This window comes from Micromonospora craniellae, from assembly GCF_014764405.1.
Classification (GTDB): Bacteria; Actinomycetota; Actinomycetes; order Mycobacteriales; family Micromonosporaceae; genus Micromonospora; species Micromonospora craniellae.
Map to the genome: position 1 here is coordinate 2,245,593 of NZ_CP061725.1, position 57,671 is coordinate 2,303,263.

Sequence of the window (57,671 nt, forward strand, 5' to 3'; positions counted from 1 at the left end):
GTCGACGGCGCGGCGGGCACCGTAGGTGCGCGAGACGGCCTCCAACCGCAGCAGCGGATCGCTCGCGTTCGGCGTTGGGTGCTGTAGTGGTGTGGTCATGCCCGCCTCCGCAGGAGTCGGATCGTGAGTTCGGCGAGCCGGTGCCGGGGCAGGTAGGCCAGGAGGAGGAAGCACAGGCCGAGCAGGGTGGGTCCGTGGCCGGCGAGTAGGCCGCCGGCCCAGTCGCGGGCGGCGACGAGGAGGATGGCGCCGGCGCAGGCGCCGGTCATGCTGCCGGAGCCGATGAGCGCGGCGGCCAGGGCGAGGGCGGAGATGGCCATGGCGGCGTCGGCGGGTGAGACATACCGGGTGACCGCGATCGACAGGGCGCCAGCCGCACCCGCGATGCCACCGGCGAAGGTGTAGGCGGCCAGGAGCAGTCGGCGGGGATGGTGCCCGGCGGCCTGTACGCGGGGTTCGTGGGCGGCGATGCCGCGTAGCAGCAGGGCGAAGCGGGTCCGGACGAGCACCGCCACGGCAGCACCGATGAGCAGCGTGCAGGCGAGTACGTACAGGTAGATCCAGCCGGGTCGGGTCATCGCCGGGAGGCCGGGTAGCGCCACGACGGGTGGGGTGTGCACGCCTTCGCTGCCACCCGGTGCCCACCGGGAGGCGCCAGCGTGCACCAGCTCACCCACGCCGAAGGTGACCATGAGGAATGTGGTGCCTCGGGCCCGCACGGCGAGCAGGCCGGTGAGCGCGGCGGCGACGGCCCCGGCGGCGGCAGCCGCGACCAGTTGCACCGGGCCGAGGCTGGTCAGCGTGGCGATCGTGGCAGCGGTGTAGGCGCCGACGGTGAGGTGGGCGGCTTGGCCCAGCGGCGGCAGCCCGGCCAGCCCGACGAGGACCTGGGCGCTCATGGCGAGGACGGCCATGACCAACGCGGTGGCGGCGAGTGAGATGAAATATCCGTTGACCAGCCACGGCATCGCGACCGCCGCCGCCAGAGCACCGGCTCCCGCCGCCGGCCACAGCCACGCCGGCACGACCTCACGGCAAGGCGCCACCGGTTCGACGGTCGCGCCGGAGCTCGGGGTCAGGGTGGTGATCATGCGGGCCGTCCCGCAAGTGCGGTGCGCTGCCGGACGGTGAGCGCGGACAGCATGGCGACAGCGAGGACGAAGCTGGCGGCGCCGGGGGCGAGGGCGACGCCGAGAGTGAGGGCCTGCCCGACGCCGAGAGCGGCCAGGAGTGCGCCGCGGATGCTGCCGAGTCCACCGACGACGCAGACGATCAGCGAGTACACCAGGATCGTGGTGTCCACCCCTGGTGCCGGGCCGATGACCGGGGCCCCGAGGACCCCGGCGGTGACCGCGAGGACTCCCCCGCCGATCAGCACGCCGGTGCGAACCGTGCCGGTGCGAAGGCCGGTGGCGGCCGCCATACCGGGGTCGGCGACCACCGCGCGGACGACCGCGCCGGTGCGGGAGCGTTCGACGAGCCAGAACAGCCCCAGCACGAGCAGCACGCCGACAGCGATGAAGCCCAGCCGGTAGACCGGGTACTGGTAGTCGCCGAGGCTGACCGACCCGGCGACCGCCCGGGGTGGGTCGACCGAGCGGGGTTCGGCACCGAAGACGAGGCTGAACTGATCGGCGGCGATGTAGGCGATACCGAGGGTGGCCAGCACCTGATCCAGTGGCCGGTCCGCCAGGGGGCGTACGGCGGCGGCGAGGCCCGCACCCCCGAGTGCGCCCACCGCCACGGCGACGCCGAGGGCGAGAGTGAGGCCGGTCCAGGCGTCGTCGGCGAGGTGCCAGGCGAGGTAGGCGCCGGCGAGGTAGAGGGTGCCGTGGGCCATGGAGAACACCCCGGCCACGCCGAAGATCAACGTCAGGCCGGCCGCGATGACGAACAGCAGCAGCCCGTAGGCGACCCCGTCCAGTGCGGTGATCGTGTACGCGGTGACGAACCCGTCCCAGCCCACGACACCCTCCTTCCTTAGTCTCGGGAATCGGTCAGGCGGGGATGGGGCGGCGGCCGGTGGTGGTGTGCATCAGGTAGCCCGACAGCATCAGCTCCGGGTCCATCAACACCTCCCGCAACTCGGCCAGATCCTCCAAGGTCATGCCGGCGGCGAGCAGTTCCGGCTCGCGTTGGATCGAGTTGGAGCGGTGCAGCAGGCAGATACCCGTGCCGCCGCGCCACAACCGGGACTCGATACGGCTGTCCACGTCGACCAGACCGGCGCGCCGCATCGCCTCCGGCGCCCGCTTCGCCCACCCCATGTCCGCGCCCCGCGACTCACCGAAGGCCAGCAGAGCGTCCTGGAAGCGTTCGATCAGGGCGGTGGCGCGGGTGCTGGGGCTGGCGCGGATCATGTCGCGCCAGGTGCAGTCCCAGTCCGCCACCACCAACACCCCACCCGGCGCCAACGCCGCCATCAGCTGGGTGAGGACCTGGTCGCGTTCGGGCAGGTGCATCAACACCAGACGGGCCACGATCGCCTGCTGCGCCCCCTCCAACTTCATCTGCCGGATGTCGCCGGCCCGCACGGTCACGGTCGAGCCGGCGGTGATGTGGCGGGGGTCGAGGTCCACGGCGGTCACGTGCCCACCCGGGGCGACCTGGTCGGCCAGCCAGGCGGTCAGCGTGCCCGCCCCGGCCCCGACGTCGGTGACCTTCCAGCCCGGTCCGATGCCCAGCTCGAACAGGGTCCGGCGGGTGCCCGGGTCGAGGACCTCACCCAGATGACGCAACTGGTGGGCGGCCTCGTCGGTGGCGTTGTCGAACATGTACCCGGCGGACTGCCCGTCGGCGGTGGTCGTGGTCATGATGGATCTCCGTTCAGGAGCCGAGGGTGGTCAGGGTCTGCACGGTGCGGTTGACCCACACCTGCCCGTCCTGGGCGACCTCGCGCAGGTAGTACGCCTGCACGGGGGTGTGGTTCGCCGGCCCGAACTGCCAGCTCCCGCGTGGCGAGTCGATGGCTCCGACCCGCGATAAGGCCGCCGTCAACGACTGCGACGTCAGTTCACCCGCGACACCGCTCGGGGCATCTGGTGACGGTGGCGCGCTGCTCGCCTGCGGGTTGCCCACGGCAGCCGGCGTCGTGGCCGCGGGTGCGGCGTCGGGTTGGGTGATCGCTTCGGCGATGGCCTTGTCCAGTACGAGCGCGGCGTCCCAGGCGCACACGTGGTAGATGTTCGGTAGCTTCCCGTCGTTGGCCGCCGTGTAGCGGCGCACGAAGTCCCGGTTGGCCGCGTTGTCGAGGGTGGTGGAGTAGTTCAGGGCGGTGTAGATGCCCTTGGCCTGCTCCCCCAAGGCCGCCAGTGGGGCGCCCTCGGTGAGGAACCCGGAGGCGTACAGCGGGATGGTGACGCCGTACTGGCGGTACTGCTTGACGAACTCGACCGCGCTGGCACCGGCGTAGAAGGTGTACACCGCCGCCGCGCTGGAACCCTTGATCTGCGTGAGGTACGGGGAGAACTCGGTGGTCGGGGCCGGCGCCCACGGCGTCCAGGTCGGTTTCCCGCCGGGGTTGGCGAGCTGACCGCCGGCTTTGCGGAACGCGTCGACGAACCCGTTGATCTGGTCGTGGCCGCCGATGTAGTCCGGGCCGATCACCCACACCCGACCATCGCGCACCTTCTCACGCAGGTAGTGGGCGATCGACGCCCCGGTCTCCTGACTCAACCACGACGTCGACCACAGGTAGGTCGGGTCGTCGACGGTGGAGGGCCGGCCACCGATACCAATCAGCGGCACCTTGGTCTCGTCGAGCAGCGGGTAGAGGGTCTGGACCGTGTCGGCGGTCGCCCCGCCGACCAGGGCGAGGACCTTGTCCTGCTCGATCAGCTTGCGCGCCGAGGCCAGGGCGGTGGCCTTGCCGTCGCCCTCGTCGGCCTCGATCACCTTCACGGGACGGCCCCCGAGCCGGCCGCCGAGCTTGTCCAGGGCCAGGCGCCAGCCGGCGGCCTGGTCGTCGCCGATGGCCTTGTAGGGGCCGGACTTCGGCACGATCAGACCGATGCGGATCTCGTCGCCGCCGCTGTCCGGGTCGCCGAGGCTGGACCCGGAGCATCCGGAGACGGCGAGCAGCACGACGGCCACAGCAGCGGCGATGGTCAGCCGCCATCGGGACCGGCGGGCGGGTAGTGGAGGAATCACGGGATGAGGGGTCCTTTCGAACGTTGACCGGGAAGGGAGAGAGGTCGGTGTTGCGGCGGGTGATCGGTGGGCTCGGGCGTGACGAGGTGACGCAGCACGGCCAGCACGGATTCGGGTTCTGTGGCGTCGCAGGTCAGCACCGGGACCTGCGCGGTGACCCGCAGGGCGTCGCGGATCTCGTGGCGGTTACGGGCACCGCCGAGCGGCCGGTTGATCGCCACCAGGTACGGCAGCCGACACGCGTCGAGGTAGTCCAGGACCGGGTACGACATGGCCAACCGGCTGGTGTCGACCAGCACCACCGCCCCGCGCGCGCCGACGGCGAGGTGGTTCCACATCCACCACCAGCGCCGCTGGTCGGGGGTGGTCCGCAGCGCGACGGTGATACCGCCGGGCAGCGTGGCGAAGCCGATCTCCCATACGCTGCCGGGCCGACCCGCCAGCACCGCCTGGCCGTGGCAGGCGGCCCGTAGGAAGCAGGTCTTGCCCACCCCCGGTCCTCCGGCCACCAGCACCTTGGCCACCGAGGGGCGCTGGCCGAGCATGCGAGGCTCTGATTCCATGGTCGACATCGGTGTGCACGCGGTCAGCCGGTCGTGCGGGGGCCTGGCTTGACCGCCTCACCGATACGCGCCGCCAACGCCGCCAGCTCGTAGGCCACGGCGGCCGGATCGCAGTCGGCACGGGCCAGGGCCGCCAACGATGACCCGTCCGACACCTGCTGCACCACCAAGATGCCGTCGTGCATCATCAGCATCTGGAACTGCACGCCACCGGTCTCCAACAGGTCGGCGGTGCCGCGCGCCAGGCTGACCAGACCAGACACGATCGCCGCGAGCTGATCACCCCGGTCGCCGTCCAACGTGGCGGTGCTGGCCAGCAGCAGACCGTCACCGGACACCGCCACGACGTGCGCCACGTCGGGCATCTGCCGGGCCATGCCATCCAACACGACCGAGAGCTGGGGATTGCGGGCATTCGCGGTAGAGGTGATGACGCTCATCAGCGTTCTCCTGTCGAAAGGGGAGGAGTCAACGCGGCTTTCAGGCCGCGCATCGTGCCGGCGACCTGAGCCCGAATCGCCGCCGGATCTATCGGTGGAGCAGCCCCAGCAGACGGGCGGGGCGTCGGTGACCCGCCCGGCACCACATGCGCCTGCGGACGTCGCCGAGGAAGACCCGACGCGGTCCGCCCATCGGTGGACGGGTCGGCGGCCGACGCCGCCGCCTGCCACCCCGCGTCCGCACCGGTGTGGAACCCGCCGTCACCAGTGCCGTCGCCGCGAACCGGCCACAGCCACGGCGACTGAGCCGAGAGCTGCCGGAACATCGGCGGCTCACCCGGCTCCGCCGCCCCTGGCGGCAGCGGCAGAGGCCCGCGCTGACGAGGCACCGCCGGCAGTTCCATCGTCGCGTCGGACGGCACCGGCCGCGCCCGCGGCGGCACCACCGGCGCTGGTGCGCTCGGGCCCGCCCAACCGGTGCCGGTCCGAGGCATCGACGAGACAGCCGGCGGCGCCGATACCGGATCAGGTCCGGCCGGACGGGGAGCCTGGCCCGGCACCACGATCTCCCGCACCCGCACCCGCGTCACATACTCCGCAGGCACCACGACCTCAGCGGTCACACCAGTGGGTCGGGTCGCGTTCAGCCGTGCCCGCACCCCGAACTCGCGCGCCAGGCGGGAGACCACCACCAACCCCATCTGGTCGGTGACCGCGACCTCCACCTCCGGACTCGCCAACAACGTGTTGGCGCGCGCGAACTGCTCCGGCAGCAACCCCAGGCCGGTATCGACGACGAGGATCTGCACATCGTGTCCGGCCCACACCCCGAACACCTGCACCTCACCGGCGGAGAACCGGGTCGCGTTGTCCAACAACTCCGCCAGGATCGACTTGACCGCATCCACCGCACGAGCGTCGATCTCCACCTCGACCAGCCGCCCCACCCTGATCCGGGCGAACCCCTCGGTCTCCGACAACGCCGCGTTGACCAGATCAGCCAGCACCACCGGCGCGCGCTGCGATTGTCCAGGGCCACCGCCGGCCACGATCAGCAGGTTCGCCCCATATCGACGCAGCCGGGTCGCCTGCTGGTCCGCGGTGAACACCTTCGCCAGCCGGTCCGGATCCTCCTCGTCTCGCTCCAGCAGATCGATGCTGCCCAGTAACTGATCGGTCAACGTCTGCACCCGCCGCCCAACGGAGGTGATCATGGCGCTGACGAGGGCGCGGCTGCGCGCCTGACCTACCGCCGCGTCCACGGCCGAGCGCAGTACCACATTGAAGGCATCCGCGACCTGCCCGACCTCGTCCCGGCCGACGACCGGCACTGCCACACCGCCGGCACTCGCGGCCAGATGGTGCGCCGCCGCCGGATCCGACGTAGCACGCAACCGCTGCACCAGCGCGGGCAACTCGACATCCGTGACCCGCCTGGCGCCCTGCTCCAGCGACGACAACTGGGCCACCAGCGACCGGGCGACCCGCACCGCCGTCACCACCGCGACCAGCAATACCCCCAGCAGCAGTACGGCCTGGACCACCGCCGCTCGGACCTGCGCCATCCACAAGGCGCCGGCAGCAGCTGCGATATCGGCGTTCACCGTCTCCTGCACCTGTGCCAGCAGACCCGCCCGGGTGGTCATCACCCGGCCCCACTGCTCGGCGCCGCCCGGCAGCCGTACCGGCTCATATACCCCCGTACCGGACACCACGCCGTCCAGCCGCGTCGCAGTCAGCACGTCCTCGCCGGTCAGCGTCCGTCCTAACCGCGCCTGCCACGAGGTCCGCGCCAACGCGTCGAACTCGCGTAGCGCCTCGTCCTGCCCCGCACGCGCGGCCACGATCTCGGCATGCAACGCCGGCGTCAGCCGCCGCGCCGCCAACGCCTGCAACACCGCCACCTGCTGCTGACCCACCGACTCACGAGCCCGCGACAACGCCGCCGATGCCCGCATCTCATCCGCCAACTCCGGCGTGACGCCACTCTGCGCCACCGCAAGCAGCAGGTCATCCAAGTCGGCGATCACGCCCCGATAGCCGAAAGCCACCGCCGACATCGCCACCGGACTGTCCCCACGCACCCGCTGCCGCTGCGCCTGCACATCCACCAACCCGGCCTCAGCCCGCGCCAAAACGGCACGCACGCCCTCCGGCGGCCCCGCCAACTCCCCCCGCAAAACCCGAAACCGAGAAACCGCCCTGTCCGAGTCCTGCACCGCCCGCTCGAAATCCGCCGGCGTCACCCGGGCCCCCGGCAGCAACAGCCCCACCGCGGCTGTCCGCTCTGCCTGCAACCGCTGTGTCACCTCGCCCGCGGCCGAACTCGTGGCGAACATGTCCCCGGCCCGCTCAGCAGCCCTCGCCGTCCCCATCGACGACCCCAGGCCAAACCCCGCCGACATCACAGCCACCAACGCCGTCGGCACCACGATCAACGCGGCCTTGGACCGCACCGAGAGGTCCGCCAACCGGCGGCCCAGCCGTACCTGCCGTGCCCGCGCCACACCGCCATCGGGTGTCGTCACATCGACTCCCATGCCACTAGGGAGACGTTTCTGGCACCGGTCGACGCCAGCATCTGCGGCGTGAGAACCATCGGGATCGCCAGCGGCGTGATGAGCAGCAGCGTGACTCTCCTGGCAACGAACACGGCAAACCTTCCTCGATAAGTTGGCTTCACTGCTGGGCGGATCGCAATGCGTCGTCGATTTCCATGGCGCTACTCGAGGCGGTTGGGTAGGTGATCCGCGCCGCGATCGAGGGTCGTATCCGGAGACGGAAAGATCGACCCCCGCTGGTGGGGTACGAATCCAGGCAGTACTCCCCAGAAAACGGGGAGTACTGCCTGATCGAGTTCCTTAATAGCGACGGCGATCGCTAGGGTGCTGTCAATGCGTGTACGGCGCACTAGGGAGGCGGGATGGCGAGGAGTGCGCGTAGCTACGAACGTGAGGCCGACGAGCTGCGTGTCAGTGGATGGACCTATCGACAGATCGCCTCACACTGGCAGCGGCGGTATGGCTTCAACCCACGCGTTGCCTTCAGGCTGGCTCATGGCTTGACGCAGGCAGACGTAGCACAGCGTTGGAACGAGCAGTGGCCCGACGCCGACGCCCCAAAAACCGCAAAGCAGGTCTCCTACTGGGAGATCTGGCCGGGTGCGGCGGGCCGGACGCCGTCGCTGGACACGCTGAACAAGCTCGCGTTTCTGTACCGGTGCGCTGCAGGCGAACTACTCGGCGGCGAGGACTACAGCCACTTGGACACGACGGCCGTACGCCCAACCGAATCAGACGCTTACATGAGCGGCTTTGTTGAAGAGACCAGACCTAGCGTGCTTCCGCCTGCTGGGACGGTCCTGAGTCGAGTTACCGAACGAGTCGTCGATGACTTCGAGCTCGTGACGAGTACGTACCGGGCTATTGACTATCGGGAGGGGTCAGGCCGCGTGAGTGCGGACGTCGCAGCTCACCTACGCCGGATGCTGGAGACCAGCAATCGGACGACCACCAGCACGACCCACCGACGGTTGCTGCGCGCCGCCGCGGACGCCGCCCAGTTAGCCGGCTGGCTCGCGATTGATGCGCAGAGGTACGACCAGGCCGAAGGCTACTGCCGGTTGGCCGCGTCGCTGGCTGATAAGAGCAACGACCGGGCGTTGCACGCGTACAGCCTCGGTGTTATGAGCTATATCCACCTCCATGCCGGAGACGGTAAGGCAGCCCTCCGTCTGCTCGAGACCGCTCAGGGCTTGGCCGGACGCGGTAACCCTCCGGCCGTCAGATCGTGGCTGCACGAAGCCACCGGCGAGGCTTACGGGCTCCTCGGCCAGCCGCAGCCAGGCCTCGTCGCGTTGGCCCGGGCCGAGAGGGTCTTCGATGGTGTCGACGCGAACAGTGCCCCGGCGTGGTTGGGCTTCTACAACGCCGACTGTCATGCGGCACGGCTGAAGGGCAGGTGCCTGATCCGCCTTCGCCAACCTCGCGACGCGACTCAGGCGCTGTACGAGGCGCTCACGCTCTTGCCGCCCACCTTCGTCCGGGAACGATCCGGAACTCTGATCGATCTCGCCGTCGCGTATGTGCAGATGGGCCAGGTTGAGCAAGCCTGCGAGATGGCGAGGCAAGCTGACACCCTTGCCAGGCGTACCGGTTCTGAGCGCAACCGCAAGCGCCTACGCGAGCTGCTGGTTGACCTCTTGCCGTGGACCAACGTCAACGGCGTCCAGAGCCTCTACCGTCAGGTGCTGCTTAACTAGAGGCGTGCTGACGGCCTTTCATGCGAGTGACCGGTGAACCGAAGGGCCTGGTTCGAACTCATCGTCCTTGCCGGCTTGTGGGGTGCGGTCTATCCCCTGATCGAGGTCGCACTGCGTGACCTGTCACCCACCGTCGTTGTCCTCGGGCGGGTCCTGTTTGCCTGCATCCTCTTGGTTCCGCTCGCCATCCGCCGTAACGCGCTGCCGGATCTTTGGCAGCGGCCACGGGCGATCATCGAGACCGTCCTGGTGCAGTCGACCGTCCCGTTGCTGCTGCTGACCTATGGGCAGCGGTACGTTCCAGCGGGAATCGCAGGCATCCTGATTGGGGCGCAACCCCTGTTCGTCGCGATGCTCGCCTATCGCTATGCCCCTGACGAGCGGCCCCAGGGCTGGCGGGGCGTCATCGGTATCGCCGTCGGGTTTGTCGGACTCACTCTGCTCTTCGGTGTCGACCTCCGCGGCGGCCGATTGGTCCTTCTCGGTGGCGCACTCGTGCTGGTCGCCGCGCTGTGCTACGCCGCCGGCGCAATCATGATCCATCGACGCCACGCCACCGCCCCACCCCTCGGCGTAGCCACCTCGGCAATGCTCGTCACGAGCGCCACGATGATCACACCAGCTGCCTTGACTCTGCCCGATCAGCTTCCCGGCGCTGGTGTGCTGGCAGCGATGGTCTTCCTCGGTGTCGTCTGCACCGGCATGACCCTCGTGCTCTTCTACACCCTGATCGCGCGTACTGGGCCAGCCCGAGCGGCGCTGGCGTTCTACCTCTCACCCGCGTTCGCCGTCGTGTTCGGCGTTGCGTTTCTCCGCGAGCAACTCACGTTCACGGCAGTCGTTGGCTTGGGCGCGATTGTGGCAGGCTGCCTTCTTGCAGCTCAACGCGCGGAGCCGTCACCCGCGTAGCGACCAGTGCCACCACAACTCCACGCCATCCGTGGAGTCCCGCCGAAAGCTACGGAACGCATACCGGGGTCGGCCTACCGCCCCTCGGCCCATCATGATGATGACTCCTCGTTGCGACCTCTACGCCTTCTCTGTCCAGTTACTGCGACCCGCCGTCCCGACTGCTGACGATGACAGAGCCGCCCGGCGCTCGGACTGCCTCGACCAAAGCAGGAGGTGATTTTGCTTCTATGGCCGCTTCAGACGTAAGCGTGAGAAGCCCAGTCCGACGCGGCAATACCCGCGGACACCGCTTAGGTTCGAGCACCGGCCCGTCGGTATCGAGTCAGTCAAACGGACTTCTTTCGGCAACGAGGGGCGGGATCCTCGAAGGGCCATGCGCCATGCTATCGATACCATGCGACCGACTCCAGGTCAATCGACTGTCGGCACTTTGCCTAAATCCGGTCGCTGGTCTTGCCAGCATTGGCAGTCATTGCTTGACTGCTGGATCAGAGCCCATGACTCAACCAGATGGCTCGCGAACTGCAAATGGGCTCGAAACCCGCGATAGGTCGGGATTGGAGAGGCCGTGACCCCTGATGCTTTGGCTCAGTTCGAGCGTGACGGGTACGTCGTATTTCCGGAGCTGTTCGCCCCGGCCGAGATTGTGATTATCAGGGATGCCATTCCCCGTGTCCTTGACGAGAACCGTTCAATACTGGGGTTGCCCGGACCGGAAAGGGTCAGAGACTCAAACCGGCTCCTTGACCAGGTTCTTTGCGTTCATCATGTACACAAGATCAGTGAAATATTCCGCTCGCTTGCCGAGCATCCGTCGATCTTGAGGCATCTTGTGGAGCTCGTAGGCCCGCAGGTCAAATGCCTTCAATCTCAACTCTTCGTAAAGCCTCCGGGGTTTCCTGGAAATCCGTGGCATCAAGATGAGGGGCCCATACCGACAAGAGATCGAAGCCTTGTCGCGGTGTGGATTGCACTCGATGACGCAACGGCAGAGAACGGGTGCCTCAAGGTGGTTCCGGGAAGCCATCGGTCGGGCTACCTATATCCAGTACGTGAGCACCACCGGCCGGATGAATACGACTTTACGACCGAGTCCTACGGATTCGATGAGGAACGCGCGCGGACGGTCGAGATGGCAGCGGGATCGGCGATCTTCTTTCACGGCTACCTCCTGCACGGTTCGAGTCGTAATGAATCCCTTGGCAAGAGACGTGCGCTCACCTACCACTACATGAACTCCTTCTCCCTCCTACCCTGGCAGGGTGGCCGTGGGGACTATCGGGACGTGTTTCCCGTGCTGGGTGCCGACCCGTACGAGTGGAAAGGCTACGAAGAGCAGAGCGTCCCTCACCTGCGGATGTGGCCTGATCCCGGCCGTGCGCCAGGCGTTGGCGCTCTCCCGTACGCGCTGAGGACCAAAATCACGGCAGCGGTCCGTCTGTGGGGACATGACGAGCGTGCAGCCCTCCGCCAGCTCCGCGAAGCGTTGCGCGAGACACCTGATGATCTCTGACGCTGCCCAGACGGAGCTGCCGCCCACGCGGCGGCCTTCGGTGGCGGGGACCCGTACGGTAAAATTGCCGTTCGTGATCAATGTCCAGCTATTGCGGGATCCAGCATTCGTCGCGCAACTCGGCCGCGCAGCAGAACTGAAGCGCTTGGATTTCGATGCAAATCAGTTGTCAGAGGCTTTCGCGGAAAGGCGCAGGATTGTCGGTCTTGTGGACCAAACCCGCGCCCGCCAGAAGAGTCTGTCTAATCGATTTCGGGAGGCGGACGCCGAAACCCGTTCCGCTTTACGCGATCAGCTCGGGCAGATCTCTGAAGAGTCGAAGGGGCTTGCCGCACAGCTAAGCGAAGCAGAGGAAAAGCTACAGAACTTGGCACTACGAGCGCCTAGCATCCCTGATCCGACTGCGCCAGTCGGCGTCAATGACGAAGACAATGAGGTAATTCGGCACTGGGGTGAACCTCGGAAGATGAGCCCGGACATGGCCGATCATGTCGAACTCGCACGCCGCCTTGGGCTTGTGGAGTTCGACCGGGCCCAAAAGTTCGCTGGCTCGCGCAGCATCGCGCTGACTGGCAACGGTGCCCTTGTGGTCCGGGCGGTGCTCGCCATGGCAATGGATCAGCTTGTTATCCGCAACTTCCGACCCGTGATGCCGCCGGTCCTCGTCCGTGAGGAGGCGATGATCGGGACTGGCTATTTCCCTCTCGGCGTGGAGGACGCCTATAAGGCGGATCGCGAAGACCGTTACCTCGTCGGCACCTCCGAAGTGTCCCTAGTGTCGCTGCATCGTGATGAGCTCCTGGCGCTCTCTGACCTGCCGATCCGATATGCCGGGGTCTCTTCCTGCTTCCGGCGGGAGGCCGGCTCTCATGGCCGCGACACCCGTGGACTTTACCGGGTACATCAGTTCGACAAGGTCGAACAGGTATCGATTATCGAGGCTGACGACGAGTTGTCCCGGCGGGAGCAGCTGGCGCTTCTGGAGAATTCTGAGACAGTACTCAAGGCGCTGGAACTGCCCTATCGGGTGGCAATCGCATGCACCGGAGAGATGGGGCAAGGACAACGGCTCAAGTACGAGGTCGAGACCTGGATGCCCAGCCGGGCCGCCTACTCGGAAACGCACTCGTGCTCAAGCTTCGGTGACTTCCAGTCGCGCCGGTCGAACATCAAGTACCGGACAGCCGACGGAGGAACCGCCTTCGCATACACCTTGAACAACACAGCCGTCGCCGCACCGAGGATCCTCATCCCCCTGCTGGAGCACCACCAGCAGCCCGATGGAGCCGTCCGTATCCCCGCCGCTCTCCGGCCCTATCTCAATGGCCTGGAAACCCTCTCCGCAAAGACTCCATCCTCGGAGCTGGTGCTGGCACACATACCGGCATGACCTTATGAAGGGAGACTCGTGGAGCGTCTCGCGACAACCGCACTGAGGACGATCCACCAACAGGTCAGCAAGGCGCTTCACGAGCCAACCGCCCTCTACCTAATCGGCAGCCACGCCAGAGGCAACGCCGACCAGGCCAGCGACGTGGACATCGTCATCATCACCCGGGGCGATGCCGGAGCCGCACACCGCATCGCAACCTCGGCCTACGCAAGACACTGTCCCGACGGTCCGCAGCTAGACCTGACCGTCCTCGCGCATGACGAACTCGGGCACTCAGCCACCACCGATCTTGCCCGGGTTCAACGGCGCGAGGTCCTCTTTCCTCTGGTTGACCACGGCCAACACATCGCTGGCCCTGATCTCGCCACGCGTTTGGCCAGCCGACTGACCGTCGGCGCCGCTCCAACGACACACATGCCGTGGGTCTTCGCCCGCAGAACTCGTGGGCTGCCTGAACGTCTCCAATCGACGCCTGTGTCGGTGCCACCCAATCCCGACGACGAATTCCTCGGGTACCCGAGCGGCAGCCGGACCAAGGTCGTCGTCTCGCTTGCCTCCTGGATCGGAGCCGGGATCATCGCGATGAGAACCGGCTGGGAGCACCTCGCGACGAAAGAGCACGTCGTCGCACGACTCAACGACATCGACGTGAGTGGAGCACGATGGTTGAGCGAGACCATCACGGTGTGCCGCAGCTCTTGGGGATACTCCGTGCCGCAGAGCACGATCGATAGGGCTCTGCTACGCAAGATCTGCCAACGCTTGCACCAGATGGAACGCGACTACGCTACCCGGCACCAGTCGTGGCAGCTGGAATCCGCGAAAGGCCGCATCGATGCCGCATGACTCGTCCCAGCCTGTCGCTGTGATCACCGGCGCGAGCGGGTTCTTGGGCGGGCGTCTGGCGATAAAGCTGCGGCGCCACAACTGGCAGGTCGTGGGCATCGACTCCGAAGCGCTTCCAGGTGTCCTCACCGCTGACATCCGCAATATCCACACGCTGCGACACACGATGGTGCCGCACTTCGACATCGTCATACACCTAGCGTCCCTGCTCTCGGCCAGGTGCGAGAGCGACCCGACGTCCGCCTTCGATGTCAACGTCGGCGGAACGGCCACCCTGCTCAACGCCGTCGCCGACAAGGCCCCGCCAGCACTACTGATGGCCTCATCCATCGCAGTCTTCGACCAAGAACATGCCACCGACGACACGCCCGTACGGCCCCAATCGGTCTACGGCACAAGCAAGGCAATGAGTGAGCTGCTCATTGCCGACGCCACACGCCGCGGCAGTGTTCGCGGCCACATCGCTCGCCTACCGACCGTGGCTGTCCGGCCAGGACCACCCAGCGGTGCAGCATCAGCCTTCGCCAGCACGATGGTGAAGAACGCCCTCGACGGGGTCGACATCGTCGTCCCTGTACCTCCGGGACGACGAATCGTTCTCACCTCGGTGGAGACCGCCGTCGAGAATCTCCGGCTCCTCGCCGACGCCATCGTCAAGGAAGAGCAAGCGGTCCCGAAAGTCATCAACATGCCTGGCGTCGGGGTAGACGTCGACGCCATGGCAGAGGAATGCCTCGCCGCGGCACCGGTGCCCATCAAAGTTCGACGTGAAGTCGCTGGCGACGTTGACGCCATCGTCGGCTCATGGCCGTCGCGGTGGGAATCCCCGGCCGCGATACGGCTCGGGCTTCAGCAAGACCCATCCTTCGCCAGCATCGTGGCCGGCTACAAGTCTTGTGACCTGCCATAGTGGAGGGAGTGCACCGTGTGGGACATCGCCCCAATACATGCTACCCGAGCCAAAGACTGCCAGGGTGAGGTTCGCATCGCCTTCGCCCACCTCAGCTTCCGCAAAGTGGCGCGCACGAGGGCGGTTCGCAGTAAAGCCCTCTTCAGCGCCCACTTTCCCGCCCTGGGATTACTGAACCTAGCTCAACAGCTGCGGGATCGCTTTCCGAACCGCCATCTGCGAGGTTGGGTGCGCTATTTCGACGAGGAAGCGTACGAAACGCGTGACGAAATGGAATCCGCCATCCGCGAGTGGCTGAGGCCAGCGTCCTTAGGCCTCCTCGGGATGAGCACCTACACCTCCAGCATCGATCACGTCGCTGACTATTGCAGGCGTTTCATAGCAGACGATGTATTGATCGTCCTCGGCGGAGCCCATGTCACCGTCGTCCCAGACGATCTCCCGTGCCACGTCATTGTTCGCGGCGAAGGCTGTGAAGCTCTGGTCACGATTATCGAAAGCCTCGGCACGCCGGATTTCGTCACCAGAGCGCGGACGGCGGGCATCTGTTGCCAACTGGGACAGACGCGGATCGACGGCCGAGCGGCCACGGACAATTCCATCGAGACAACCTCGGTGCCGGGCTTCGCCTACGACCTGCTCAGCGACCTCGGCCCAGGCACCTACGCCACGAGCTACACCCGACTGCTCGGCGTCAACCCACAGATCTATGTCTGTACCCAGAGTTGCCGCGCCCGCTGCTCGTTCTGCTCGACCTACCTGATTCACCGGCGAATGCAGGCACGCTCGGTGGAACTTATCGCGCAAGATCTGACGCTGCTGCGAAACCACGGATACGACTCCATCGAGTTTCACGACGACGATCTGCTACAGCACCCTGACTTCGACGCATTGCTCGCCGTCCTCCGCCAGCTGCAGCTTCCCTGGTTCTGCTATGCCCGTTCCGAAATCCTCGATGAGAATGTAGCGGAGAAAATGGCAGAAGCCGGCTGTCGGCGAGTCTTTCTTGGTCTTGAGGCGATGACGCAGTCCAGCCTCGACTACCTGAACAAGGCGACGACCGTTGAACAGAACCGTACAGCGGCTGCGGCGCTGGACCGGCAGGGCATCGGTGCGGTCAGCGGCTTCATCATCGGCCTTCCTCACCACACCGTGACCGACGTGTTGGCGGAGTTGGACGCCTTCCTCGCCTTGCCGCTGTTCGCCATCAGCTGCAACGTTCTGACTCCCGACCCCCGAACCCGAGAGTTCATGCGTGCGCGGCGGCGCAGTGATGAGTTGCAGGCAGCCCTCGGTGGCAGCAGCGGCCTTACGGTCATCCCGGACATCCAACGATGGGGTCTCGACCAGCCTGTCGGGCTGCCCTCGGTATGTACAGCCATCGACAAGCAGACCCTCAACGACCTCGTCTCCGTCATCGAGTACGCCTTCTACCTACGCCCCCACGTCACGGACGCGCTCTACTCATCAGCACGCACCCAGACCCAGCGTGATGTCATCACGGCGTACCTGGCCTTCGTCCGGGCCAGACTCGCCGAACGCGAACCCCACGTCACTGACGACCTCGTTCGCGCACGCATCGCCGAGCTGAAAGTCAGTGGATGAGTTCCCTCGCTGGCGGAGTGAACTACAACTTCCGCATCCCAGGCCACGAGCACGACCTCGTCGTCGCCGGGGGCGAGGGAGCATGGATCACCACCACCAGCGGACTCCGGATGCTCGACTTCTTCTCCGCATTCGGGGCGCGAGCGTTTCCCCATGGCTGCCGTCCGTACGAGGTGGCCGTCGCAACCGGTGCCCGTGTCATGTCAGGTTCCCTGCCGTCGGCAGCGATCGAACACGCCGCGGCAACGCTCATCCGCCTCTTCCCCCACCACTCCACGGTCCGCTTCTGCACAAGCGGAACCGAAGCAGTCCAACTCGCCATCAGACTTGCTCGCGCCGCAACCGGCCGAACCCGGATCATGCGCTTTAACGAGCACTACCACGGCCACTTGGACGCCCTTCTCGGCGGCACATACTCGCCAAGTACCTATCCGGACCCCGCTGTCCTCCCAGACGACCCTCGGGCCACCGAGGGCTCGCCACCCGAGCAGGTGACGACACAGAACTACCTTGCCCGATGGAACAACATCGATGACGTTGACTCATTCTTCCGTGCCTACGGAGACAGCGTCGCGGCGGTCCTGTTGGAGCCTTATCCGATCAACGCTGGTGCGGTGGCGCCAGCGCCGGGATTCCTTGAAAGGATCCGCCAGCACTGCAATCGCCACAACGCCGTTCTGATCTTCGACGAGATCATCACTGGAATCCGGGCCGGATTCGGGGGTTGGCAAGCGACCAGCTCGGTAAGGCCAGACATCACCCTGCTCGGCAAAATGCTTGGTGGTGGAGCGGTGCCGGTGAGCGCGGTCTTGACCTCTGATGCCATCTTCCGACTCTGCGCGGACCACCGCGTGGTGCATGGCGGCACCCTCAATGGCTCACCACTCGCGGCTGCGGCGATTACCCGCACCATCGAACTTCTACAGGCCCCTGGGGCCCTGTCCATGGACTCCCTGCACCGTGCAGGCAAAGACTTGCTGACCTCAATCCACAACCACATCCAACGCGAAGATCTGAAGGTCATCGTCACCGGTTTGCCGGCCGCATTCTGGATCAAGCCGATCGGACGACCAATCAGCGCCCGCACTGCCCTGCTGCGACGGCATCTCCTGGCAGCCGGCGTGTTACCCGCGGCTCCGACACGGATTTACACCACGGCGGGGATGACAGAGAACGACATAGCCGAAGGGGCTCAACGCATCCTTACGGCCCTCAGGGCCTTCTCCCAGAACCCCTACGCGGAAACGTCTGGAGGCACCCGTGCACGTACCTGAAGAACTCTGGCCCTTGCGCCATGAAGCACTCAACTCCATCGACGGACTCGCCCTGATCCATCACCTCGCGGCACAGGCGTGCGCGCGACAACTTCCTGGCGACATGGTGGAGTGCGGTGTTTACAATGGCGGATCCGCTACGGCGATCGCCCTCGCAATCAGGGGCCATGAACGAAGGCTCTGGCTCTATGACTCTTTCCAAGGTCTCCCTCATCCCACGCCTCGCGACGGCGTCGAAGCAACTCGATTCGCTGGCCAGCTGGTCGGCGAGCCAGACCGGGTCCGAAACCGACTCGCAGAGGCAGGGCTAGCATCTGACAACATCGTGATCCGCGAAGGATGGTTTGCCGACACCTTCACCCAGCCGAAACCCAACGCAGTAGCCCTTCTTCATATCGACGCTGACTTCTACGAAGGAGTGCAAGCAGCCTTACACTGCTTCTATGATTCGGTAGTAGATGGCGGCGTCGTCGTGCTGGACGATTTCGCATGGTGGGAAGGGGCGCGCCGAGCCTTCTACGACTTTTGCGTCGAGCATGACATCGCGCCAATCACACATAGGCACGGAGTTGCCGGTGCCCTCTACTGGTTCAAGGGTGAATCGTACGTGCGATCACATGAAACCCGACACGTCAGGCGAGACTCATCAAGCCAACCAGGGCCTGCCGACTGAGCTGCTCTGAACCTCGGCACTCGACGCCGATGAAGCCAGTGAACTCTGCAGCCTTCAGCGCAGCAGTCACCTCTGCGAACCGAATTGACCCGCTTCCGGGGATTCCTCGGCCTGGAAAGTCTGCTACCTGAATATGTCGGATCATTTCTCCGAATTTGCGAATTATGCTGGCCGGGTCGAGTCCCATGCACGCTAGATGGTAGACGTCGCACAGATATCCGATTTCGGCGCCCGATGCGCCCCTCACTCGTTGCACCAACGCCGCCACGGCGTCGGGTGTCACGAGGGGGTAGGTGGGACATTCAACGCTGTTGAGACTCTCCACCACCACGAACGCGCCGATATCTGCTGCTGCGCGAGCCGCCGCTGCCAGGTGCCGGAGGGCCAATTCGTCAGAAGCACCTTCCGTCTTGTCCATGTTCCGATTTCCGTACAAAGCATTCAGAGTGCGGCACCCGGTCTGCTCAGCCAGTCGAATCGCCGCACTCAGGTTTGCGTAGAAGTGCTCCGTTGACCGCGGGTGCGACAATATCCCCCGATCGCCTGCGCCGAGGTTGCCACCGTACAGATTCAATAATGCCAACTTCACGCCAGCGGAACGTATCGCGGAAGCAAGCGCTGCGATGTCATCGCGAGGCGGGTCCGGACAACTGAACGGCCACCAGATCTCGATTGCCTCAAACCCTGCAGCGGCAGCCGCGCGAGGCCGTTCTAGAAGCGGTACGTCGTTGTAGGATAGACTCACATTGAGACTCAGTCGCATTCGGACCTCAACGTTGTCTGGCCGGTTGGTTCCCCTAGCCAGTATTGCCGCGTTACCTTGATCTGACAAGTGCGGCGCAACTGATAAATCCTAGGTGGCAGGTGCCGCGAGGTCCATACAACCTCCGAAGGAGGCGACCGCAGTTCGAGGGCCCGAATCGTAGCAGTGGACGGTGTCACCGTTTATTACCGCCGACGTTTGCCGTTGGCCTGCTGGCAGAGTCCGGCACTGGACACTGCCCTACTGAAGCAGCGTCACTGCGGTACGTAGGACTGCCCTCGTCCGATCGCCAGTGACATCATTCTGCGCCCTGGCGGCTACGTCTGGAACACCAAGACGTATAAGTTCTGTGCTGGTCTTGTGCCAAGCAGGAGGGCCGAAAGACCAGCGGGACACGAGCCCACAGTTCGTCAGGTCGTGGCTACACGAGGCCACCGCCGACGCGTGGGCGCTCCTCGGCCGACATCAGCCTGGCCTCATCGCTTTGACTCGGGCGGAGTTGGTCTTCGACGGCGTCGCACGTTGCGGCGCCTACTCTCGGTGCGCAGCGACGGAGCGTCCAGCCGGAAGCCGGAAAGGCGAACGTTCGAAATGAGACAGAACGCAGTTTCGTTTGGACCAAGCACTATGACAGAGTCAGCTCGAAGACCGCCCTGTCCTTTCCTGGACCTTTAAAGCCACGAACAATCGATACGCCATTGACGGCATAGTCACCCGGGGAATTCACAAAGCCCATTGATGTCCAGGCACCAGAGGCCGCCGCGTTCCCGGGCTCCGACGTCAGGTAGATCCGCTTACAGCCCCATCGCTCAGCGCGTGCACGAACACTTCCCACCAGTGCGGCTGCAACGCCTTCGCGACGATAATCTGGATGCACCATTACATCCTGGATGTAAATCTCACTCGGATCCTCCTGGCTGCGCATGGCGATCACGGCGCCCACGACAAATCCATCGACAATCGCCACCGGACATGTCGATGCAAACAGTCGGGCATACAGCCAGTAGTCAGACGCCGTTCGCGCCTTCACATAGGGAGCACCTTGATCCATCAAGGCCAGCACCGAATTCACCAGGTCCCGACTAAGGCCGGTTATGCGCATTTTGCCTTTTCCGCTTCGGTCGTATGTTTGCGACAAGTTGCGCGGCGGCCCGCCTGGGTCTGACCGCATCGGTGATGCTACGTCCGACGATCAGGATGTCCCAGTCTGGAATACCGAGGACGGGCAGGTGGCGCTGAAGCCGCCGGAGACCGCGACCAGGAGCCGGGACCAGCTACGAACGGCGCGCGCTCGGGCGAGTGGGTGGCCGGCACCGAAGCTGACGTCGATATTCGAGGTCTTGGTGAATCCGTCAACGCCTGCTTGTTCCATGTCCTGCACCCATCGCCGGGTGGCGTGGAGCGCGGGGAAATCGAGCAAAGTAGGAGTGCCGAGGCGGCGGCCCGCCTCCACTGCGGCCACGACGCTGGCAACTGTCGCTGGTCCGATCAGCCGGACGACATCCGTCCCTGGTGATCACTGTCCGCGTTGCTGGCCGCCGCATGGGCGAAGCTCAAGCTCACCCGAGAGTGAGGTGCAGCTCGGGTTGAATTTCAGTGGCGGCGTTGATCACTGTGTGGACGAGTGTTGGGGGGAGGCCGGCTGTCGCGGCCAGGCTGTCGGCGGTGGTCTGCTGGCGGTCGAGGAGTTCGGTGGCTTTGCCGAGTAGCGAGGGTTGTTCGCGGGGGCCGAGGTCGCCGGGTTCGGGGTAGCCCCACTGGGCGAGCAGGCTCATGCCGCGCCGGTAGGTGTGGTCGCGGTAGATGCCGAGGTCGCGGCCCCGGTAGACGAGGGCTTTGAGGCTGATGCCCCAGCGGCGTTTGAGTTCGTGGAGTCGTTCGAAGTCGAGGCGGGGTGGTAGTTCGTCGGCCAGGAGTGTGCTGGGGGCGAGGAACTCGGAGGCGAACGCGGTGGCCTCGCGTTCCAGGATCTGGCTGCCGGGCTCGGCGTCGTGGTGCAGGAGCAGGTGTCCGAGTTCGTGTGCGGCGTCCATCCGGGAGCGGGCCTTGTCGTTCTTGGCGGGGTTGAGGAAGACGAACGGTCGTTGGCCGTACCAGTGGGAGAAGGCGTCGACGCGTTCGGAGACCTCAGGTAGGGCGAGCACGATCACCCCGTGCGCCTCCAGGAGCCGCACGACGTGTGGCACCGGACCATCTGCGAGGCCGAACGCCTCCCGTGCCGCGGCTGCGGCGGCGCGTACGTCCTCGGGTGTGGTCGGGTCGGGCAGGTCGAGGTGCGGCAGCCGCAGCGCGGGCAGCCGTAGCCGGCGGCCGATCACCTCGACCACCCGCCAGGCGACCTCCCCGAACGCCTCCGCCTGGTCCCGCTCGGCCTGGCTGGTCGTTCGCAGGCTACGGAAGTGCGCGTGGCCCGGGGTCGCGGGCGCCGGGAAGCCGGAGGCGAAGAACTCGACCGGCATCGACAGCGCCAACGCCAGCCGGGCCAGCACCGACGCCGACGGGCGGGCCTGTCCCAGCTCGTACTGGCTGACCGCCGCCGCAGTGACACCGACCTGCCGGGCCAGTTCGTTCTTGCGCATCCGCCGCCACCGCCGGGCCAGGCCGAGCGCGTGCGGTTCGAACGCCGCCACCGCGGCGGCTGCGGGCACCGGCGGCCTCGCTGCGCCGGTCACGCCCATCGACCAACAGACCCACCAGCGGTACGGCCGTGGGCCGGGAAGGGCGGCAGAGACTCGATCGACAGCTCGGGGATCACCAGTTCGTCGTGCCGCTGCCCCGGCACACCCGCCGGGTCGCCGACCGCCGGCAGCGGTGTACCGACGGTGGTGGCGTCGCCGAACCAGAGCATCACCTCGAACCACGGCGAACCGCCGTCGCGGTTGTCGCGGGGCAGCCCGAGGTACGCGGTGGCCTCGCCGGTCGTGATGTCCCCGGTGTGCGCGACCCGCACATGGCGCTTCGGCGGCACGACACCGGAGAAAACGCCGGGGAACTGTTCCTCATCGTCGAACGCCAGCTGCCGGTCGCGGCTGTTCTCCACCGCCCCGCCGAGCCGGGCCTCGCTGCCCTCCCACCGGATCGACTCGATCCCACCCTGCAGGGAGTACAGCCGCACCACATAGCCGGAGCACAGGATCTCCAGCGAGTTGTCCTCCACCCGGACCCGCACACCGTCGATCCCGTCGAAGGTGGCCTTGCCCAGATTCGTCAGGTTGCGCCACACGGTCGTACCGAAACTCATCGCGTCGTCACCGAGCTCCGGCTCGTGACGGTCGGCGGCACGCCGGTACACCTGCCGGACCAACCCGCCCAACGGCTCCAGCACGCCTCGCTCGTCCAGCACCGCCACCGCGTCGCCCAGCAACCCCATGCCGGAAAACCTAGCCCATCCCCCTGATGATGTTGCCGAAATCAAGCGGCCGACACGCCACCGACCCGAGCCGGACCCGCCAACACGGTCGACGGCACCCGACCGATCACCGCCGTCGCCGAGTGTCCGATCGCCCGTGCCGGGTTGATCGCGGCCCTGACGGCGGTGTGCCAATCGGCGAACCGCCGGCGTGGTAGGCGGCCATTCGACCAACCGGCGACCACCGCCACCCCACGAGGTGCCAGCGCCGCACGTGCTCCGGACGCCGCCGGTACGCGTCGGCGGCTGAGCTGCTGGGCGCGGTGGGCGGCGCGTACTGGTGGGCACGGGTAGTGCTGCCCGGCGCAGAGCAGGCTCACACAGCGGGTCGGCCGGTCCGGCTGGGGCTGGTGGGCGGCGATGACGCTGGCGGCCGTCCGCCACAGCAGCACGTCGGTGACGTCCTCCGGGAGGTCACGATGCGGAGGGCGGGTGCTGTTCACGGCGGTCATGGTCGGTCTCCTCGCGTCGACGGCGCAGCGTGGCCGCCGCCGATGGCCGCACCGATGTGGCTGCGGCCAGGTCCGGCGTCGACCGGTGACCATCGACGCTCACCTCTCGCAGGAGGTCAAGTCGCCCAGAACGCCCAGCCCGACGCCGTCGCCCCCACTCTCCAATCGAGGTCTGTCAGACCTGGCGAACACTTCCCGATCTGACACCGCTCTGACAGCACCCTCCGCGACGGCACCTATCCGCTCGAATCCCCCAGGACGGCCTCTAGCACATCACTCTCACAGAAAGTCGATCTGCATGTTCGATGATCGACTATGCAATCTCCCGACTGAGCTGCTCTGTCAGTTCGCATGGCGGTCTGTGTTGCCATCCCGTCGGGCGTCACGTCGGCTCTGACAGACGCTCACCATCCTCTGACAGCCACTGGTGGACCGCCTCGCATTCGCGGCGCCACCGCCGGGCGCCGCCTCCGGGCTGTGACAGACGCGCACCGCGTCTGTCACAGGTTGTCCAAGGCCACAAGGTCTGGCACAGGACCGCTGACACCGCGATGACGCAGGCGCAGCGTCGGAGCGTCGCTGCGGCCGGCGGAAGAGTCCGTCCTCTGCCACGTTGGCACGGGTCACCCGCGGTCGTGACGTACCACGGGGCGCGGCCGTCGCGGCTGGCTGTCGTCGCGGCCACTCATGGCTGGACGCTTCTTCCCGTGGCGGCGTCGCGGATGGCCGCCCTACGGCTGGCCGGCACTGGCGCACCCTCCGGCGATATGTGTCATCAGCCAACGCCGACTGGCGTGGCCCACCGGCCACGCCGGCCTACGACACGCGGCCGGCGCCGGCCTGGCTACGTGCCGCCGCGGTGAGTGGCCGACACCGTCGAGTTGGCCACCACCACGGTGGCCACGACGCAGCCCAGGACGGCCACGGCAGCCATCGCGATGACATGGCCACTATGGCAGTGGAGATGGCCAGCACCGGCCCGACCACCGTGACCACGGCACGCGACCAGACACGGTCACCGTGGAGTGTCCGTTCTCAATCAACCTGCGGGACTGTAAAAACAACGGTGTAACTCCGATCAAGGGAGTAGCACTTGATGACGATCACGACCGATGCGGTGGACACTGCCGCTGTGCCCGGTGACGAGAAGGCCAAGCGGCCGCGTACGAAGACGACGCCAGGGGGTGTCGACCCGGCGCTGGTGTCACAGCTGGTGACCCAGGCTCGTGAGCAGGGGCTGCAGCTGTCCGGTGAGGGTGGGCTGCTGCAGCAGCTGACGAAGATCGTGCTGGAGTCGGCCCTCGATGGTGAGATCACCGACCACCTCGGCTACGACAAACACGACCAGGCCGGCGCGAACTCCGGCAACTCCCGCAACGGCAACCGGTCCAAGACGGTGCTCACCGATGTCGGGCCGGTGCAGATCGACGTGCCACGCGATCGAGCGGGCTCGTTCGAACCGGCCATCGTCAAGAAGCGTCAGCGCAGGTTGTCCGGGGTGGAGGACCTGGTGCTGTCGCTGTCGGCGAAGGGCCTGACCACCGGCGAGATCTCCGCGCATCTGGCCGAGGTCTACGGCGCCGAGGTCTCCCGCCAGACGATCTCCACCATCACCGACAAGGTGATGGACGGTATGACCGAGTGGCAGAACCGGCCCCTCGATCCGGTCTACCCGGTGGTCTTCCTCGACGCCATCAACGTCAAGATCAGGGACGGGAAGGTCGCCAACCGGCCGATCTACGTCGCTCTCGCGGTCACCGCCGACGGCCACCGAGACATCCTCGGCCTGTGGGCCGGCGACGGCGGGGAGGGCGCCAAGTTCTGGCTGCAGATCTGCACCGAACTGAAGAACCGGGGCGTCGACGACGTGCTCATGGCCGTCTGTGACGGACTGACCGGCCTGCCGGATGCCATCGGAGAGGTCTGGCCCCGCACCGTGGTCCAGACCTGCGTGGTGCACCTGCTCAGGAACTCGTTCCGCTACGCGGCCCGCCAGCACTGGGACGCGATTGCCAAGGCACTCAAACCGGTCTACACCGCACCGACCGAGGCCGCCGCTACCGAACGATTCCTCGAGTTCGCCGAGGCATGGAGCAGCCGCTACCCGGCGATCGTGAAGCTGTGGGAGAACGCCTGGGCCGAGTTCGTGCCGTTCCTGGCCTTCGACGCCGAGATCCGCCGGATCATCTGCTCCACCAACGCCATCGAAAGCGTCAACGCCCGCATCCGCCGCGCCGTCCGCGCCCGCGGACACTTCCCCAACGAGCAAGCCGCCCTCAAGTGCGTCTACCTCGCGGTGATGAGCCTCGACCCGACCGGGCAAGGCCGCAAACGCTGGGCCACCCGCTGGAAGAGCGCACTCAACGCCTTCGACATCACCTTCGACGGACGCCTGTCCGCCGGCCGCAAGTAGAAGATCAACCAACCCCAGTTACACCGTTAACTTGACAGACCCACCGAAGGCACCCGTATCAAGCTGAGGTGCCTGACCAAATGCTGACCGAGACCCAATCCAGCCTCTTCACTCTCACCCAGAAACAGTCATAACGGGACGGATCGCCCTATCGAAGCCATCGTTCCACACCAGGTCAGGCCACGCTTGATGGCGAGCGGCAGGTCGGAGCCCCGCCGGCGCGAACTCGTCGGGCCGGGCCGATAGGTTATGACGCACGGCCCGCACGCCCCTCAGTACGGCGTGGGTGTGGTCCTTTGTTCGTGACGCTGACTTGATGAGATGATGGACTTGACCGACTTCGTGACCCCTACTGCAACCCGCGAGCAGAAGGTGCCGACCGAGACCGACGCCGGCTCGGTGGTGCATCACCTCGACGAGGGCTACCTTGTTGACTTTCTCACGAACGAGCCGGTGAAGGACAACGGCAAGGAGCGGGTGCGGCAGCGGATCCTGCGGGTGCTCTTCCACGAGTACCAGGTGGCCCCGGAGGACATGGCGCGCGACTTTCCGGTCAAGGTTGGCCTGGATGGCAAGACCAGGAACAAGAAGGCCGATATCGCCGTCTTCGCCCCCGGCACCGACCACACCGAGGCCAACCTGCGCCGCGTGGTTGTGTGCAAGCAGGAGCCGAAGCGCGGCAAGAACGTCGTCAAGCTGCGTGACCTTGACCAGATGAAGACCGAGCAGGCCGAACTCGAAGCACTGCTGGGCGCCGAGGATTTCCCCGAACGGCGTTATGGCATGTGGACCGACAATGTTGACTTCTTCTTCATCGAGAAGGAGTCGGGCCGCTTCGGCGCCACCTACCACCAGCGCGCCGACTGGCCGCTGGCAGACGGCACCGTCGGCTCCGGCCAGGTTGCCTCCGCGCAGCAGTTGCGCCGCGCTGAGCCCGAAATGCTCAAGGTCACCTTCCGGCGCTGCCACAACTACATCCACGGTAACGAGGGCATGCCGAAGGACGCTGCGTTCTGGCAGTTCCTCTACCTGCTCTTCGCGAAGATGTATGACGAGCGTGCCGCGCGTGACGGCAGTACACGGCGCTTCTACACGACGATGACAGAGCCGTACGAGAAGGAGGGTCGCGCCGCGATCCAGGCTCGGATCCTCGACCTCTTCGAGGACGTCAAGAAGCAGTACGCCGCCTCGGGACTGTTCACCGACCACGACCAGATAACCCTGTCGGAGCGGGCGTTAGCCTTCATCGTTAGCGAGTTGGCTCCCTATGACCTAGGCCGCACCGACATCGACGCCAAGGGACTGGCCTACCAGGAGCTGGTCGGCACCAACCTGCGTGGCGACCGCGGGCAATACTTCACCCCGCGCGGCGCGGTGAAGCTGATGATCGAAGTTCTCGACCCACAAGAGGACGAGACCGTCCTCGACCCGACCTGCGGCACTGGCGGGTTTCTGCACGCCACCCTGACCCACCTTCATCACAAGATGCAGGACGAGGATGGCACGCGTGGGTTGCCTGATTCTCCGGAGCAGAGCGAGCGCTATCGCGATCGATTGCGCAAGTATGCCGACCAGCACCTCTTCGGCGCCGACTTCGACCCGTTTCTCGTCAGGGCGACGTCGATGAACATCATGACCCTGGCCGATACCCCCGGCAACGTCTTCCACATGGACTCTCTCGCCTTCCCGAAGGGCCATCTCTCCGGTGTCGCCGAGGCGAGCAAACGGATCCCGCTGGCGAAGGGCAACGCCCCGGGCGTGGTCGACGTGCTACTGACCAACCCGCCGTTCGGCGCCGACATCCCGGTCAGCGACGAGTCGGTGCTCGGCGACTTCCGCGAAGGTGTGGCAAAGTCGTGGTCGCGCGACAAGGAGACCGGCGAGCTGCGCGAGAGCGCAAACCTCCGGGGCGCGCTGGCCCCCGAGCAGCTCTTTGTGCAGCGCGCCATTGAGTGGATCAAGCCCGGCGGCCGGCTCGGCATCGTTTTACCCAACGGCATCCTCTCCAACCCAGGCCCGGCCGACGAGGGCATCCGCCGCTTCATCCTGCGGGAGTGCTGGGTGTTGGCCAGCATCGAACTGCCGGTGGAGACGTTCATCGTCGACGCCAACGTCAACATCCTCACGACGCTGCTCTTCCTCAAGCGCAAGACCGACAAAGAGAAAACCGCCGAAGAGCTCGGCAACGCGATCTCCTACCCGGTCTTCATGGCGGTCGCGGAGAAGGTCGGCGTCGACCGCCGCGGCAACGAGCTCTACAAGCGCGCCCCCAACGGCGACCTCATCATGGAGACCTTCGAGGAGACCGAGTACATCACCATCTCCAGCGTCCCCCGCACCCGCGTGGTGAAGCGCAGCCGCCCGGTCATCGACAACGACCTGCCGCTGATCGCGGAGAAGTACCGGGAGTTCCGCAAGCACCATCCCATCCCCGGCTTCGACCCACGCGCCGGCAAGGGGGCGGGAGAGTGAAGGTCACCAGTCTCGACAACCCGGTCAAGGTCGACTGGTTCTTCGAGCAGGGTTGTCGTTTGGACCCGGCCCCGTACCTCTCCGGTGCGCTGGAGGCCCGTAAGAGGCTGGAGGCGCTCCCGAATACGGTACGTCTCGACTGCGTCACTGCTGGGCACAGCGGGGGCATCTTCAACGGCCCGAAGTTCAGCCGGATCTACCTGAACGACCCGGGGCATAGCGTCCCGTTCCTCGGCAGCACCGACATGCTCGAGGCCGACTTCAGCTACCTGCCTCGCTTGAGTAGGGACATCGCCACGGCGCTCCCCTACCTTGAGGTCGAGCCTGGGATGTCACTGATCTCCTGCTCAGGCACCATCGGCCGCATGGCGTACGTTCGGCCCGACATGGCCGGATTCTGGTCGTCGCAGCATGTGATGAAGGTGCAGGCAGATCCAGACAAGATCCCGTCGGGCTATCTGTATACCTTCCTGCGCAGCGGCTTCGGGATCCCGATGATCGTGTCCTCGGCGTACGGCGCGATCATCCAACACATCGAGCCGCACCACCTCGTTGACCTCCCGGTACCCCGCTTCGACGCCGACCTGGAGCAACGCATCCACGACCTCGTCGCGGAAGCCGCCGACCTACGCGCCGCCTTCCAGGCCGGCCTACATGCCGCCACCGAAGACTTCTTTCGCAGCGTCGGCCTGCCCGACCTCATCGACTACCGCTGGCATGCTCAGGAACCTGACCTGGGGTTCGTGGTTAACGGTGTATCACCCGCGACACTTCGTGCCATCAACTATCGCCCCCGAGCCCAGCGGTTGCTCGACCAGCTGCAGTCCGTACCTGGAACGACGCTCGGTGAGGTCTGCGAGGGCGGAATGCTCCGAACTGGCGCGCGATTCAAGCGGGTCGATGCTGGGCGGGAGCACGGAGTTCGCCTGGTGGGTCAACGCCAGGCATTCTGGACTCGACCCGAGGGGCGGTGGATCAGCGCTGCAGCGGCTCCGGCCGACATCCTGCAGGATGACGAGACGATCCTCGTGGCAGCCCACGGGACGTTCGGTGAGAACGAGGTGTACTCGCGATCGGTGCTCGTAACCGGGTCCGCCCTCGCGAACGCCTACAGCCAAGACTTCGTACGGGTAGTGAGCGGCATCGCAGAGGTGCCTGGGGCATACCTGTTCGCCTTGTTCCGTACGAACGTATTGTTCCGAATTTTCCGCTCGATCAGTGTCGGCGGGAAACAGCAGGAGTACCACACGCAACTGCTTCGCGCGCTTCCGGTGCCTCTCGCTCCCGCCTCAGATCGGGCGCGCATCGCCGAAACGGTCCGTCAGGCATATCGCGACCGTGACCGCGCGGATGTGCTAGAAGATGAAGCGCTGGCCTTGTTGACGCAGGCTATTGAGGAGGCCGAAGCCTGATGGCAAGGATCGTTCGGATCGGTGAGCCCGCGAACGATGCCGAGCGGCGAGTCATCGCCTACCTGCGCGACCACGGGCCCGACGACTGGACGGTCCTGCACAACTTCGAGGTATCCGACGCGCGGGGCAATCTCTTCGAGGTCGACCTTGCTGTGGTGACAGACCACATGGTGTACGCCATCGACGTCAAGGGCACCTTCGGCCGCATCGACGTCCACGGCAGCAAGTGGATGCCTTCTGGGCGCGTGCCGTTCCACAGTCCGCTGCCGAAACTGCGTGAGAACGCCAAGCGGGTCAAGGCACTTCTGGAGAAGCACTACGGCGCGCTGACCCGGGTGTTCGTGGACGCCGTCGTCGTGCTGCCGGTGAAGGACGCGCGGCTAGTCGACCACAACTTCCCGCAGCGTGACGCGGAGTCGACGGTCAACCTGCAGCACCTGATGGCGCTACTCTCGGACGTCTCCCGGGTGCCGACCGGCGCCTACGCCGTCGACGCCGACATCAGCCGCCACCACGACAAAATCGTCGAAGCGATCCAGGGTGTGGCTAGCGTGCCTTCGGGGCCGCTGCTCTTCGGCAACTGGCAGGTGCTGGAGGTTCTCAGCGAGACTCAGCACGCCCCCGGCGTCGACGTCGTCGCTGAGTACCGTGCCAAGAACGCCAACACCGTCCAAGGCTCCGGCACCGTCCGTCTGGTCGTGCGCCAGGCGGATCTTTACACCGAGGCGAAGGAGCGGGACAAGCAGCAAAAGCAGATCGGTGTTGCCTACGAGGCCCTCGGCAAGCTGCCCGCTCATCCGGCCATCGTCGGCGTGCGCGACTTTTTCCCCGACGCCGAGGACCGCGGCTATGTGACGGTCTACGACGACGTGCAGGGCTCCGCGCTCCGGGTACATCTGGGGCTCGGCGCCGCCGAGCCACTGACCCTCGACCGAAAGCTGCTCATCCTGCGGCAGGTGCTCGACGGGCTGGCATTGATCCAGAGCCGACACCTCGTGCACCGTGCTCTGAGCCCGGCTACGATCCTGCTCACGAACGACGGCCGGGCCATGATCACTGGCTTCGACTACGCCAAGACGGCCCAAGTGCGAGCGTATACGGTCGCGCTCGACGCGCACGCCAACGCCGACGCCGCGTACCTGGCTCCCGAGACGATCGATAGCCCGACGAAGATGAGCGCGAAGTCGGACATCTACGCCGTTGGCGTGATCGGATTCGAGCTGTTCACTGGACACCGGCCGTTCGGTTCGATGACGACCCAGGTCCGGGCGCGCGGCGTGCTCCCCGAACAGGATCTGGTACAGGCCGACGTGCCGCCGCAGCTGCGGCACTGGTTGACCCTGCTCTGCGCCACGGATCCGAGCGAGCGGCCCAACGCCAAGGAGGCTTTGCGTCGCCTGCTGCTGGCGATCGGGGAAGTGCGTCGTCCGCAGCGCCGCATCGGCGGTGGCGGAGGCGGGAACTCGCAGAGCCCGCCGTCGAACGCGGCCGACGTCAGCGCAGACCCTCGGCGCAACCCGGGCTTCTGGCGACGTCTGGAGCGCGACTACCTTTTGGGCACGAAGTACCTGGTGAAGTCTCAGCTGGGCAAGCCGGGGGCTTCCGGCGTCGCCTACCGCGTCTATGACTCGATGCGGAACGTCGACCGAGTGGTCAAACTGATCTTGAACGACCCGGCGAACCCGCAGGAGCAGGCCCGCCGTGAGGGCATGGTCATGGACCGCCTGCGCGGCTCCACTCACCCCAACGTGCTCAAGATGGTCGACGTCGATCAGCTGCCGCCGCCGTACTCCCACCCCTACCTGGTCTTCGAGTACGTCGAGGGCAAGGATCTCGGTGAGGTCATCCGCAGCGGCCCTCTGACCGTGGCGGATGTGCTGAGGATCGGTCTAGATGTGGCATCGGGGCTGGCGCACATTCACTCACTGGACGTGTGGCACTGCGATATCAAGCCGAGCAACCTGCTGTGGACCGAGGACGGTGTCCGGATCCTCGACTTCGGCATCGCCAAGACCCCCGAGTCCACCCAGGCCCACACCTCCAACACGCCCAAGTACACTCCACCCGACATCGACCAGGTACCCGCTACCGGCGCCGGGTTCGTCGACCGGGACCTGTATGCGCTTGGCGTGACCCTGTACGAGGCGCTGACCGGGGCGTACCCGTGGGACGCGAGCACTCCGCCCCCGGCGGTGCCGGCCGAGGACCCGCGCACCCGGTTTACGTTGCCGGAGGAGGTGCCGGCAAAGCTTGTCGAGATCATATTGAGGGCGATTGCTCCCGGGCGTGGGGAGCGGTTCACGAGCGCGGAGGAGTTCCTTACAGCGCTGCGGGTGGCCGACAAGGCGCCGACGCCAGTCACGAGGATCATCCCAGTTCAGGTGAGCAACACCAGCGAGGTGCCGCCGGCAACCACGCGCGACGGGTTGGAGCCTGGAACGTCGGGCGAGAACCCGTTCGTTGCCCACCTGCAGACTCTCTACAGTCAGAGCCGACGCAGCAATCGCGGCACTCGCGGGATGGATGCGCACGACTACCGGGTCTACGTACCGACTGCTCTCGACATGGCACTCGCTCCGGCAGTGCTGGACGGAGCGCATTCGCTTGTTATCGTCACCGGAAACGCCGGAGACGGCAAGACTGCCTTCCTGGAGCGGCTCACGGCCGACGCTCGGGCTAAGGGTGCGACCTTCATTGCGGAGCGGCCCAACAGCGCCGAGTTTGAACTGGGCGGCAGGCGTTTCCGCACCAACTACGACGGCAGCCAGGACGAAGAGGACATCGCCAGCGACGAGGTGCTCACCGAGTTCTTCGCGCCCTTCGAAGGTGCCGACGAGATCGGCACCTTAGCTGGCGAGACGCGGCTGATCGCGGTCAATGAGGGCCGCCTGGTCGACTTCCTTTCCCACCGCAGCCGCCGGTTTGCGGCGCTCAAGGTAGCGGTCGAAGAGGGGCTGCGTGGAGAGAAGAGCCCGGGAGCAGTCGCCGTGGTCAATCTCAACCTCCGTGACGTTACCGTGCGGCCCGCGGACACTCTCGACGGTTACCGCGACAACGACTCCGTTCTGGAGCGGATGCTGGTCGAGATCACTGCCCCGCGCTTATGGGAGGCCTGCACAGGCTGCGTCCTCATCGACTCCTGCTATGCCCGGCGGAATGCGGCCACCATCGCCAACCCCGTGATCGGCGCGCAGGTGCGTGACCGGCTACGCCGCATCTACGAGATCGCCCAGCTGCGAGGGCGGCTGCACATCACCCTGCGAGACATGCGCTCCGCACTCGCCTACACAATCACCTCAGGACGTGACTGCGCCGAGATACACGGCCTCTACAAAGCGAGGGACCGTGCTGCGATCCTGGAAGCTCACTACTTCAACTCCTACCGCGGCGGCGCGCCTGATGTCGAGCGGGACCGGCTGCTCGTGCAGCTGCGCGAGGTCGACGTCGCCGCGGTGCCACAGCCGGTGCTGGACCGGCGGTTGGCGGCCGAAGGGTTGCTGGAGCATTACCTAATTACCCCCGGGGACCGGCGCAATCCCGACCGTGTCCTGCTCAAAGCGGTCCACGACGAGATCATCGCGGACCCCACCAGCACGCAGGCAACGACCGACTATGTGGCCGCGGCCCGGCGTTTGATGTACTTCGAGATGCGCGACCCTGGCTCAGCGACGAAGATGCTGCCGTATGCCTCAGCCCGGAGCTTCCTGGCCTACCTCGACCGGGCTCAGCCCCAGGTCGAGGATGTCCTGCGGGCGCTGAACCGCAGCGAGGGAGTGACCTCGCCTGAGATTGCGGACGGTGGGCTGGTGATCCGGGTCCGTGACGTCGTCGGTGGCACAGTGCGCAGCCTGCGCCGCTTTCCTAAGAGCGGGTTCACCGTGGGGCGGGTCGGCTCCGACACGCACCGTTATCTGGAGACCAGACCGAGCGCGTTGAGGCTGACCTACACCGATCGGAGCCGGGCAGGAGCTGCACCGGCGGAGCTGCGCATCGGGCTAGACCTTTTCGAACTGATCGAGCGATTTCGGCGCGGCTACCAGGCCAGCGTCGACGACGACCAGGGATACGCGCTGGCCGTGACCATCTTCAAGAACCAGCTCGCGGCCGTGCCGTATCAGGAGGTCCTGCTCACAGTCGACGGTGCGCTGATGCACACCGTCAGCCGCACCGGGGACGGAGTCCTGCACCTGACCACGCAGACCGCGGACATACCGGAGACCGAGGAAACGGAATGGCGCTAGACAGCAAGGACCGAGCCTTTCGGTGCGACTCGATCAGCCGGATCGACTACAAGACCCTCACCATGGACCGGGTCCTCACCGCCTTCCTTGCCCGACTCTGGCATGACGGGGTGCCGAGCCGGATGAGCCGGGCGGTCGACCTTACAGTGGAGGACTATCTCTCGCTGCTGCTCGATCCCGACGCACCGTTCGATGGATTCGCCGACAACGAAGACATCAGCCAGCGCTGGGTCGGCACGCACCTGCTCGATCTCGTCAACCGTGGCAGGGTCACCGAGGCAGTCGCCGGGCCCCGACCGTTGCACGGCTTCGCCTACCGGTTGCGCAATAGCCGCCGCTCTCGCCCCTACGGCGCGGACGAGCAGCTCTACGAGCTGCTGGCGATCAAGCCACTGGCGGTCCAGAAGCTCAAGGACTTTTTCTTCTCCGACATCGAGGCCGACGGGAGGGTGATCCCCGGACCCGACATCGACGTGGAGTCACAGGCACTCTTGAGCATGGTGTCGATGACTGAGGAGAAGGCCCAGGACCGGCCCGACGGCTCCACCCGCAAGCCACTGGTGCCACTGTGCAAGCAGCCCGCTGAGCTGATGGCCGACGACGTGCTCCGGCTGCTGCTGCACCGCGACTTCATGCCGCGCACGGTGCTCGTCGAGCACCTAAAAATCCTGCTCTCCTTCCATCTCGCGCTCTACCACCTGCGGATGATCAAGCTGGTTCCCGCCGCCGTGCGCACCGGTGCCGTGGATCCATCCTGTACTCGCGGGCACCGGCCCGCGGAGCCCTGCCCCTATGCGGTCAATCTCTTCGTCGATGTGCTCGGGGTCGACAATGGCGGCCCCGCCCCATATGCGGCCAGGAGTGCCGCGATCTGGTACGGCAGGCTGCCTCAGTTCGTCCGGGGCACGTTCGCCGTCCAGAAGCTGGGCGACTTCGCCGCAGACCTGGCCAAACACGGCAAGCTACTCAAGGCGAGCGGGCGGAACGAGTTGCCGGCGGCCGAGGCGATCGCGCTGTTGACGGACAAGCACAAGAGAGACCGCGAGATGTTCTTCGACATGCGGGTACGCCGCATCCTCGATGATGAGGAGGAGCCGCTCGCGCCGGAGTTGCAGACGATCGTGGATCTCGGCCTCAGTCGCTTCGAGACCTACCAGGAACTGATCATGCACTACCGCGGCGCGTTCCAGCGGAAGTATCTAGTCGAATGCATTGACTCACTCCTAATGAAGAATCGGCCCGGTCAGATGGTCACCCAGCCACGGGGGAAGGCCGGCGCACGCCGGCTCGTGCTCGACTCGCGGCTGCTGGAGGTGCTCTTGCAGGTGGCGCTCGTGCAGCAGGATGAGACTGGGCGAATGCGGACCTGGCCGATGCGCGTCGACGAGGTATTGGACCTGTTCCGAGCCCGGTACGGGCTGCACATCGATCAACTGCCGAGCGAGGACGGGTTCGCCGGTGCCGACGTACCGGACCAGGCTGCTTTGCGGGAGAACTCCGCAGCGTTCGTCGACCGGCTCCGGGAGATTGGCTACTACCGCGACTTGTCCGATGCGTACCTCACCCAGACCATCACGCCGCGCTTCACAATCCGTGTCGAGCACCTCGACGCGGAAAGGAGCGCGCGATGACCACGACCACGGTCGGACTCGTCGAGCCCACGCCTGCCGACGTGCGCAATGCGCTGGAAGACGTCTTGGTTCCGCGCCTGCTGAATCTGCTTACCGCCCGGCAGGCGGGCCACTGCATGCGAGTCACCGAGCTCGAGACCGACCTGGCGCTCCGGCTGGTCCAACGACTCCGGACCGCGACCCTGCCCGGCACCGTAGTGTGTCTGCTGGCCGCCGACGAGCAGGCCCGCGAGGACACCACCGGGTCGTTGGTGAGCAGCACCAAGCTGGTCGAGCTGCGAAACCGACCGGTCATGGAGACCACCGGCCCCCTGCTGGTCTTCGTCCCACCGGGCTTGCGGGCAAGCGCCGAGGACTCGTTCGGCGTTGCGACATTCGAGGAGGTTGCCCTTGGCGACGCCTATCGAATGCTGCGCAAGGAGCTCCTAGCGAAGGTGCCGGCCGCCCTGCGCGACGGCATCAACTGGCTTCGGGAGACCCTCGCGCAGAAGAACGACGGCCGCGACAACGACCGCGCCTGGGTGCACTACCTGTTGACCATCGCGGCCAATGACTACGAGCCTGACGCGGCCGGTGCCGCTCTATACCGGTTCGGGCTGGTGCCCGACCTCGGCTTGTTCAACTCGGACGCCGATGTGGCAAGTCGTATCGGTCACAACCGGATGCAGGTCGACGAGCTCAGCCGCACCGAGCTCGACGAACGCCAACGTGTGCTCGGCCTCGGGCTGCCCGACTCCGCTTTCACCGCGAGACTCGCCGGATTCGCCGGGCGGATCGGGCTGGAGGACCGCAACGCGTGGACCCGACGAATCATCACTGACCGGGAGAACCGCGAGCTCACCTTCGACAAGTGGCCGGCGCCCCGCAGTCGCGAGGTCGCCATCAGCGTCGACGTGCACACCCTCGATCTGCCCCGGGTCGGCGACAACGCCGAGCACCTAGAAAAGTACCCCGCGCTCAGGTCCCTCGCCGGCCAGGCTTATCTGGTCGCTGGCTCCAACGGCACGAAGACGCTGGCCGTCCAGTTCAAGGTCGACCCCCCGCTGACCCCAGCCGACGGACTGCTCAAGCTCAGAGCCGAGATCGAGTCCGAGGACGGCGGCCCCACCGGTCGCGCGGTTTCGGTCGCTGCCGGGGCAAAGCCAAAGAGCGACTACAAGGCGACCGTACGAAACCTGCACAAGGCCGACCTCGACGAGGGCTGGCATGTCCTGACGGTCACTCCAGTCGCCGACACCGACCGTCCGGTCGTAGTGAAGCCGGGAACCGGCCGCAGCGAGGCGTTCTTCGTGGTCCGTGCAGACGAGGACGAGGAGCCGCCAGAAACCAAGGCGACTCGATACGAGAGCGTGCTGCACGCCGTGGAGCGCATCGCCTTCGCCCGATGTATTGAGGGAAAATCGGCGCGTGACCTGAAGCCTGGGCAGAGCGCCTGGTCGACACCAGCCAAGGGCGGCCTCCACGTATCTGCCAGCGTGTACATCCCAGGCGGCGGCAACATCGAGGTCCGCCTCTCCGAGCGATTGACCGACATCGAGCGCAAGACGCTGCTCGCACCAGCCGAGGTCGGGCTGTGGCAATTGCCCATCAGCCAGGACGGCACCCCTGCCGTGCCGAGGCGCGACGAGACCGACTGGGCCTCCGGACTCGGGCCGGAGGCCGAGCACGCGTTCGGGGCGGTGCTCTCGGCCCGCGACCGGCTCTTCGCCGACGTGCTCGGCGTCGTCGACGACGACCACCCAGGCGAGGTCGTCGAGACGGCCAACCTCATTGGAATGCGCACCCGGATCACCGAGTACGCCGCCGCCTTCCATAGGACGTTGAACGCCCAGGCGACCTACGTACAGCGGGCCGACTCCGCAGAGAAGGCGATGGCGCTCCGCGCACTGGCGGGATTACAGCAACTCGATGCGTTGGCGACCACCTACATCGACGGCCTGGGGACGCTGCACCGGCTCCTTCTACTGGGGCCGACGCATCCGCTGCGTCTGCTGTGGCTCTCGGAGTGGGCCGCACTCGGTGCTCAGTGGCGGGCCGACCTGGACGGTCAGCCGCGGGACACCGCGCCGAACGCTCAGGCGTCGTTCTTCGGGCGCCTGGACTCGCTCGGCTTCCCGTTCGCAGTGCCGCGTCAAGACGGGCGACTGCTGGCCGCGGTTGGCAACCTGACGCCATTCTGGGCGGCGTACCTCCCCAGCGGCGCCGACGACTCTCACGGGCTCGTCGACAAGATCGCCGGCGCGCTCGGTGTACCAGCCGCCGCGCGCGGGTCCGGTGTTAACTCGACCAGCCTGATCCTGGCCGACCGGATCGAGCGCTATGTGCGTCAGCACCCCTACGTCCGAACGCTCGTGCTCAACATCGTCAACCCGGGCGACGCCGGCCTGATCGTCGAAGTCCTGCTCGAACTCCAACGGCGACCCGACACCAAGCAACTCAACTACGACCTCCGCCTATGTACCGATCAGACCGAGATGCCGGGAATCGGTGGCACTCTGGCCGAGCTCACGCGTTCGGACAGCCGGTTCAACAGCGACGAAGCCGAAGCGTTTTCGGCACGCCAGGCACGCGGCGCGCCAAAGCTCGCCTACTCGGTGCGCTCACTGGTTGAGTTCGAGGAGCGCCCGGAGGAGTTCGAGGCACACCTAACCATCCTCATCGACGCCTTCGCCGGGGAAGAGCACGACACCGCCCGGCTGCAGCAGGTCAGGCAGGCACCGGCGCACGGCTTCGTGCAGCAGGCGACCACCTTGTTCGACGTCGATGACGAGGGGGCCGGGGTTACCTGGCGCAAGACACCGCTGTTCGCGTCGGCCCTTCGCGTGACCGGAGATTCCGGGGAGCTCTTGGTCAGGCTTCCACGTGACCTAGCGCTCTCGGCCGCGGCCGTCGCGACTAAGGCGTTCGACCGCGTACCCACGACGACCCTCACGCTCGATGCCGTGCAGCGCTCGCTGCTGCACCAGGCACACGACATCAGCGACTGGGTCATTGTCATCGACCGGACCCTCGGCCTTGAGTACTTCGACCGGGCCGACGATCGCGGGTCGAACGACTACGTCATCGACTATGTTTCCACCCGAACTGGACTCGGTCGTCAGGTTCTGATCAGCTCGCGTAAGGTCGACGAGCTGCGGCGCCTGCTCGCTCCGGTCGTCGGTGACCACGGCATCGAGGTCGACGACCGGCACCTGCAGACGTTTTTCGAACAGATCCGGTTGCTGTCGGGGAGCCTGGCATTCAAGCTGGCTTCTGCTGCTCGCAACCAACGTGCTGAAGTGCTCGGGCTCGCGCTGGCGCGCATTTATCTAGAGGGACAGCGCGTGCTCGGCGACCAGATCGTCCTGCCACTCGACGCCCACCACGAGCTGTACGCCGAGACGCGTCGCCGCCCTGCGCCTGCAGAGCGGTCGTTGCGGCGCACAGACCTGGCTTTGTTCAGCTTCGACGCTCTCAGCCGGACGATCACCTGCCGGCTGATCGAGGTCAAAGCGTACTCGACCATCCCCGACGTGGCCGCGTACGAGCGGTTGCAGACGCAGATCAGCGAGCAGATCGCTACGTCGGAAAAGGTGCTCAAGGAGCAGTTCGACCCCGACCTCACCGATCCCGATCGCGTGGACAGAACGGTGAAGAATCTGGAACTGGCCGCCCTCCTGCGCTTCTATCTAGAGCGGGCCGAGCGTTACCGGATGGTCAATCGCTCGGTCGGGAGCCATGCGAGGCGGCTGCTGGAAACGCTCGATGACGGGTTTACCCTGCGGTTCGAGCGCGCGGGGCTCGTCTTCGACCTTTCTGGTGATGGTATAGATCCGGAGAAAATCGGCGGGGTCGAGTTTCACCACATCGGGCGAGACGAGATCGACGAGCTGCTCGGGACCGTGCCGACTGAGCCAGACCGGCCGGGCGACGCGACCGAGCCCTACTCCATCACCGTCCCGGCGCTGAGCCGCACTCGTCGTGCCGATGCAGCGTTCCGGGCACCGACCCTGGAGCCGCTCGTAGAAGAGGAACCTGAGTCGCCGGCTCTGTTGTCGGGTGCTGCGCACGCTGCCGAGTCGTCAGTGCATAATGGCACTTTTGCTGTGGAACCACCTGCATCCGATGCTGAGGAGGTCCAGTCGGGGGCGCTTCCCGAGCCGGCGCTGGAGCCTCAGCCCGAGGCCGCAGGTGCAGGCGAGGTAGGCGCATCCGGCGCTGACGTCGCCGTCGTGCCCGCTGAGGCTGATCGAGCGGTGCCGAGGCCAGACATCCTCGTCGGTGTCACCGGCGATACACCCCAGTGGGCGCTGCTGGGCGAGGTGGCTGGGGGCCGTAAGACCGCACTCGACCTCAACGAGACGCACACGCTCAGCCTGTTCGGGGTCCAGGGAGGCGGGAAGAGCTACACCCTCGGCTCCATCATCGAAGGCGCCACGCTCGCTGCTCCGGGGATCAACCACCTGCCGCGCCCCCTCGCGACCATCGTCTTCCACTACAGCAGCACCCAGGATTACGCCCCCGAATTCACCTCGATGATCGCCGCCAATGATCACGACCGCCAGCTCACCCGGCTGCGAGAGCGCTACGGTGCCGAACCGGCTGCACTGAAAGACGTCCTGCTGCTCGCCCCCACCGACCAGCTCGACACGCGCCGCCGCGAGTTCCCAGGCATAGATGTCCAGCCGCTGCTCTTCGGGTCGGACGAACTGCACATCAACCACTGGAAGTTCCTGCTCGGCGCCGTCGGTAACCAGTCGATGTACCTCCGCCAGCTCACTCAGATCTTCCGGGCACACCGCGCCGACCTGAGCCTCGGCACGATTCGAAACGCCGTCGCTGCGTCGGCCATGACAGACAATATGAAGGATCTCGCCCAGCAGCGGCTCGACCTTGCCTCGTTCTACATAGATGACTCCGTGCGCATCTCTGACTACGTACGCCCCGGACGGCTGATCATCGTCGACCTGCGCGACGAGTTCATCGAGAAGGACGAGAGCCTCGGCCTCTTCGTCGTGCTTATGCAACTCTTCGCTCAGGCTACCGATGAGGGCGGTCACTTCAACAAGCTGGTCGTCTTCGACGAGGCCCACAAGTACATCGACAGTCCCGACTTGGTCGATGTACTTGTCGAGTCCGTCCGCGAGATGCGACACAAAGGGATGAGCATCCTCGTGGCCAGCCAGGACCCGCCGTCGGTGCCCGTGTCGCTCATCGAGCTCTCCGACATCGTCATCATGCATAAGATGACCTCGCCCGCCTGGCTGAAGCACATCCAGAAGGCCAATGCCGCCCTCATGGCTCTCCGACCGGAACAGCTTGCCAACCTCCAGCCCGGCGAGGCGTACCTGTGGGCGGGGAAGGCGACAGAGCGCTCGATGACCCATGGCGCGGTACGCGTCGCCCTCCGCCCGCGATTGACTCGGCACGGCGGCGCCACGAAGACGGCGCATGGGTGAGTGATGAACCGAATGCGGTGGGTAGGAAATTCCGCGGATTAAAAATGCCCTGAGCATGGCAAAGGGCACTCATACATCCGCTGTCCAGATTCCGAGTCCGTCGTCCGGCCGCGTTCGTGCTCGTCCGCGCCGCAGGGCCCCGGCAAAGTCGTGACGGTGTCTGACTTGTGAGGCTTGGAGTAGAAGCGCCGTTGGTGGTGGCAGCAAGACGGGCATGACCGGCTCAGAAGATCATCAAGGTTCCTACGCCATGCTGATCGCCGAAGTGAGTCATGCCCGCACTGCCATCATCGCTGATCTCGTCCCTGTCCTGCGCACCGGCTCTGACCGTTGCCGAAACCGCTGGTGGGCTGCCCGAAGCGCTCGCTGGTCTGCCTGATCCACGAGCCCGGCGAGGTGTCCGGCACCAGCTGACCGTCGTGGTCACCGCAGCGGTGTGTGCCGTGGTCGCCGGCTACCGCTCGTACACGGCGATCGCCGAATGGGTCGCCGACGTGCCGGCGGCAACGGCTCTCGCCTTGGGCATGACCCCGGATCGGCGCCCGTCGGAAGCGATGATCCGTCGGTTGTTGCAGGCCATGGACCCGCAGCTACTGACTGCGGCGATTGGTGTCTGGCTCGCCGGTCGGGCCACCGCCACCACCTCGACGGCCGGCCGGGCGATCGCCGTCGACGGCAAGGCCCTGCGCGGCTCCCGTACCACCGACACTCCGGCCCGGCACGTGATGACCGCCTGCGACCAGGCCGCTGGTGTGGTCCTGGCCAGCATCGACGTGGACGGCAAGACCAACGAGATCACCCGGTTCGCGCCGCTGCTCGACCAGATCAGCGACCTACGCGATACGGTGATCACCGCCGATGCCCTGCACTGCCAGCGTGAACACGTCACCTACCTCGCGCAACGCGGCGCGCACTGGATCCTCACCGTCAAAGGCAACCAGCCCCACCTACACGCCCAGCTCACCGCACTGCCCTGGCGGGCAGTCCCGGACGCCGCACGCGACACCGACCGCGGACACGGTCGCCGCGAGATCCGCAGCTGCAAGATCCTGACGATCTCCACCGGCATCGACTTCCCGCACGCCACCCAGGCCATCCAGATCCGCCGCCGCAGACGCCGCCTGGACCAGCCGAAACGCTTCACTACCGAAACCGTCTACGCCATCACCGACCTCCGACCCCACCAAGCGAAACCGGCACAGCTGGCCGGCTGGATCCGCGGGCACTGGTCGATCGAGAACAAGGTCCACTGGGTACGCGACGTCACCTACGACGAAGACCGCAGCCAGATCCGCACCGGCACCGGCCCCGAAATCATGGCCGCCCTCCGCAACGCCGCGATCAGCGCCCTACGCCTGACCGGGATCACCAACATCGCCGCCGCCAACCGACATCACGCCCGCGACAGCACCCGCCCGCTGACACTGCTCGGCATCACCTAAGGACTTTGCCGGGGCCCTGGTCCGCGCCGTGCCTAGATTGGGTGACGTCGCAATGAGTGGTCGGCAGAGGTGCGAATCCAGTAATCGTGCCGTGAGTCCGTCCCGCATGGGAGCATCCGAGCAACTCGGGAGCACCCATGGTCACGGGGGTCACGTCTGCGCCGGGAGACTCACGGCCCGGCTCCGGAACCTGTCAAGTCAACTGAGACAATTTCTTGATTTTGTTTAGCTTTGTGCTGGTGGAAGAGGGGCTCCGGCCGAGGTCACGGCCTGTTCCGGGTGGCTGTTGTCGGGTTTGTTGATCCATGCCCGGTCCGGTAGCCGGGGTGGTTGGGGACGGCGGCGTCCGAACCGTTCGGGATGTGCGGCCCAGGCGGCGTCGAGGGTGCGTTGCCGCTGTTCACGGATCTGTCCGGCGGTGCCGTGGTGGACCGATGCCGGGGTGTGCAGGCCGATCCCGGAGTGCCGGTGTTCGTGGTTGTAGTAGCTGTAGAACGCTTCGCAGTGCTGTCGGGCGTGCTGGATCGATCCGAACCGCTCTGGGAACGTGGGGTCGTACTTGAGTGTCTTGAAGCTGGCCTCGATGTACGGGTTGTCGTTGGAGGTCTTGGGCCGGCTGTGGCTGCGGCCGATTTTGAGATCGGTCAGCAGCTGGGTGACGGTCTTGCTGGTCATCGCGGCGCCGCGGTCGGCGTGCACGGTCAGCTGATCGGGGTTCACGCGTTCGCGGGCGGCGGCGTCGGCGATCAGCGCTTCGGCGAGTTGGCCGTCCTCGTGGGCGGCGACCATGTGCCCGACGACGTAGCGGGACCAGATGTCGATCACCGTGTAAAGGTGGAACCAGACGCCCTTGACCGGGCCGCGCAGCTTCGTGATGTCCCACGACCACACCTGATTCGCGGCGTCGGCGACCAGTTCGGGTTTGGTCCGGGCCGGATGGGTGGCCTGGCTGCGGCGTTCGCCGGTCTGCCCGGCGGCCCGCAGAATCCGGTACATCGTGGACTCCGAGCACCACCAGCGGCCCTCGTCGAGTTCGCGGGCCCACACCTGCGCCGGGGCCAGATCCACGTATGGCGGGCTGTTGAGCAGGTCCAGGACCTGCCGGCGTTCAGGCTCGGTCAGCGCGGACGGCGGCGGCTTACGCGGCGCCCGTGGCCGGGAGACCAGCGGCGGGGCACTACGGCGATACAGCGTCGCCCTCGACAGGCCGGTCAGCCGGCACGCGGGCGCGATGCCCCACAACGGCGTCAGCGCCGCCTGCGCCTCGGCGAGGACGAGTTCGGCATCGCCACGGCATCCGCGCTCTCGGAGAGCAGTTCCAAGAGCGCGTGAGCTTTTCCCATGATCGACAACGCGGTCTGGGTCTTGTTCAACTCGGCCTGCAGGCGGGCGTTCTCCCGCTGAAGACGGGAAAGTTCAGCGTTCTCGGCCTTCTTCGCCGCCCGCGCAGCCGATTGCCGCCGGTCCGTCAGGCCGGCCGCGGCTCCGGCATCCCGCGCCTTGCGCCAGTCGAGAAGGTGTGAACCGTACAGCCGTTCCCGGCGCAGAATCGCCCCGCGAGCCGCCGCATCCGGCGCCGACTCGTACTCGTCCAGAATCCTCGCCTTGAACTCCGCGGTGAATGTCCGCCGCTGGGGCCGGGCGTCCGGATCCAGACTCTCATGGGGCCTCGACGTCATGCTGATGTGCTCTCCTCAGGGCCGTCCAGGAAGAGTATCCCCTGGTAGACGGGCTGTCTCACATCAGCGTGACAGGGAGGGGCTCGTGCCGCCGCCTCCGAAGCGCAGCCCCAGGACAGCGTGAGTCCTGCCCCGCCGTGGCCGTAGTTGTGGATCACACGGATGCCGTCGAGTCGTTCCTGCTCGACCCGGACGAAGGGCCGTGTGGGGCGCAGACCGACCCGGTGGGCGATGACCCGGGCGTCCCGAAGACGTGGCTCGATCTCGGCGCAGCGGGAGATGATCGCCGCAGCGGTGTCCGGATCGGGTTCTCTGCTCCACTCGCCGGGCAGCGCGGTCCCGCCGATGACGACTGTCTCGCCGTGGGGGTAGAAGTGCGTCAGGTCCGGTGAGAGCCCCGTGTCCTCGAAGAAGAACTCGGTGATGCCGGGGTTCTCCACCACGACGAGCTGCCCGCGTATCGGAACCAGCTCGGGATCGGGTACGAGGTGCCGAGCGCCCAGGCCTGCGCAGTTGACGACAACAGGAGCGACACCAGCGGCCTGGTCGAACGCGTCGATCCGCCGAATCTCGACCACGCCGCCGGCCGCCTCGAATCGCCGCCGCAGGTAGCCGAGATAGACCGGCATGTCGACCAGCGGCGCGATGTATCGCCACCCGGAGACGAAGCCGTCCAGAAGCTCGCCCGCCCCACAAATCCGGAACCCGTCGAGGTGGTCGCCCCACTCCGGCGGATCGACCCACTCGCGAGAGGCCTCGACACCGGCGACGAGTCGCACCCCCGTCGACGGGTCGACGGCGAGATCCCGCAGGGCATCAAGGGTCTCAGCGCTCCACGCACGCACCCGGTCGACCGGTTCCACGAGGTACGGACCCCACATCGCCCCGGCCGCGTACGAGGTGGTCCGCTCGGGCGGGTCCGCCGCCCACACCTCGACCCGTATACCGGCCTCGACAAGACAGACCGCAGTCGTCAGCCCGGACACGCCAGCACCGACTACAAGAGCATCAAGACCGTCGCAGCTCACCACGCAGACCATAGGGCACAACCGGTTGACGGCGACCGAAGTGAGTGACGTTACATAACAGTGTTAATGACACCGTAACTGGATAGGTGCTGGAACATCGGGTATGCGTGTACGCCGATTTGCTCAGGTGGTGGCGGGGATCCAGGGGTTTCCGGTGACGGCTTGGATCAGGGCGTCGAGCATGTTGTTGCCTTGGCGGATGGCGGTGGCGGTGTAGCTGCGGATGGCGGCGAAGTGTTCGGCGCCGGTCATGGTGCGCATGCTTCCGGAGACCTTGATCCGTAGTTTCGGCATACGGATGGTCTGTTCGGCGGCGTTGTTGTCGAAGGGGACGGCCGGGTCGGTGACGAATCGTAGGTAGTCGTCGCGGCGGTCGCGGAGCCGGACGAACAGGGCGTGGTGTTTGCGCTGGAGTTTGCCGTCGCGGCCGGCGGTGGCCTGCGCGCCGAGCACGACGGCGGAGCGCAGCAGGTGCTGCTGCTCGCGTAGGGCGTCCGGGTTCGCTGTGTCCTGCCCGGTGTGGGCGTCGTCGGCCAGGCGGTTGAGCCGGCGCAGCGCGTTGATGGCTTGGGTGGCGAGGTCGGCGGTGGGGCCGGTGGCGGTGTCGGTGACGTAGACCAGTTCACGCAGCACGTGGGCGTTGCACAGGGCGTGGTTGGCGCTGGTGTAGGTGTCGTATGGCGCCCACGCGTCGTGCACGGCGACACCGGTGAAGCCGGGCAGGACACCGGCGTCGTCAATGGCGGCGGCGCCGCGTCTGCGGTGCGCCGTGAGGAGCACGTCGGTGCCGGTGGACGCGGAGTGCAGCCAGGCCAGACGGCCTTCGACGCGCATCCCGGTCTCGTCGAAGTGCACGACCGGCGCCTGCCGGATCCGGTCGCGGATCACCGGCAGCACCTGCTCGATGATGCCGAGGGCGGTGCGTTTGACCCAGGCGGTGACCGTGGCCGCCGCGACCGGCAGGCCGAACAGGTCCCGCAGCGCGTCGGCGGTACGGCCGATCGACAGGAACTGCCCGTGCAACAGGTAGACCCCGATCGCGGCGATCCGCGGCCCGTACACGGCAGGCGCGGTGGCCTCGGCGGGCCCGATGCCGGTGGTGCGATGTCCACACGGGCAGGCGAGGGTGACGATCTGATGCTCGGTCACCACGACCGTCGGTTCCGGAATGTCGAACACCTGCCGCCGGGTCACGGACACTTCGGCCGCGCCGGCCAGATCGTTGTCGCAGCCCGCGCACACCTCGGGGGTGTGCCGCACGATGACGTCGGGGTCGGCGACCTGCTCCAGAGTGGTGCCGGGCTGCCCGGCCGGGCGCCCCGGCCCCCGCCCGGACCTACCGCGCAAAGATTTGGGTGCCGGCTTGGCCAGCCCGTCCGTCGACGGCGGTTTCGAGGAGTTCTTCGACGACTGCTTCAGCTGGGCTTCCAGATCAGCGATCCGGCACTTCGCCGTACTGAGGTCAGCCTCCAGCTCCGCGATCCGCCCGAGCGCCTGATCCAACCGGGCGAACAGGTCCGCGTTCAGCGCAAGCAGCTGCTCATACGACGGCTGCGAAGGATCGGCGGGCACGAACGGTCAACGACCCACCCCGGCCAAACACCTCTGAAAGATCAACGACACCTATCCAGTTACCCTGGAACAACTCGGCTACCTCGACCAACGCCTGTCCACGGTTGCGGATGCCGGCGAAACGGACGAATACTCTAATCACTTCGTCGAACATGGGCGCCCCAAGCGCCCGCGGGCCCTCTTCGATCAGCTTCTGTGCATACCGCCGAGCCTGATCGTCCGCGTGCAGGTCCACCCCGTTCTCGTGCGCATACTCCTCAAGCAGCAAGTCAATGATCTTGGCTGCGACGAAGAACCGCTTGTCGATCATGAAGATGCTCGCCCTGCCGGCAAGCATGCCGCCGGGTCGCAGCGCTCCGGCGAGCACCTCAAGTCGTCGCTGATTACGGCCCCGGGCGAAGTGGCCGAACTTGAGCTCAGCGGCCTGCTCGATCCCGGCGTCGCGGCGCAGCAGGGTCAGCACCGTGTCGGCGGCGCCGTCGTCGATGGCGACCGAACCGATGGTCATGTACGGCTCGGTGGGCTGAAAAAGGGCCTCGCCATCCCAGCCGGACTCGTCTGCGGCGATCCACCGGCCGTCCGACCCGCCGTCCGTCGTTGGAGCGTTGCGGGAGTACTTGACGTAGTTATTGACCCGTAAGGCAAAGTTGCCGTTCTCAGCCGGCTGCGTAGCGGACTTCTGGTTTGCGGAACAGGGCTTTTACGGTCTCGGGTTGGTTCTGGCGGCGGCGTAGATGCGAGGCGGCTGCTGCGGACAGTTCGGCGGGGGTGGCCGGATTGGCTTGTGCGACATGGTGTTTGACGTCGGCGTTGAGTAGTTCCACGGGGTTCAGTTCGGGGGCGTAGCCGGGCAGGAAGTGCATCTCAACGCGGTCAACACGTTCGGCGAGCCAGTCGCGGACGGTGACTCTGCGATGCACGGGGCGCCCGTCCACGATCAGGTGGATCTTGCGACCCAGTTGGCGGACGAGTCGGTCGAGCCAGGCCAGGAACATCGGGCCGGTGAACGACCCGTGGTAGCAGGTGAAGTACAACTCGCCCTTGTTGCTGATCGCGGCCATCACGTTGACGCCGAAGCGTCTACCGGTCTTGGCCACCACCGGGGTCTGCCCGACCGGCGCCCAGGTGGCGCCGACCGCGGCATCCGAGCGCAGTCCGGTCTGGTCCAGCCACAAGATGATGGCCTTCTCCTTGCGCGCTTGGGCTTCGATGGCCGGATACTTCACGTCCAGCCACCGGGCGACCGCCTCGGGGTTCTGCTCGTATGCCCGACGGATCGGCTTCTGCGGCGACAGCCCCCACGAGCGCAGGTACTTACCGACCGTGACCAGCGACAGGTCGATACCGAACCAGTCGCGGATCAGCCGACGTACCTGCGGGCGGGTCCACACCAGGCCGGGCAACGCGACCTGGTCGGGGTTCTTGTGCAGCACCGCCCGCCGTACGCGGGCCTGCTGACGCGGGTCGAGAGCCTTCTGCTCGCCGGGACGCCGCCCCCGCTTACCGGCCTTGAGGGCCCGGTTTCCCTGACGGTCAAAGGCATTGATCCAACGCCACACCGTCTTCGGCGAGACACCGAACACTGTGGCCACCGCTGCCTGGGTGTGCCCGGCCTTGACCGCCGCGACCGCCCGACGACGCAGATCCTCCTGCGCCGCCGGGGAAAGCCGCCGCGCATCACGTACCACAACACCCATACACGGACAACGATCACGGCACCTTTGCGCTACTGGTCAATAGCACCAGAGAGGCCACCTGGCGTGGCTGAGGCACCGGGGACCGGATGGACGGGAGGGCTGCCATCGGGGCCGGTCGGATCTGCCGTGCCGGGCAAAACTGCCACGCAGCCCATTCTGATGCCTTGGCGCAACGTTGAACATCCCGGAAGGCGGAGCAACCCGGTCGGAGAGCTGCAGTCAGGCGCTGCGTGGGGTCACGCTACTCAGCCTATCGTCTTGGCCGGCTGCCCAGGGCGGAGCGGACGTTTGTAGGTGCTCGGAATCGACTTCAAGGCGACTCGGGTCGGAGCATCGCGGCGAGCCGTTGTTGATTGGAAGCGATCTGCGCGAGGGCAGCTCCGCGGGGAAGGCCCCAGACACCGGCAAGGTGTTCGGCGACGGCTGGTAGGTCTGCTGGGTGTGCCGGTCTCCCGGCGCAGCGGGCGTATGGTCCGTCGGTTTCGAGTACGACATGGCGCGGAGGGATTGTCCGGAGCAGACCACCGGCCCGGGATGACCGGATCATGGCAGGATTCACCGAGAACCAGAGTCCGCCGGTGACGGCTTGCTCGGCGACGGCGATGGATCCGGTGTACCAGTGCAGGACGGCCACCACATTCGTTTGGAGCAGCCGGGTGACCGTGTCGCGTTCAGCGCCGCGGCTGTGCACGGTGATCGGTTTACGGAGGACCGCGTCGATCGCGAGCAACGCCTCGAACGCTTCCATCTGCAGGGCCTTTGTAGCGGCGCCTGCCTTGGAAAAGTCGAGCCCTACTTCGCCGACCCAGTCGGCATCCGGCAGTAGGCGGCTCAGCCGGTCCAGGTCACGGCGGTAGTGGGTGGTGACGCGGAGGGGATGCAGGCCGATGCCGAGGTGGATGCCATCTCGCCGGCCGAGCCGGGTGCGGAGGAGCCGGAAACGTCCGGGATCCTCGGTAACCGCGACGACGTGGACACCGGCCGCTTTGGCTTGGTTGGAGTCTCTACGCGAGTTCGCACAGCGCCACCTCTGCTGATCTTGGTTGTTTGGGCTGGTAGGGGGTCTTGTCACGGATGCAGGCCCAGAGGACGTTGAGGCGTTATCTGGACAGGGCGGCGGTGGCTTGGCGGTGGGTCTTTCCTTCGGCCCTCTTCTTGTCGTAGTAGGCGCGTGATCATGGGCAGTGGGTCAGCGCGGTGAAGCTGGACATGCTGAACACCCGACGCAGCCCGCGGTGGTAGCGGTGAGGCCGAACCTGGTGACCCTGCCTGCGGCCGGAGTCGCGAGAGATCGGCGCGAGCCCGGCGTGCGCGGCGAGTGCGGCGGCGCTGGGGTAGGTGGTGAGGGTGCAGGCGTGGGCGAGGAACTCGGCGGCGAGGGTGGTGCCGATGCCGGGCAGGCTGGTGACGATCTCTCCCAGCTCGTGCTCGGCGACGACGCCCGCGATGGTTTCCTCGATCGCGGCGATGCGATCGTTGACCGCTTCCAGATCGGTCGCCATCTGCGCCACGATCCCGGCCGCAGTGGCCTCCCCCGCGACGGCGACAGTCTGCGTCCGCGCGGCGGTGAGAACCTTGGCGGCCAGTGCCTTGGCGGCCCGGACACCGTGCTGGCGCAGGTAGGCCAGGATGCGGGCTTCACCAGCTCGGCGCAGTCCGGCGGGGGTCTGCCACTGCGCGAGGAGCCGCAGCGCACCTTTGCTACTCAGGTTGAGTGCCTTCTCCAGGGCGGGGCTGATCATGGTGAGCAGGTCCTGGATGCGGGCGGTGATGCGGACCCGGTCGGCAACCAGGTCCAAGCGGCGGGAGACGAGCAGCTTCAACTGCTGCTGCACCCCGTCCGCGAGGGTGAGGGTCGGCAGATCGGTGCGCATGCGCAGGGTCTGGGCGATGACGTAGGCGTCGTGGGCGTCGGTCTTGCGTTCGCCGTGGAACGCCTCCGCCATCCGCGAGGTGACCGTGCCGCTGACGTAGCGCACGTCCGCGCCCCGGTCGAACAGGACCGCCAGCAGCAGTGCGGCGGGTCCGCCACGCAGGTCGACGGCCCAGCGGATCGGCTTACGGCGCTTGCCGAGCCGGCCGGCGATGCCGGAGATGGCCTGCTGGTCGTTGGGGATCTTCTCGGACATCACCACGGTGCCGTCGTCGTCGACGACGCAGACGTGGTGGTGGGTCTTGCCGACGTCCACGCCGGCCCACAAGCTGCCCACCGGGCATCACCCTTTCGCTCGTGCTGGTCAAGGGGCGTGGACCCGCCGCGGTTCAGTAGCCACAACTTCGGAAAGGGCGATCGGTCGCAAGTCTCCATCCAGTGCTGATACAGCGGTCATCAGCGAGGGCCGGGGCGTCCTACTCCAAGCTGGCCATGACATCGACAGCACACACCCAGACAGTCACCCGACCCTCCGGGTCGACCCCGCCAAACGACACAGTTCGATATCCGGTTGCGGGTCCCGGCGGAACCCTGGAGTCTGCTGCGGTCGGCATCGGCTTTCTGGGCGGCTCCGATACGCCGCAGCCCCTCAGGTCCTTCCCGCAATCGCGGCACCGGTCACCGGGCGGCGAGCCGTGCGTCAGGTGTCGAGGCCTGCGAGGTTGAGGCGTTCGAGCAGGCTGGGCTTGCGGGCGTGCGCCGCCCGTAGCTCGGCCAGTCGGTGTCGGAACGATGAGCTGTCCCCGTCGCGTTCAGCGAGGTCGCGCAGGTCGACGAGGAGTTGAACGGCGGTGTCGTACTCGCGGGGTCTCTTCGTGGCGATGAGTTCGTCGACCCGCTGCCAGGCGGCGGGTTGGTCGACCGCGAGGGTGTCGAGGTGCCGTTGCCGGGCTGCTGCGGCGGACCGTTTCCGGCGAGCCCGGTCGCGTTCGCGCTGCTCGGCGTCCCGTCGTTCCCGCTGGGCGCACAACTCCGCGGCGGTGGCGAGCAGTTCCCCGGCCGTGCGGGCGACTGCCGGGGCGGGCGTATCAGTGCGGTGTGCGTCGCGGTAGCGGCGCAGCAGTCGGCTGCGTAGGTGGCTGTCGCCGCCGGTGATCAGGTCGGTCAGGATGGCGTCCTTGTCCCGGGCGGGCAGCCCGACGACCCAGGTGCGGAGTTGCGCGGCGGTCGGTTCACCGGAGGCGGGCGGCGCCGATCCGGCCGCCGCGGCGGCAATCACATCGGGGTCGATGCGTAGGAACTCGGCGACGGCGGTCAGGGGCGCGTCGAGGGTGCCCAGCCCGGCCGGGACGGGCGGTTCGGGCTCGTTGGCGGTGATCTCCTCGGACTGAACGCAGCGGAGCCAGGCCAGGTAGAGCAGGCGCAGATCGTCGGCAGCGAGGCCGGCCCGGACCGGGATGATGGAGGCGAGCAGACCGTGGCCGTCGAGGTCCCACTCGTCGGTGCCGTCCTCGTCCTCGTCGTGAAGGTCGATGATGACCTGCTTGCCGGCGGTCCACGCGGACGCGCTGTCACCCTGGCAGTACCGGGCGACGATGGCGGGGTCGAGCACGTGTTTGGGTAGCCGGAGCATGAGCTGGCGGGTGCCCCAGTTGGTCAGGTACAGGTGTGCGTCGAAGTATCGTTCCATCAGCTTGCGCGGGTCGCCCTTGAAGTTGCCCCACTCGTAGGTGTTGACGAAGCTGGTGGCGGTGATGTCGGCGCGGGTGGACAGCGACCGAAGCTCGGCCTGCTCCCGGCCGGTGAGGGGTCGGTCGACGGCGATGAATTCGTAGTACTGGTACTCGCTCATCGTGGCCTACCTTCCGGCCCAGTGCCGGTAGGCGTCGATAAACGCGGCACCGTCCGGCGCGGGGGCGGGTAGCGGCAGGTCGAGTAGATCAATCTTCTGCCGGTGGTGGCCTCGGGCGCAGACCGCGACGATGCTGTCCGCGGCTAGTTCGATCTTGCGCACGGTGACCTCGACGCCGAGGACGGTGGTGGTGAACGGCACCGCCAGATGCTCCCCGATCATGTTGAACAGGCCGGCGCGCTCATCGTCGTAATCGTCCGTGTCGACAGTAGCTTCCTCGATCATCGCCTCCAGCGCGGCGCTGCCCTTCGATGCCATCGGCGGAGGCTAGCGGACCGGTGTCGGGGAGTTCGGAGCCTGGTGCGCGAGGATGGTCGGCATGGGTTCGGTGGCCGAGTTCGTCGATCTTCGGCGGGAGGTGGAGCGGTTACGGGCGGAGAACGCCCGGCTGGGACGTCTGCTGGAGCTGCGCGGCCAGGACACGTCTGTGGCGCCGGAGCAGTTGTCCGCGCCGGTGGAGCCGCCGGGGCTGGTCACCATGGCGTCGCCGACTCGGGACAAGCTGGCGTTGTTCGCCGACCGGTTCCGGGCCCGGGCCGACGTGTACGTCGTGCGGTGGGACAACGCCCGTACCGGCGCTGCCGGTTGGATGCCCGCGGTCGCCGGTGGCTGGCGTAAGGGGATGGACCGGCGGGGTGCCGCCTACCTGCCGCGGACGACGGAGGTCGTCGCGGCGCATCTGGTCGGCGACGTGTTCATGGGCCTGTACCCGCTGATGCCCGGCAACACCTGCCACTTCCTGGTGACCGATTTCGACGGGCCGACGGCGATGCTCGACGGCCTCGCGTACGTGAAGGCGGCACGAGCCAGCGCGGTGCCCGCCGCGTTGGAGATCTCCCAGTCAGGCCGCGGCGCCCACGTATGGGTCTTCTTCACCGGCGCTGTTGCCGCCGTCACCGCACGCGCCGTCGGCACCGTCCTTCTGCGTGAGGCGATGGTGCTACGCGGGTCGATGGACCTCCGCTCGTACGACCGGCTGTTCCCCAACCAGGACGTGCTGCCCGAGGGTGGCTTCGGCAACCTCATCGCCGCACCCCTGCAGGGCCGCCGCCGCAAGGATGGGCTGACCACGTTTCTCGACCTCGGCACGCTCGAGCCGTACGCCGACCAGTGGGCGTTCCTGTCGACGCTGGATCGACTCAGCCCCGGCGACGCCGAACACATCGCCAGGCAGGCCAAGCAAGCCGTCACCGGTGCCGATGTCGCCACGATGAGCCGGTCCGCCGCGACGCAGGTCCATCCTCCGCTCCCTCCGGTCGTCTGGGCGGAGGCAGGCGCCGGGCTGAGCATCGACGCGGGACAGCTGACCCCCGCCGCGCTGGCGACGTTCAAGCACGCCGCCGCCATGGCCAACCCGAAGTTTTACGAGCTGCAGCGACTACGTAAGTCCACCTGGGACACCCCACGCTTCATCCAGGGCTACGACCTCACCCTCGATGACCGCCTGGTACTCCCGCGGGGACTGCGGCACACCATCGCCACCATCGTCGAACGCGCCGGATCGCGGCTGGCAGTCACGGACGCACGAAACTCCGGCACCGAGATCGACATCGCGTTCACCGCCGAACTCACCAGCAGACAGGCCACCGCGGTCGGCGCACTTCTCGCCCACGACGACGGGATCCTGGTCGCCCCACCCGGCTCCGGCAAGACCGTCATGGCCTGCGCCGTGATCGCCGAACGCAACACCTCCACCCTCGTCCTCGTCGACCGCAAGGCCCTCGCCGACCAGTGGCGCACCCGCATCCAACAGTTCCTCGGCATCAAGCCCGGTCAACTCGGCGGCGGCCGACGCAAGCTCACCGGCACGGTGGACATCGCACTGCTGCCCTCCCTCGCGCGGCGCGACGACGTCGCCACCCTGGCCAACGGGTACGGGCACGTCATCGTCGACGAATGCCACCACCTCGGCGCCGCCGCATATGAGCACTCGGTCAAACGGATCGCCGCGCAGTTCTGGCTCGGCCTCACCGCCACCCCCACCCGACGCGACGGCCTCGGCCAACTCGTCACCTGGCAACTCGGACCCGTCCGCCACACCCTGACCGACGAGGAACAGGGCACCCTCGCGGCAGCGATGCACGCTGACGCCGGCCCCCGACGAGCGCTGTTCCTCCACGAGACCACCTTCCAGCCCGGCGACGTCGACCTGGACGCGCCCGGCGCGCTCGCCGAGGTACACCGAAGGCTGGCCCTCGACGAGCCACGCAACACCCAGATCGCCGATGATGTCGCCGCAGCCCTGACGCGCGGGCGCAACTGTCTCGTCCTGACCCGACGGGTCGCCCAGGTCGAGGCCCTCACCGCTCTGCTCGCCGCACGCGGACACCAGCCACTCGTGCTCCAAGGCGCGATGAGCACCCGCGACCGGCGGACCATCGTCGACCGGCTCGACGGCGCCAAGATCGGCGACGGCCTGCTCGTCATCGGCACCACACCGTTCATCGGTGAAGGCTTCGACGCCCCCGCCCTCGACACCCTCTTCCTCGCCGGCCCGATCTCCTACGACGGCCTGCTCGTCCAATGCGCCGGCCGCGTCATCCGCGCCGCCCCCGGCAAGGACCTCGCCGAGGTCCACGACTACCACGACCCGGCCGCCCCCATCCTCGCCGCCTCACTCCCACGCCGCATGCCCGGATACCGAGCCCTCGGGTTCACCAGAACATGAGTGCATCCGATCTGGCTGGTCCCGCCGGCTACGGGGATACAACAAGAGGCCAAGCGCGCTTGGCCTAGCGTAGTAGGCTACGGGCATGGGCCGGTTCTCCGAGGATGAGCTGCATGCGGTGGTCTCCCGGTACGAAGCGACGCGCGCGGCCGCGTTGACCGAGCGGGACGAGCGACTACGGGCGTTTCACGCGGCCGGCTGGCGGCCGGTGGATCTGCAGCGGGTCACCGGGTACAGCCGGGAGACGATACGCCAGGCGCTACGACCGGAAGTCCGACGGGCGACCAACATCAGCCGGCGCCGGACATCGCCCCAGCCGCCAGCGGACTACCAGCCCTACGGCGACCGGAAGCCCTACGTGATCGCCGAAACCCTCGCCGAACTGCACGGCCCGACCGATGGCACGGTGACGCTTCCGCGTCATCTCGACTGGTCCGGGCACCCCGAGTACGACCTGAATCGGGCCGCACGCCTCGCCAGCATGTACAAGGTGGTGCTCACCGAAGCCGCCACGGTCGAGGATCTCAACACCTGGCTCGACGCCGACCTCCTCCGGCGGCTCTGGCCCACCCTCTGGCTGCCACCCCAGCTCCGCCAGCGCTGGGAAGAAGCCTTTCCCGAACTCGCCGCCACCCGCAGCAACGCGGCATAGCGGTGGACCCCTTCCACGAACGCCTCGCCCGTACCGGACTCGCGGCAGCCGATCGATACGGCTTCGCGCTGGCCGGCGGCTACGCGGTCCAGGCCGCCGGGCTCGTCGAGCGACCAAGCGAGGACGTCGACCTGTTCACCGCCTGGGACCGCCGCGACGAGTTCACCGCCGCGGTCGTTGCCGTCGTGCACGCCTATCGAGACGACGGCCTGACCGTCGAGACCGAGCGGCAGTACGACACCTACGCCCGGCTGGCCGTCACCGACGGTGTCCGGGTTTCCAAGGTCGAACTCGGCGTGGACTGGCGCGCCAACGAACCGATCCTCATGGCGATCGGACCGGTCCTGCACCCCGACGACGCGGTCGCGAACAAGATGAGCGCCCTCTACGGACGAGCGTTCGCCCGGGACTTCATCGACATCGACGCCACGCTCCGGTCCGGCCGCTACACCCGCGACGCCCTTCTCGCTCTCGCGCAGCGCGCCGACCGTGGCTTCGATCCGCGCATCTTCGCCGACGCTCTCGGACAAGCCACCCAGCTCGATCCCGACGACTTCGCCCAATACGGCGTCACCGGCCACGCGCTGGACAATCTCCATAACCGATTCGCCGAATGGCGTCGCGAACTGCTCGGCGAGTAGAGATCCGCTCGACTTACCACTGCTCGGTCCGCTGATCCTGCGGCACTCCGTTGACGTTCGAAAGGCACCCTTCACTCTTGATCCAATCAAGAATGACCAGGACAAACGCCGCTTCAGCAATAGATCACAGCAGCGCCGCTAAGCCTCGATCCACCGACGCGGTTCGTGATGGTCGCGTTTGAATAGCTCTGATATCGGGTGGTTTTGGGGTACGGCGGAATTGCCGATTACGTGGTCGGCTTGCTCTGGGCAGGTTGTGCTGGAGTGGGGTGGGGTTCGTGGCTTGTGGTCGGGCCGCCTGGTTCCGGTCGGTATGCGGCGGTCAGTCGGGTGCGGTACGGATGGCGGTGAACAGATTCTCGAACGCGGGTTGCCAGGGCCAGTGCTCGGGTAGGTGCAGGTGGATGGTGCGGGCCCGGTGCGCGAGGCGAGCGGCGACGGTGACGATCCGGGTCCGGATCGTGGTGGTCCGGGCGGTCGTCCAGGCGCCGGCGGCGAGGTGACCGGCGGCCCGGGTGAGGTTGTGGGCGATGCCGGCGCAGGTCAGCCAGGCGGCGTTGGCGTTGAACCGGCCGGACGGCAGGTGCGTGAGAGGGCCGGCGATCAGGTCGGCGTTGATCTGCTCGATGACCGCGTGCTGCCGGTGCTGGGCTTCGGCCTGCACGAGGGTGAACGGGCTGTCGGTGAACACCGCGTGATATCGGTAGTTCGGTAGGAGTTCTTCCTGGCCCGGGGCCTGGGTAGGGTCGTCGCGGCGGATGCGGCGCACGATCAGCCGGGCGGTGACGGCGTGCCGGGTGCCGGCGAAGGCGGTGTAGGTGGTCTCGGCGATCTGCGCGTCGGAGATCCACCGCTGCTCGTCGTCGTCCCAGACGGCCTGCGGGTAACGGATGTTGATCCACTGGTCATCGCCGATGCTGTCGCAGGCGGCGCGGATCTTGGTGTCGATGCGGGTGGTGACCGAGAACCGCACCTGGTGGCGCCGGCAGGTGCTGATGACCGCCTTGGCGTAGAACGCGGAGTCGGCCCGCACCACGATCTCGCCGGTCGCGCCGCAGGCACGGGCGGTGGTGATCGTCTCGGCGATCATGCTGGCAGCGCCCTTGCTGGAGCCGGTGTTACCCGAACGCAGCCTCGTGGTAGCGACGACCGGCGCCGTCAGCGGGGTGGACAACGTCGCCACGAGGGGGTTGTAGCCGCGCAACCAGACGTTGTAGCCGCCGACCTTGGCGTGACCGAACCCGATGCCCTGCTTCTGTTTGCCGTAGACACGGCGCAGCATCGAGTCGATGTCCACAAAGCACAGCGTGTCCGCGCCGGCCAGTAGCGGTGTCCGGGCGGCGAGGCCGACCAGAGTGTCGCGGGCGGCGGCCTGTAACTGCCGCACATGCCCGTGGGTGAACGTGCGCAGGAACGAACCGAGCGTCGAGGGCGCGTACACGCTGGTGAACAGTGACCGCATCCCGCCGTGCCGGGCCACGTCAAGGTCATCGATGCTGTCCGCGCCCGCGAGCATCCCGGCCACGATCGTGGCGACCTTCCCGGCCGGATTCGCGCCCTTGTCCGTCGGCAGACTCACCCGGTCGGCGACCGCATCGTGCAGACCGGCCTGCTCGGCCAGACGCATCACCGGAACAAGGCCGGCACACGACACCAGATTTGGATCGTCGAACGTCGCGCGCACCACCGGCGCGTCATAGCGTAATCTCACCTGCGAAGTGCCCTCTCGAACCGACC

General features: G+C 66.7%; 43 protein-coding genes and 1 pseudogene (1 of these 44 only partly in view). 19 read left to right on the forward strand and 25 right to left on the reverse strand.

The features are described from left to right. The 9 genes in view from ID554_RS09935 to ID554_RS32375 are tightly spaced (at most 31 nt apart) and all read right to left on the reverse strand, a layout consistent with a single transcriptional unit that may run on beyond the window. Window positions 1–99, reverse strand: partial view of an ATP-binding cassette domain-containing protein gene (locus ID554_RS09935; RefSeq protein ID WP_117231224.1) — the beginning only. The gene continues 1,443 nt to the left of window position 1, outside the view; the window shows 99 of its 1,542 coding nt (coding positions 1–99); it begins with the start codon at window positions 97–99; its stop codon lies off the left edge, out of view. Continuing rightward, window positions 96–1,091, reverse strand: a complete 996-nt coding sequence (locus ID554_RS09940; RefSeq protein WP_117231223.1) for a branched-chain amino acid ABC transporter permease — start codon at window positions 1,089–1,091, stop codon at window positions 96–98. The genes ID554_RS09935 and ID554_RS09940 overlap by 4 nt, the downstream gene beginning before the upstream one ends. Beyond that, window positions 1,088–1,966, reverse strand: coding sequence for a branched-chain amino acid ABC transporter permease (locus ID554_RS09945; protein ID WP_117231222.1), 879 nt, complete (start codon window positions 1,964–1,966; stop codon window positions 1,088–1,090). Before ID554_RS09945 ends, ID554_RS09940 begins: the two co-directional genes overlap by 4 nt. Window positions 1,967–1,997: 31 nt before the next feature. Further along, window positions 1,998–2,813: a class I SAM-dependent methyltransferase gene (locus tag ID554_RS09950; RefSeq protein WP_117231221.1), complete on the reverse strand. Its 816-nt coding sequence runs from the start codon at window positions 2,811–2,813 to the stop codon at window positions 1,998–2,000. A 13-nt stretch (window positions 2,814–2,826) separates the two neighbouring features. Then, window positions 2,827–4,149, reverse strand: coding sequence for an ABC transporter substrate-binding protein (locus ID554_RS09955; protein WP_117231220.1), 1,323 nt, complete (start codon window positions 4,147–4,149; stop codon window positions 2,827–2,829). Further along, window positions 4,146–4,712, reverse strand: coding sequence for a GTP-binding protein (locus tag ID554_RS09960; RefSeq protein WP_223884514.1), 567 nt, complete (start codon window positions 4,710–4,712; stop codon window positions 4,146–4,148). The genes ID554_RS09955 and ID554_RS09960 overlap by 4 nt, the downstream gene beginning before the upstream one ends. A gap of 23 nt (window positions 4,713–4,735) precedes the next feature. After that, complete coding sequence (locus ID554_RS09965) at window positions 4,736–5,152, reverse strand: roadblock/LC7 domain-containing protein (protein ID WP_117231219.1); 417 nt, start codon at window positions 5,150–5,152, stop codon at window positions 4,736–4,738. Further along, entirely contained in the window at window positions 5,152–7,692 is a 2,541-nt protein-coding gene (locus ID554_RS09970) for a sensor histidine kinase (RefSeq protein WP_117230961.1), read from the reverse strand. The genes ID554_RS09965 and ID554_RS09970 overlap by 1 nt, the downstream gene beginning before the upstream one ends. Further along, window positions 7,677–7,805 (reverse strand): hypothetical protein, encoded by a 129-nt coding sequence (locus ID554_RS32375; RefSeq protein ID WP_263407329.1) that lies wholly within the window; start codon window positions 7,803–7,805, stop codon window positions 7,677–7,679. Before ID554_RS32375 ends, ID554_RS09970 begins: the two co-directional genes overlap by 16 nt. Window positions 7,806–8,075: 270 nt before the next feature. Between ID554_RS32375 and ID554_RS09975 the strand changes: the two genes are divergently transcribed. The 9 genes from ID554_RS09975 to ID554_RS10015 all read left to right on the forward strand — a co-directional run bounded on the left by ID554_RS09975 (window position 8,076) and on the right by ID554_RS10015 (window position 18,539). Further along, complete coding sequence (locus tag ID554_RS09975; RefSeq protein ID WP_147333599.1) at window positions 8,076–9,413, forward strand: tetratricopeptide repeat protein; 1,338 nt, start codon at window positions 8,076–8,078, stop codon at window positions 9,411–9,413. 33 nt (window positions 9,414–9,446) lie between these two features. Beyond that, a complete protein-coding gene (locus ID554_RS09980) occupies window positions 9,447–10,322 on the forward strand; it encodes a DMT family transporter (protein WP_117230963.1) in 876 nt (291 codons plus the stop codon). 571 nt (window positions 10,323–10,893) lie between these two features. Further along, window positions 10,894–11,838 (forward strand): phytanoyl-CoA dioxygenase family protein, encoded by a 945-nt coding sequence (locus ID554_RS09985; RefSeq protein WP_158573859.1) that lies wholly within the window; start codon window positions 10,894–10,896, stop codon window positions 11,836–11,838. Window positions 11,839–11,911: 73 nt separating this feature from the next. Then, window positions 11,912–13,228, forward strand: coding sequence for a serine--tRNA ligase (serS, locus tag ID554_RS09990; RefSeq protein WP_158573860.1), 1,317 nt, complete (start codon window positions 11,912–11,914; stop codon window positions 13,226–13,228). Between the two features lie 18 nt (window positions 13,229–13,246). Continuing rightward, window positions 13,247–14,077: a nucleotidyltransferase domain-containing protein gene (locus ID554_RS09995; RefSeq protein ID WP_117230966.1), complete on the forward strand. Its 831-nt coding sequence runs from the start codon at window positions 13,247–13,249 to the stop codon at window positions 14,075–14,077. Between the two features lie 19 nt (window positions 14,078–14,096). Further along, a complete protein-coding gene (locus ID554_RS10000) occupies window positions 14,097–14,987 on the forward strand; it encodes an NAD-dependent epimerase/dehydratase family protein (protein WP_158573861.1) in 891 nt (296 codons plus the stop codon). Window positions 14,988–15,002: 15 nt separating this feature from the next. Beyond that, on the forward strand, window positions 15,003–16,592 hold the full coding sequence (locus ID554_RS10005; protein ID WP_117230968.1) for a B12-binding domain-containing radical SAM protein: 1,590 nt from the start codon (window positions 15,003–15,005) through the stop codon (window positions 16,590–16,592). Window positions 16,593–16,609: 17 nt separating this feature from the next. Beyond that, window positions 16,610–17,866, forward strand: a complete 1,257-nt coding sequence (locus ID554_RS10010) for an aminotransferase class III-fold pyridoxal phosphate-dependent enzyme (protein ID WP_158573862.1) — start codon at window positions 16,610–16,612, stop codon at window positions 17,864–17,866. Continuing rightward, entirely contained in the window at window positions 17,853–18,539 is a 687-nt protein-coding gene (locus ID554_RS10015; protein WP_158573863.1) for a TylF/MycF/NovP-related O-methyltransferase, read from the forward strand. Before ID554_RS10010 ends, ID554_RS10015 begins: the two co-directional genes overlap by 14 nt. On the opposite strand, the gene ID554_RS10020 is transcribed toward ID554_RS10015, so the two are convergent. The 5 genes from ID554_RS10020 to ID554_RS10040 form a co-directional block, all read right to left on the reverse strand. After that, on the reverse strand, window positions 18,499–19,302 hold the full coding sequence (locus ID554_RS10020) for a TIM barrel protein (RefSeq protein WP_117230971.1): 804 nt from the start codon (window positions 19,300–19,302) through the stop codon (window positions 18,499–18,501). The genes ID554_RS10015 and ID554_RS10020 overlap by 41 nt on opposite strands. A gap of 625 nt (window positions 19,303–19,927) precedes the next feature. Further along, complete coding sequence (locus tag ID554_RS10025; RefSeq protein ID WP_223884515.1) at window positions 19,928–20,374, reverse strand: GNAT family N-acetyltransferase; 447 nt, start codon at window positions 20,372–20,374, stop codon at window positions 19,928–19,930. A gap of 487 nt (window positions 20,375–20,861) precedes the next feature. Next, complete coding sequence (locus ID554_RS10030; protein WP_199489304.1) at window positions 20,862–21,950, reverse strand: helix-turn-helix domain-containing protein; 1,089 nt, start codon at window positions 21,948–21,950, stop codon at window positions 20,862–20,864. A gap of 20 nt (window positions 21,951–21,970) precedes the next feature. Next, window positions 21,971–22,672 (reverse strand): hypothetical protein, encoded by a 702-nt coding sequence (locus tag ID554_RS10035; RefSeq protein WP_117230974.1) that lies wholly within the window; start codon window positions 22,670–22,672, stop codon window positions 21,971–21,973. Window positions 22,673–22,713: 41 nt separating this feature from the next. After that, entirely contained in the window at window positions 22,714–23,163 is a 450-nt protein-coding gene (locus ID554_RS10040) for a hypothetical protein (RefSeq protein ID WP_117230975.1), read from the reverse strand. Window positions 23,164–24,259: 1,096 nt separating this feature from the next. Between ID554_RS10040 and ID554_RS10045 the strand changes: the two genes are divergently transcribed. The 7 genes from ID554_RS10045 (at window position 24,260) to ID554_RS10075 (ending at window position 42,212) form a co-directional block, all read left to right on the forward strand. Then, entirely contained in the window at window positions 24,260–25,576 is a 1,317-nt protein-coding gene (locus ID554_RS10045) for an IS256 family transposase (RefSeq protein WP_191088637.1), read from the forward strand. Window positions 25,577–25,906: 330 nt separating this feature from the next. Continuing rightward, entirely contained in the window at window positions 25,907–28,048 is a 2,142-nt protein-coding gene (gene mads2, locus ID554_RS10050) for a methylation-associated defense system DNA methyltransferase MAD2 (protein WP_199489312.1), read from the forward strand. Next, on the forward strand, window positions 28,045–29,460 hold the full coding sequence (gene mads5, locus ID554_RS10055) for a methylation-associated defense system restriction endonuclease subunit S MAD5 (RefSeq protein WP_117231051.1): 1,416 nt from the start codon (window positions 28,045–28,047) through the stop codon (window positions 29,458–29,460). The genes mads2 and mads5 overlap by 4 nt, the downstream gene beginning before the upstream one ends. After that, window positions 29,460–33,701 carry a methylation-associated defense system protein kinase MAD6 gene (gene mads6 / locus ID554_RS10060; protein ID WP_117231052.1) on the forward strand — a complete coding sequence of 1,414 codons (4,242 nt, stop codon included), beginning with the start codon at window positions 29,460–29,462 and terminating at the stop codon, window positions 33,699–33,701. The genes mads5 and mads6 overlap by 1 nt, the downstream gene beginning before the upstream one ends. After that, window positions 33,692–35,332 (forward strand): methylation-associated defense system protein MAD7, encoded by a 1,641-nt coding sequence (gene mads7 / locus ID554_RS10065; protein ID WP_117231053.1) that lies wholly within the window; start codon window positions 33,692–33,694, stop codon window positions 35,330–35,332. The genes mads6 and mads7 overlap by 10 nt, the downstream gene beginning before the upstream one ends. Further along, window positions 35,329–40,770: a methylation-associated defense system ATP-binding protein MAD8 gene (gene mads8 / locus ID554_RS10070; protein WP_117231054.1), complete on the forward strand. Its 5,442-nt coding sequence runs from the start codon at window positions 35,329–35,331 to the stop codon at window positions 40,768–40,770. The genes mads7 and mads8 overlap by 4 nt, the downstream gene beginning before the upstream one ends. A gap of 371 nt (window positions 40,771–41,141) precedes the next feature. Next, window positions 41,142–42,212, forward strand: a complete 1,071-nt coding sequence (locus ID554_RS10075) for an ISAs1 family transposase (protein WP_117231056.1) — start codon at window positions 41,142–41,144, stop codon at window positions 42,210–42,212. Window positions 42,213–42,437: 225 nt separating this feature from the next. Here ID554_RS10075 and ID554_RS10080 read toward each other — a convergent pair whose 3' ends face one another. From ID554_RS10080 to ID554_RS10125, 10 genes and pseudogenes are all read right to left on the reverse strand, one after another. Then, window positions 42,438–43,454 (reverse strand): IS3 family transposase, encoded by a 1,017-nt coding sequence (locus ID554_RS10080; protein ID WP_113974893.1) that lies wholly within the window; start codon window positions 43,452–43,454, stop codon window positions 42,438–42,440. A 5-nt stretch (window positions 43,455–43,459) separates the two neighbouring features. After that, on the reverse strand, window positions 43,460–43,891 hold the full coding sequence (locus tag ID554_RS10085; protein WP_113974894.1) for a transposase: 432 nt from the start codon (window positions 43,889–43,891) through the stop codon (window positions 43,460–43,462). Beyond that, a complete protein-coding gene (locus ID554_RS10090; RefSeq protein WP_223884517.1) occupies window positions 43,888–44,931 on the reverse strand; it encodes an FAD-dependent oxidoreductase in 1,044 nt (347 codons plus the stop codon). The genes ID554_RS10085 and ID554_RS10090 overlap by 4 nt, the downstream gene beginning before the upstream one ends. 111 nt (window positions 44,932–45,042) lie before the next feature. Next, a complete protein-coding gene (gene tnpC, locus ID554_RS10095; protein ID WP_191088771.1) occupies window positions 45,043–46,491 on the reverse strand; it encodes an IS66 family transposase in 1,449 nt (482 codons plus the stop codon). Further along, window positions 46,460–46,999: a hypothetical protein gene (locus tag ID554_RS10100; protein WP_117231211.1), complete on the reverse strand. Its 540-nt coding sequence runs from the start codon at window positions 46,997–46,999 to the stop codon at window positions 46,460–46,462. Before ID554_RS10100 ends, tnpC begins: the two co-directional genes overlap by 32 nt. 148 nt (window positions 47,000–47,147) lie before the next feature. Continuing rightward, on the reverse strand, window positions 47,148–48,188 hold the full coding sequence (locus ID554_RS10105; protein WP_117231212.1) for an IS630 family transposase: 1,041 nt from the start codon (window positions 48,186–48,188) through the stop codon (window positions 47,148–47,150). Between the two features lie 310 nt (window positions 48,189–48,498). Beyond that, the gene (locus tag ID554_RS10110; RefSeq protein ID WP_117231213.1) at window positions 48,499–49,260 is read right to left on the reverse strand and encodes a TatD family hydrolase; all 762 of its coding nucleotides are present in this window, start codon (window positions 49,258–49,260) and stop codon (window positions 48,499–48,501) included. Further along, a pseudogene (locus ID554_RS10115) lies at window positions 49,193–50,398 on the reverse strand (IS110 family transposase). Before ID554_RS10115 ends, ID554_RS10110 begins: the two are co-directional and overlap by 68 nt. Window positions 50,399–50,761: 363 nt before the next feature. After that, complete coding sequence (locus ID554_RS10120) at window positions 50,762–51,913, reverse strand: hypothetical protein (RefSeq protein ID WP_117231214.1); 1,152 nt, start codon at window positions 51,911–51,913, stop codon at window positions 50,762–50,764. Window positions 51,914–51,919: 6 nt separating this feature from the next. After that, the gene (locus ID554_RS10125; protein ID WP_117231215.1) at window positions 51,920–52,231 is read right to left on the reverse strand and encodes a hypothetical protein; all 312 of its coding nucleotides are present in this window, start codon (window positions 52,229–52,231) and stop codon (window positions 51,920–51,922) included. 61 nt (window positions 52,232–52,292) lie between these two features. On the opposite strand from ID554_RS10125, the gene ID554_RS10130 reads away from it, so the two are divergent. The 3 genes from ID554_RS10130 to ID554_RS10140 all read left to right on the forward strand — a co-directional run bounded on the left by ID554_RS10130 (window position 52,293) and on the right by ID554_RS10140 (window position 55,934). Beyond that, window positions 52,293–54,641 (forward strand): DEAD/DEAH box helicase, encoded by a 2,349-nt coding sequence (locus tag ID554_RS10130; RefSeq protein WP_117231218.1) that lies wholly within the window; start codon window positions 52,293–52,295, stop codon window positions 54,639–54,641. Window positions 54,642–54,726: 85 nt separating this feature from the next. Then, window positions 54,727–55,293: a hypothetical protein gene (locus ID554_RS10135; RefSeq protein WP_117231216.1), complete on the forward strand. Its 567-nt coding sequence runs from the start codon at window positions 54,727–54,729 to the stop codon at window positions 55,291–55,293. 2 nt (window positions 55,294–55,295) lie between these two features. Beyond that, window positions 55,296–55,934, forward strand: coding sequence for a nucleotidyl transferase AbiEii/AbiGii toxin family protein (locus ID554_RS10140; RefSeq protein ID WP_117231217.1), 639 nt, complete (start codon window positions 55,296–55,298; stop codon window positions 55,932–55,934). Between the two features lie 322 nt (window positions 55,935–56,256). Here ID554_RS10140 and ID554_RS10145 read toward each other — a convergent pair whose 3' ends face one another. After that, window positions 56,257–57,645, reverse strand: coding sequence for an IS1380 family transposase (locus ID554_RS10145; protein ID WP_191088772.1), 1,389 nt, complete (start codon window positions 57,643–57,645; stop codon window positions 56,257–56,259). Window positions 57,646–57,671 lie beyond the last annotated feature (26 nt).

What these genes read in the sequence shown, in the direction of transcription:
- ID554_RS09940 (WP_117231223.1), bottom strand. Translation starts at nt 1,091, where the DNA reads ATGATCACCACCCTGACCCCGAGCTCCGGCGCGACCGTCGAACCGGTG.
- ID554_RS09950 (WP_117231221.1), bottom strand. Translation starts at nt 2,813, where the DNA reads ATGACCACGACCACCGCCGACGGGCAGTCCGCCGGGTACATGTTCGAC.
- ID554_RS09960 (WP_223884514.1), bottom strand. Translation starts at nt 4,712, where the DNA reads ATGGAATCAGAGCCTCGCATGCTCGGCCAGCGCCCCTCGGTGGCCAAG.
- ID554_RS09965 (WP_117231219.1), bottom strand. Translation starts at nt 5,152, where the DNA reads ATGAGCGTCATCACCTCTACCGCGAATGCCCGCAATCCCCAGCTCTCG.
- ID554_RS09970 (WP_117230961.1), bottom strand. Translation starts at nt 7,692, where the DNA reads ATGGGAGTCGATGTGACGACACCCGATGGCGGTGTGGCGCGGGCACGG.
- ID554_RS09975 (WP_147333599.1), top strand. Translation starts at nt 8,076, where the DNA reads ATGGCGAGGAGTGCGCGTAGCTACGAACGTGAGGCCGACGAGCTGCGT.
- ID554_RS10020 (WP_117230971.1), bottom strand. Translation starts at nt 19,302, where the DNA reads ATGCGACTGAGTCTCAATGTGAGTCTATCCTACAACGACGTACCGCTT.
- ID554_RS10035 (WP_117230974.1), bottom strand. Translation starts at nt 22,672, where the DNA reads ATGGGGTTGCTGGGCGACGCGGTGGCGGTGCTGGACGAGCGAGGCGTG.
- ID554_RS10040 (WP_117230975.1), bottom strand. Translation starts at nt 23,163, where the DNA reads ATGACCGCCGTGAACAGCACCCGCCCTCCGCATCGTGACCTCCCGGAG.
- ID554_RS10045 (WP_191088637.1), top strand. Translation starts at nt 24,260, where the DNA reads ATGACGATCACGACCGATGCGGTGGACACTGCCGCTGTGCCCGGTGAC.
- mads6 (WP_117231052.1), top strand. Translation starts at nt 29,460, where the DNA reads ATGGCAAGGATCGTTCGGATCGGTGAGCCCGCGAACGATGCCGAGCGG.
- mads7 (WP_117231053.1), top strand. Translation starts at nt 33,692, where the DNA reads ATGGCGCTAGACAGCAAGGACCGAGCCTTTCGGTGCGACTCGATCAGC.
- mads8 (WP_117231054.1), top strand. Translation starts at nt 35,329, where the DNA reads ATGACCACGACCACGGTCGGACTCGTCGAGCCCACGCCTGCCGACGTG.
- ID554_RS10085 (WP_113974894.1), bottom strand. Translation starts at nt 43,891, where the DNA reads ATGACGTCGAGGCCCCATGAGAGTCTGGATCCGGACGCCCGGCCCCAG.
- ID554_RS10090 (WP_223884517.1), bottom strand. Translation starts at nt 44,931, where the DNA reads ATGGTCTGCGTGGTGAGCTGCGACGGTCTTGATGCTCTTGTAGTCGGT.
- ID554_RS10100 (WP_117231211.1), bottom strand. Translation starts at nt 46,999, where the DNA reads ATGACCATCGGTTCGGTCGCCATCGACGACGGCGCCGCCGACACGGTG.
- ID554_RS10105 (WP_117231212.1), bottom strand. Translation starts at nt 48,188, where the DNA reads ATGGGTGTTGTGGTACGTGATGCGCGGCGGCTTTCCCCGGCGGCGCAG.
- ID554_RS10120 (WP_117231214.1), bottom strand. Translation starts at nt 51,913, where the DNA reads ATGAGCGAGTACCAGTACTACGAATTCATCGCCGTCGACCGACCCCTC.
- ID554_RS10125 (WP_117231215.1), bottom strand. Translation starts at nt 52,231, where the DNA reads ATGGCATCGAAGGGCAGCGCCGCGCTGGAGGCGATGATCGAGGAAGCT.
- ID554_RS10130 (WP_117231218.1), top strand. Translation starts at nt 52,293, where the DNA reads ATGGGTTCGGTGGCCGAGTTCGTCGATCTTCGGCGGGAGGTGGAGCGG.
- ID554_RS10135 (WP_117231216.1), top strand. Translation starts at nt 54,727, where the DNA reads ATGGGCCGGTTCTCCGAGGATGAGCTGCATGCGGTGGTCTCCCGGTAC.